This is a genomic window from Bacteroides caecicola (assembly GCF_023337095.1).
In the GTDB taxonomy this organism is placed as follows: Bacteria; Bacteroidota; Bacteroidia; order Bacteroidales; family Bacteroidaceae; genus Phocaeicola; species Phocaeicola gallinarum.
On record NZ_JAMBLM010000002.1, the window covers coordinates 288,357 to 346,027 of the forward strand.

At 45.4% G+C, this 57,671-nt stretch carries 49 protein-coding genes and 1 tRNA gene (1 of these 50 only partly in view); 34 read left to right on the forward strand and 16 right to left on the reverse strand.

Translation table 11 applies throughout. The features are described 5' to 3' along the window. Positions 1–316 precede the first annotated feature (316 nt). A complete protein-coding gene (gene aroC, locus M3085_RS02905; RefSeq protein WP_249052239.1) occupies positions 317–1,399 on the forward strand; it encodes a chorismate synthase in 1,083 nt (360 codons plus the stop codon). A gap of 18 nt (positions 1,400–1,417) precedes the next feature. Here the strand turns inward: aroC and M3085_RS02910 are convergent, their stop codons facing one another. Then, on the reverse strand, positions 1,418–1,858 hold the full coding sequence (locus M3085_RS02910) for a hypothetical protein (protein WP_191710356.1): 441 nt from the start codon (positions 1,856–1,858) through the stop codon (positions 1,418–1,420). Between the two features lie 105 nt (positions 1,859–1,963). Between M3085_RS02910 and M3085_RS02915 the strand changes: the two genes are divergently transcribed. Next, positions 1,964–3,322 (forward strand): dipeptidase, encoded by a 1,359-nt coding sequence (locus M3085_RS02915; RefSeq protein ID WP_249052240.1) that lies wholly within the window; start codon positions 1,964–1,966, stop codon positions 3,320–3,322. Between the two features lie 284 nt (positions 3,323–3,606). Here M3085_RS02915 and M3085_RS02920 read toward each other — a convergent pair whose 3' ends face one another. After that, a complete protein-coding gene (locus M3085_RS02920; protein WP_191710354.1) occupies positions 3,607–4,260 on the reverse strand; it encodes a DUF1349 domain-containing protein in 654 nt (217 codons plus the stop codon). 100 nt (positions 4,261–4,360) lie between these two features. Here M3085_RS02920 and M3085_RS02925 point away from each other — a divergent pair, with 100 nt between their 5' ends. After that, positions 4,361–5,122: a response regulator transcription factor gene (locus M3085_RS02925; RefSeq protein ID WP_249052241.1), complete on the forward strand. Its 762-nt coding sequence runs from the start codon at positions 4,361–4,363 to the stop codon at positions 5,120–5,122. Here M3085_RS02925 and M3085_RS02930 read toward each other — a convergent pair. Continuing rightward, positions 5,114–6,139, reverse strand: coding sequence for an endonuclease (locus M3085_RS02930; protein WP_410554094.1), 1,026 nt, complete (start codon positions 6,137–6,139; stop codon positions 5,114–5,116). The genes M3085_RS02925 and M3085_RS02930 overlap by 9 nt on opposite strands. Beyond that, positions 6,136–7,593 (reverse strand): aminoacyl-histidine dipeptidase, encoded by a 1,458-nt coding sequence (locus M3085_RS02935; RefSeq protein WP_249052242.1) that lies wholly within the window; start codon positions 7,591–7,593, stop codon positions 6,136–6,138. Before M3085_RS02935 ends, M3085_RS02930 begins: the two co-directional genes overlap by 4 nt. A 152-nt stretch (positions 7,594–7,745) precedes the next feature. On the opposite strand from M3085_RS02935, the gene M3085_RS02940 reads away from it, so the two are divergent. The 7 genes from M3085_RS02940 (at position 7,746) to M3085_RS02970 (ending at position 14,958) form a co-directional block, all read left to right on the forward strand. Beyond that, positions 7,746–7,955 carry a hypothetical protein gene (locus M3085_RS02940; RefSeq protein WP_178256074.1) on the forward strand — a complete coding sequence of 70 codons (210 nt, stop codon included), beginning with the start codon at positions 7,746–7,748 and terminating at the stop codon, positions 7,953–7,955. Between the two features lie 44 nt (positions 7,956–7,999). Next, positions 8,000–8,602, forward strand: coding sequence for an OmpH family outer membrane protein (locus M3085_RS02945; protein WP_178256073.1), 603 nt, complete (start codon positions 8,000–8,002; stop codon positions 8,600–8,602). A 146-nt stretch (positions 8,603–8,748) separates the two neighbouring features. Further along, the gene (locus M3085_RS02950) at positions 8,749–9,945 is read left to right on the forward strand and encodes a TonB family protein (RefSeq protein WP_204500176.1); all 1,197 of its coding nucleotides are present in this window, start codon (positions 8,749–8,751) and stop codon (positions 9,943–9,945) included. 325 nt (positions 9,946–10,270) lie between these two features. Further along, entirely contained in the window at positions 10,271–12,469 is a 2,199-nt protein-coding gene (locus M3085_RS02955) for a S9 family peptidase (RefSeq protein ID WP_191710352.1), read from the forward strand. 105 nt (positions 12,470–12,574) lie between these two features. Beyond that, the gene (lipA, locus tag M3085_RS02960) at positions 12,575–13,423 is read left to right on the forward strand and encodes a lipoyl synthase (protein ID WP_249052243.1); all 849 of its coding nucleotides are present in this window, start codon (positions 12,575–12,577) and stop codon (positions 13,421–13,423) included. Between the two features lie 49 nt (positions 13,424–13,472). Next, positions 13,473–14,459, forward strand: a complete 987-nt coding sequence (locus M3085_RS02965) for a hypothetical protein (protein WP_249052244.1) — start codon at positions 13,473–13,475, stop codon at positions 14,457–14,459. Between the two features lie 13 nt (positions 14,460–14,472). Further along, positions 14,473–14,958 carry a GNAT family N-acetyltransferase gene (locus M3085_RS02970; RefSeq protein WP_249052245.1) on the forward strand — a complete coding sequence of 162 codons (486 nt, stop codon included), beginning with the start codon at positions 14,473–14,475 and terminating at the stop codon, positions 14,956–14,958. A gap of 7 nt (positions 14,959–14,965) precedes the next feature. Here M3085_RS02970 and M3085_RS02975 read toward each other — a convergent pair whose 3' ends face one another. Together M3085_RS02975 and M3085_RS02980 are read right to left on the reverse strand one after the other, a co-directional pair. Beyond that, positions 14,966–15,670, reverse strand: coding sequence for an SAM-dependent methyltransferase (locus M3085_RS02975; RefSeq protein WP_249052246.1), 705 nt, complete (start codon positions 15,668–15,670; stop codon positions 14,966–14,968). A gap of 88 nt (positions 15,671–15,758) precedes the next feature. After that, positions 15,759–16,616, reverse strand: coding sequence for an enoyl-ACP reductase (locus M3085_RS02980; protein WP_178256549.1), 858 nt, complete (start codon positions 16,614–16,616; stop codon positions 15,759–15,761). Positions 16,617–17,062: 446 nt separating this feature from the next. On the opposite strand from M3085_RS02980, the gene M3085_RS02985 reads away from it, so the two are divergent. Both M3085_RS02985 and M3085_RS02990 read left to right on the forward strand, forming a co-directional pair. After that, entirely contained in the window at positions 17,063–18,706 is a 1,644-nt protein-coding gene (locus M3085_RS02985; protein ID WP_191710348.1) for a fumarate hydratase, read from the forward strand. A gap of 259 nt (positions 18,707–18,965) precedes the next feature. After that, positions 18,966–19,403 carry a hypothetical protein gene (locus M3085_RS02990; protein WP_249052247.1) on the forward strand — a complete coding sequence of 146 codons (438 nt, stop codon included), beginning with the start codon at positions 18,966–18,968 and terminating at the stop codon, positions 19,401–19,403. Between the two features lie 145 nt (positions 19,404–19,548). On the opposite strand, the gene M3085_RS02995 is transcribed toward M3085_RS02990, so the two are convergent. Together M3085_RS02995 and M3085_RS03000 are read right to left on the reverse strand one after the other, a co-directional pair. Continuing rightward, positions 19,549–20,934, reverse strand: coding sequence for a PTS galactitol transporter subunit IIC (locus M3085_RS02995; RefSeq protein WP_178256546.1), 1,386 nt, complete (start codon positions 20,932–20,934; stop codon positions 19,549–19,551). Positions 20,935–20,965: 31 nt separating this feature from the next. Further along, positions 20,966–21,760: a gluconate 5-dehydrogenase gene (locus M3085_RS03000; protein ID WP_178256545.1), complete on the reverse strand. Its 795-nt coding sequence runs from the start codon at positions 21,758–21,760 to the stop codon at positions 20,966–20,968. Positions 21,761–22,136: 376 nt separating this feature from the next. On the opposite strand from M3085_RS03000, the gene M3085_RS03005 reads away from it, so the two are divergent. The 3 genes from M3085_RS03005 to M3085_RS03015 are packed head-to-tail and all read left to right on the forward strand — an operon-like array spanning position 22,137 to position 28,909. Next, positions 22,137–26,216: a two-component regulator propeller domain-containing protein gene (locus tag M3085_RS03005; RefSeq protein WP_410554126.1), complete on the forward strand. Its 4,080-nt coding sequence runs from the start codon at positions 22,137–22,139 to the stop codon at positions 26,214–26,216. After that, positions 26,191–27,348, forward strand: coding sequence for a glycerate kinase (locus M3085_RS03010; RefSeq protein WP_249052277.1), 1,158 nt, complete (start codon positions 26,191–26,193; stop codon positions 27,346–27,348). The genes M3085_RS03005 and M3085_RS03010 overlap by 26 nt, the downstream gene beginning before the upstream one ends. 16 nt (positions 27,349–27,364) lie before the next feature. Then, positions 27,365–28,909, forward strand: coding sequence for a Gfo/Idh/MocA family protein (locus M3085_RS03015; protein ID WP_178256544.1), 1,545 nt, complete (start codon positions 27,365–27,367; stop codon positions 28,907–28,909). Between the two features lie 106 nt (positions 28,910–29,015). Here the strand turns inward: M3085_RS03015 and pfkA are convergent, their stop codons facing one another. The 3 genes from pfkA to cmk all read right to left on the reverse strand — a co-directional run bounded on the left by pfkA (position 29,016) and on the right by cmk (position 31,641). Beyond that, entirely contained in the window at positions 29,016–29,996 is a 981-nt protein-coding gene (gene pfkA, locus M3085_RS03020; protein ID WP_178256543.1) for a 6-phosphofructokinase, read from the reverse strand. 96 nt (positions 29,997–30,092) lie between these two features. Then, positions 30,093–30,956 carry a 4-hydroxy-3-methylbut-2-enyl diphosphate reductase gene (locus M3085_RS03025; protein ID WP_178256542.1) on the reverse strand — a complete coding sequence of 288 codons (864 nt, stop codon included), beginning with the start codon at positions 30,954–30,956 and terminating at the stop codon, positions 30,093–30,095. After that, a complete protein-coding gene (cmk, locus tag M3085_RS03030) occupies positions 30,949–31,641 on the reverse strand; it encodes a (d)CMP kinase (RefSeq protein WP_178256541.1) in 693 nt (230 codons plus the stop codon). The genes M3085_RS03025 and cmk overlap by 8 nt, the downstream gene beginning before the upstream one ends. A 273-nt stretch (positions 31,642–31,914) precedes the next feature. Between cmk and M3085_RS03035 the strand changes: the two genes are divergently transcribed. The 6 genes from M3085_RS03035 to M3085_RS03060 all read left to right on the forward strand — a co-directional run bounded on the left by M3085_RS03035 (position 31,915) and on the right by M3085_RS03060 (position 38,024). Further along, positions 31,915–33,303 carry an ABC transporter ATP-binding protein gene (locus M3085_RS03035; protein ID WP_178256540.1) on the forward strand — a complete coding sequence of 463 codons (1,389 nt, stop codon included), beginning with the start codon at positions 31,915–31,917 and terminating at the stop codon, positions 33,301–33,303. 26 nt (positions 33,304–33,329) lie between these two features. After that, positions 33,330–34,127: an ABC transporter permease gene (locus tag M3085_RS03040; protein WP_191710344.1), complete on the forward strand. Its 798-nt coding sequence runs from the start codon at positions 33,330–33,332 to the stop codon at positions 34,125–34,127. Continuing rightward, positions 34,121–34,930, forward strand: a complete 810-nt coding sequence (locus tag M3085_RS03045) for an ABC transporter permease (RefSeq protein ID WP_178256538.1) — start codon at positions 34,121–34,123, stop codon at positions 34,928–34,930. Before M3085_RS03040 ends, M3085_RS03045 begins: the two co-directional genes overlap by 7 nt. Positions 34,931–34,935: 5 nt before the next feature. Then, a complete protein-coding gene (locus M3085_RS03050) occupies positions 34,936–36,264 on the forward strand; it encodes an ABC transporter substrate-binding protein (protein WP_410554128.1) in 1,329 nt (442 codons plus the stop codon). Positions 36,265–36,556: 292 nt separating this feature from the next. Continuing rightward, entirely contained in the window at positions 36,557–37,609 is a 1,053-nt protein-coding gene (locus M3085_RS03055; RefSeq protein WP_249052250.1) for a DUF2027 domain-containing protein, read from the forward strand. 4 nt (positions 37,610–37,613) lie between these two features. Further along, a complete protein-coding gene (locus M3085_RS03060; protein WP_191710340.1) occupies positions 37,614–38,024 on the forward strand; it encodes a PaaI family thioesterase in 411 nt (136 codons plus the stop codon). A 114-nt stretch (positions 38,025–38,138) separates the two neighbouring features. On the opposite strand, the gene M3085_RS03065 is transcribed toward M3085_RS03060, so the two are convergent. From M3085_RS03065 to M3085_RS03075, 3 genes are read right to left on the reverse strand one after another with little or no spacing between them, the layout of a single operon-like run. Next, a complete protein-coding gene (locus M3085_RS03065; protein ID WP_191710410.1) occupies positions 38,139–38,702 on the reverse strand; it encodes a chromate transporter in 564 nt (187 codons plus the stop codon). Beyond that, a complete protein-coding gene (locus M3085_RS03070) occupies positions 38,702–39,268 on the reverse strand; it encodes a chromate transporter (RefSeq protein WP_178256534.1) in 567 nt (188 codons plus the stop codon). The genes M3085_RS03065 and M3085_RS03070 overlap by 1 nt, the downstream gene beginning before the upstream one ends. Beyond that, entirely contained in the window at positions 39,265–43,278 is a 4,014-nt protein-coding gene (locus M3085_RS03075) for a response regulator (protein WP_249052251.1), read from the reverse strand. The genes M3085_RS03070 and M3085_RS03075 overlap by 4 nt, the downstream gene beginning before the upstream one ends. Before the next feature lie 342 nt (positions 43,279–43,620). Between M3085_RS03075 and M3085_RS03080 the strand changes: the two genes are divergently transcribed. From M3085_RS03080 to M3085_RS03125, 10 genes are all read left to right on the forward strand, one after another. Then, positions 43,621–45,963: a family 20 glycosylhydrolase gene (locus tag M3085_RS03080; RefSeq protein WP_178256532.1), complete on the forward strand. Its 2,343-nt coding sequence runs from the start codon at positions 43,621–43,623 to the stop codon at positions 45,961–45,963. A 5-nt stretch (positions 45,964–45,968) separates the two neighbouring features. Further along, entirely contained in the window at positions 45,969–48,026 is a 2,058-nt protein-coding gene (locus tag M3085_RS03085) for a family 20 glycosylhydrolase (RefSeq protein ID WP_178256531.1), read from the forward strand. Between the two features lie 114 nt (positions 48,027–48,140). Then, positions 48,141–48,830, forward strand: a complete 690-nt coding sequence (locus M3085_RS03090) for an energy transducer TonB (RefSeq protein WP_178256530.1) — start codon at positions 48,141–48,143, stop codon at positions 48,828–48,830. Between the two features lie 150 nt (positions 48,831–48,980). Further along, the gene (locus tag M3085_RS03095) at positions 48,981–49,964 is read left to right on the forward strand and encodes a polyprenyl synthetase family protein (protein WP_249052252.1); all 984 of its coding nucleotides are present in this window, start codon (positions 48,981–48,983) and stop codon (positions 49,962–49,964) included. Positions 49,965–49,968: 4 nt separating this feature from the next. Continuing rightward, positions 49,969–50,757 carry a TatD family hydrolase gene (locus tag M3085_RS03100; protein WP_191710336.1) on the forward strand — a complete coding sequence of 263 codons (789 nt, stop codon included), beginning with the start codon at positions 49,969–49,971 and terminating at the stop codon, positions 50,755–50,757. 132 nt (positions 50,758–50,889) lie between these two features. After that, a tRNA-Ser gene (locus M3085_RS03105) sits at positions 50,890–50,977 on the forward strand. Between the two features lie 81 nt (positions 50,978–51,058). Next, entirely contained in the window at positions 51,059–51,859 is an 801-nt protein-coding gene (locus tag M3085_RS03110; protein WP_178257635.1) for a MotA/TolQ/ExbB proton channel family protein, read from the forward strand. Between the two features lie 8 nt (positions 51,860–51,867). Continuing rightward, positions 51,868–52,335, forward strand: a complete 468-nt coding sequence (locus tag M3085_RS03115) for a hypothetical protein (protein WP_178257634.1) — start codon at positions 51,868–51,870, stop codon at positions 52,333–52,335. 31 nt (positions 52,336–52,366) lie between these two features. Beyond that, on the forward strand, positions 52,367–52,954 hold the full coding sequence (locus M3085_RS03120) for an ExbD/TolR family protein (RefSeq protein WP_178257633.1): 588 nt from the start codon (positions 52,367–52,369) through the stop codon (positions 52,952–52,954). 2 nt (positions 52,955–52,956) lie between these two features. Next, positions 52,957–53,421, forward strand: coding sequence for an ExbD/TolR family protein (locus M3085_RS03125; RefSeq protein WP_178257632.1), 465 nt, complete (start codon positions 52,957–52,959; stop codon positions 53,419–53,421). Positions 53,422–53,704: 283 nt separating this feature from the next. Here M3085_RS03125 and lpxB read toward each other — a convergent pair whose 3' ends face one another. Both lpxB and surE read right to left on the reverse strand, forming a co-directional pair. Next, on the reverse strand, positions 53,705–54,862 hold the full coding sequence (lpxB, locus tag M3085_RS03130; RefSeq protein ID WP_249052253.1) for a lipid-A-disaccharide synthase: 1,158 nt from the start codon (positions 54,860–54,862) through the stop codon (positions 53,705–53,707). Beyond that, the gene (surE, locus tag M3085_RS03135) at positions 54,859–55,632 is read right to left on the reverse strand and encodes a 5'/3'-nucleotidase SurE (RefSeq protein WP_178257630.1); all 774 of its coding nucleotides are present in this window, start codon (positions 55,630–55,632) and stop codon (positions 54,859–54,861) included. The genes lpxB and surE overlap by 4 nt, the downstream gene beginning before the upstream one ends. A 228-nt stretch (positions 55,633–55,860) precedes the next feature. Here surE and M3085_RS03140 point away from each other — a divergent pair, with 228 nt between their 5' ends. The 3 genes in view from M3085_RS03140 to M3085_RS03150 are tightly spaced (at most 11 nt apart) and all read left to right on the forward strand, a layout consistent with a single transcriptional unit that may run on beyond the window. Further along, positions 55,861–56,628, forward strand: coding sequence for a ParA family protein (locus M3085_RS03140; protein ID WP_178257629.1), 768 nt, complete (start codon positions 55,861–55,863; stop codon positions 56,626–56,628). A gap of 9 nt (positions 56,629–56,637) precedes the next feature. After that, positions 56,638–57,534 (forward strand): ParB/RepB/Spo0J family partition protein, encoded by an 897-nt coding sequence (locus M3085_RS03145; RefSeq protein WP_178257628.1) that lies wholly within the window; start codon positions 56,638–56,640, stop codon positions 57,532–57,534. Between the two features lie 11 nt (positions 57,535–57,545). Further along, positions 57,546–57,671: the 5' end (the start) of a DUF5683 domain-containing protein gene (locus M3085_RS03150; protein WP_249052254.1), read on the forward strand. The gene runs 669 nt beyond the window's last position; only the first 126 of its 795 coding nucleotides appear in the window; it begins with the start codon at positions 57,546–57,548; its stop codon lies off the right edge, out of view.

Sequence of the window (57,671 nt, forward strand, 5' to 3'; positions counted from 1 at the left end):
TCCTGTTTCGGGCAGTAAATATAAGAGAATATTTTGGTTTTTTCTAACAAACCAAAGGAAAAATAGTAGAATAATTCATTGTATTGTTACGCCTGTCGACCGAAATTCCGATTTCTATACAGAAACATCTCCTTCCCTTTTCTCCGAACGCGCCACGGAATGAACTTTTGAGGTTACGGATACAGAAATTTAAATACAGCCTCACAAGCCTCCTCCTTCCTTCCGCCGTTTTTATCCGGTTTTGCATCTTTCGTTTTATTTTCTTACTTTTGTGTTTACAAATGTTTCTCATTTCAACTAAAAACGAACAAATATTATGTACAACAATACTTTTGGCAACATATTCCGCCTTACCAGCTTTGGAGAATCGCATGGGAAGGCAATAGGAGGAGTGATAGACGGTTTTCCTGCCGGAATATCCATTGATGAAGATTTCATCCAACATGAACTCGACCGCCGCCGCCCCGGACAGTCGGCGCTTACTACCGCACGCAAAGAGGCAGACAAGGTGGAGTTTCTGTCGGGTATCTACGAGGGGGTATCGACAGGATGCCCCATCGGATTCGTGATATGGAATACCAACCAACATTCCAACGATTATGACAACATGAAAGACGTATTCCGTCCCTCGCACGCCGATTATACTTATACGCAGAAATACAGTGTGCGCGACCATCGCGGAGGGGGACGCTCGTCGGCGCGGGAGACCATCGCGCGCGTTGTTGGCGGAGCTTTGGCGAAACTGGCGCTGAAGCAATTGGGCGTTACCGTAACCGCCTTTACCTCGCAAGTGGGAATTTATAAGCTGGATAAAGATTATACGCATTACGATTTGAGCGTGGCGGAAGAAAACCCGGTTCGTTGCCCCGACCCGGAGATGGCTAAACAGATGGGCGATTACATTTATAATATAAAAGGAGAAGGAGACACGGTAGGCGGAGTCATTTCGTGTGTGGTGAAAGGTTGCCCCATCGGACTGGGACAACCGGTATTCGGGAAACTGCACGCTGCGTTAGGCAACGCCATGCTCAGCATCAATGCAGCCAAAGGGTTCGAGTACGGACAGGGATTTGGCAGCATGAACCTGAAAGGAAGTCAGCAGAACGATTTATTTTATAATGACAACGGACATATCGCCCTGCGTACCAACCGTTCGGGGGGCATACAGGGAGGCATCAGCAACGGCGAGGACATTTATTTCCGAGTTGCGTTCAAGCCCGTGGCAACGGTGCTGATGGAGCAGCCTACGGTAGACGTGAACGGACGTGAAACCGTGCTTCAGGCACGCGGACGGCACGATGCATGTGTGCTTCCGAGAGCCGTACCCATCGTAGAAGCTATGACAGCCATGACGCTGTTAGACTATTACTTACTTGACCGCGCAAGCCGATTGTTTTAGCGCCTGCCGTTTAATTTTTTATTTCTGACTCAGAAGGGTTATTTCGTAAAGGGGATAACCCTCTGTATACTCATCCCAATATTGAGGATAAACCGCCCATACGATTCTTCCGCCCGAAACCTTCTTAACACGTGCCGTCGTAATTTCATCCGCTCCGTCGAGCCGAAGATAAACGTAAGAATGTTGCGACTTCTCGTCTGTCCACCAATTCCCGTCCGCCCGATAATCATCGCTTCCCGTCACGGTAAAACGTCCGTTATCAGCAAAATCAAGCATGTCTCCGGTATCGAAAGGCAAGTATGCCCAGCCGTCATGTCCGAGGTACTCAATGTCCTCTACCAGCCATTTTCCCGGCATGGTGCGCTCGCTGTTAATAAAAGGACTCTGCGTACAGGCAGCCATAGCCAGCACGACACATAATAACAACACACCAATCCCTCCGTAATTTTGTTTCTTCATAACGCATTCCGCTTATAGTTCTTTCAAAGCCAAATATACGTATAAATACGCTACGAGCGAAAAAAAATTATTATCTTAGCGGATAAACAAATAAATATAACACTTATGGACATCAGACAATACATTCAAAAAAACGAACCGCGCTTCCTCGACGAACTGTTCAGCCTTATCCGCATACCCAGCATAAGCGCACTGCCCGAACATAAAGACGACATGCTGGCTTGTGCCGAACGGTGGCGGCAGTTACTTCTCGAAGCGGGTGCAGACGAGGCGATGATTATGCCCTCGGAGGGAAACCCGCTGGTGTATGCCGAAAAGCGTGTGTCGCCCGAAGCCCCCACCGTACTGGTTTATGCACATTACGACGTAATGCCTGCCGAGCCGCTGGAGCTTTGGAACAGCAAACCGTTTGAACCGGAAATCCGCGACGGGCGTATTTGGGCGCGCGGAGCCGACGATGATAAGGGGCAGGCGATGATTCAGGTAAAGGCTTTCGAATACATGGTGCGCGAAGGGCTGTTGCGCCACAATGTGAAATTCATCTTTGAGGGCGAAGAAGAAATTGGCTCACCCAGCCTCAACGCTTTTCTGAAAGCACATCAGGAGTTGCTGAAGGCTGACGTAATATTGGTTTCCGACACGAGTATGTTAGGTGCCGACCTGCCCTCGCTCACCACAGGGCTGCGCGGATTGGCGTATTGGGAAATTGAAGTGACCGGACCCAACCGCGACTTACACTCCGGACATTTCGGGGGAGCTGTGGCAAACCCCATCAATACGCTGTGTGAGATGTTGGCTAAGATTGTCGATGAAGACGGACGCATCACCATCCCTCACTTTTACGATGACGTAGAGGATGTACCCGCCGCCGAACGCGAGATGATAGCCCGCATTCCGTTCGACGAAGAAAAATACAAAAAAGCAATCGGAGTCAAGGCTTTGAAAGGCGAAAAAGGATATTCTACGCTGGAACGGAACAGTTGCCGCCCTTCGTTCGACGTATGCGGCATCTGGGGCGGATACACGGGCGAAGGTTCAAAAACCGTATTGCCCTCGAAAGCGTATGCCAAAGTATCGAGCCGCCTCGTACCGCACCAAGACCACGAGAAGATTTCGCGCCTGTTTGTCGACTACATCCAATCCATTGCCCCGGAATACGTGGAAGTTAAAGTAACCCCGATGCACGGAGGAGAAGGCTATGTATGTCCCATCACCCTTCCTGCCTACCAAGCAGCCGAAAAAGGATTCACCAAAGCGTTCGGTCAGAAACCGCTTGCTGTACGCCGTGGGGGAAGCATCCCCATTATCAGCGACTTTGAACGGATTTTGGGCATCAAGACCGTGCTGATGGGATTCGGACTGGAAAGTGATGCCATCCACTCGCCCAACGAAAACTTTTCGCTCGACATTTTCCGCAAAGGAATAGAGGCCGTGGTAGAGTTTCATAAGGCATTCGGAGCGTAAACATTAAAACCCCATAAAAAAAACGCCGTTATGTATCACCCGACATAACGGCGTTTTTTTACAAGCCTGTTTATACCTTTTTGCCTCACGAGAACGCAAAAAGAAATCCGCCGATGACACACCCCCAAACGCTACCGTTAGTGTTGGTCATTCCATGCGGTAGAGTTGACCAATTCTATTCGGAGAACCGACCGGTTCTACCGCAAAGGTTTTCCTGCCTTTCCGACAAATCGTAATACACTAATAATAAAGCATTTACAAAACCCTATTTTACGGACAAATCATCACTCGGCAGAATTTTTCTCCAGCCATTCCAAGCGCCGCTTGTCCGGCAGATGCTTTACTTGGAAGTGTTCGAACCGGACATTAAAACCTTCCCCATCGGGACATGCTCCCATTACTCCCACTTTTATCGGCGTATTATCCGGCATCCACGCATTCCGCATCATGGTGTAAGTTTTGTCATCGAACGAATAAAATATTTCTATGGCGTCCAACCGTCTTACGGCTTTAATCCAGACACAAGACACAGGCTCATCGAGCGCAATCACACTCCAATCGCTTGTGTGATGGGTAACCACGGTGCTCAAATTGAATTTCCCATCAACGTACTCAATGCCTGCCTTGATATAATTTTCGTGGTCAATACGGAGCATCATCCCCGCTTGGTCGAAACGCACACGATAATCTCCCGTAATTTTTACCTTAGCCTCGAACTCTCCTCCGTATTCGGCATAATAAAAAGGTGCGTCATCAACCGTAAACCCGTAATGGGAAATGCGCCAATAATCACTGTGCGGAGTAACAAACATCGAAAGCGAGTTATCTTTAATCTCCCATTGTTCGGGTTCGTTAAACCAATTCATCTTCTCTAATGTCTGTGCAGAAAGCGCCTGCACTCCACAAAAAGCCCAAAGAGCAAATATTAGTTTCTTCATGTTATTTTATTTAGTTTTACTTCATTACATTTGCAAAGATAATCCGCCTTTCACAAGCGGGCAATACTGATAAATAACCATTTTCCATCTGCCTAACCACATGGATATACAGCAAACATTAAATAATAAACTGCTTAACCAAGAGTTTTCGACAACAGACAAGGACTGTGAAAGCATTTTAACCACCCATAAAATGACGGCTCGCACCTACGCCCGCACAGAAAATGCCATCGCAGTGCTCAGCGACATGAAAGCCAATATCAGCTATCTGTATTATGGGGGCGTGGCTGAAACACTGGACATAGCTCCCAAGAATACGGAACAAACCATTTCATCGATTTGGGAGGAAAAAATATTTAAACAGATTCACCCGGAAGACCTCGTCGAAAAATATGCGCAAGAGCTAAGGTTCTTTCATTTCTTAAAGAAAATGCCTGTTGAGAAACGTACCGACTATTATATAGCGAACCGCATACGCATGAGGAATAAAGATGGGAAATACTTTCCGGTTATCCACCGTATGTTTTACATAGCCAGTGCACCTAACGGAAGCATCTGGTTGGCGCTGTGTCTTTATAATTTATCTGCCACCGGAGAAAAGGCAGACAGCCGGATGATTATCGACACTTCGAACGGAACAGGCATAGAACCCGACAGGCTGTCGGAACAGAACATACTGACCACACGAGAAAAAGAAATACTGTCATTCATCGGTGAAGGGAAAGCAAGCAAAGACATCGCCCGGTTGTTATGTATCAGCATTAACACCGTGAACCGTCACCGGCAAAATATTTTAGAGAAATTACATGCCGGCAACTCGATTCAGGCGTATCAAATAGCTAAGGAGTTAGGTCTACTCTGAAACTTCCAACTCAAGCAAAACAGGAAGATGGTCGCTGTAACCGCCGTGGTATTTCATCCCCTTATAAGTGCGAAAGGGAATGTCTCCCCCGTAACGGTCGTCTTCCTCCAAAAGAAACGGATAGCGCAAGATGCAGGCAGCTTTATACGACGTATGAATACGCGGATTGCCTTCAAGCAGATAACCGCTGACTATCATCTGGTCGAGCGTTCCCCACTCGCCCCGGTAACGGTAAGTACCATCAGGCTTTCCGTCCATTAAGTTATATAATGTACGTGCCTCTATTTCCCCTTCGGGTTTCACCGCACCTACCACTTCCGCTATCGAGCGATTGGAAGGATAATCATTGAAATCTCCCATGATAATAACATTCGGACTTTGGCGGACTGCCATAATCGAGTCTGCCGCACGGCGCAAGTATCCGGCGGTAAAAAGACGATAAGGTTCGGTTTCTTTCTCTCCCCCCGAACGCGAAGGCAAATGACATACAAAAACATCAAGCGTATCGCCTGAAACCACACGCCCTGTCACGTGAAGAATATCGCGTGTAGGCCGTCGGTCAATCACCTGATTAGGGATGCGGATGGTTTGTGTATGAATACAGCGAAACGTGGCAGGCTGATACAATAACACCACATCAATTCCCCGCTCATCGGGCGAATCGGTCATAGCATACTTATATCCTGCCTCGCGCAGAGGCGAGTGCGACACCAAGCCTTTCACACAATACTCATTCTCAACCTCACATAATCCGACGAGGTCGGGCACCTGTTCATCTCCTGCCGCCATCACCACTTGGGCGATATTTTTCAACTTTTCATTGTATCGCGTCTGATTCCATCCGCGCGGACTGTCGGGAAGAAACTCTTTATCCTGTTTTAAGGAGTCGTGTCGGCAGTCGAAAAGATTCTCTACATTATACTCCATTACACGGAACGTTTGCTGAGCCGCAGCCGGCAGTCCCATTCCGGCAACGGCTACCAACAAACATAAAAATACGACTGTCTTCCGGCTCATGCTTTTACTGGAATATGAGCTAACACATCAATCAAATGTTTCCAGAACTTGTCTACCGTAGGTATCAGCATACGTTCATCGGGTGAATGCACACCGCGCAGAGTCGGTCCGAAAGAAACCATATCGAGCGACGGATATTTTTCAAGGAACAATCCGCATTCCAATCCCGCATGAATTGCTTTTACCTTAGGCTCTACCCCAAACAGACTCTTGTAGCTTTCCGTTGCCACACGAAGTATCTCCGAAGACGGATTAGGCTTCCAACCCGGATAACCTTCGCCTGTTGCAGTAACAGCTCCCCCCAACTCAAAAGCGGAACGAACCATTTGAGACATATCTTCACGTGACGAATGAATGGAGCTTCGCTGACTGGTTACTATCACGATTTTTCCATCTTTCTGTTTAACCGAAGCCAGATTAGAAGACGTTTCAACCAGCCCTTCTATATCTTGACTCATGGCATACACCCCGTTATGAACAGCATAAATGGCATGGAGAAAACGCTTCATCGATTCTTTTTCCATCACTTCGGGCTGAACTGCTTCCGATTCAAGCGTCATGGTTACGTTGGGCTCGGTTACTGAATATTCATTCTCTACGTCAGCAAGGAATACATTTAAATCGACACGTACAGCCTCTTTATTCTCCATCGGAACAGCACATACGGCATGGGCTTCGCGAGGAATGGCATTATGCAGATTACCGCCGTCAATAGAACACAAACGTAAATCGTAACGCTGCATCAAGCCCATCAGGTAACGGTTCAATAACTTATTGGCATTGGCACGGCCTTTATTGATATCATCGCCTGAATGACCACCCGTCAGACCCTGTACACCTACACGGAAAAAGAAGAAACCTTCGGGGGAAGGAACCATCGTACATGGGAATTCAGCATCGGTACGTGCACCGCCGGCACAGCCGATGAACAGTTCTCCTTCGTCTTCCGAATCCAGATTGATAAGGATTTCTCCATCCATGAAACCGTCTTTCAATGCAAAAGCGCCGGTCAGCCCTGTCTCTTCATCTACCGTAAACAAGCATTCCAGCGAACCGTGCTGAATGTCCGTCGAAGCCAGCACAGCCAGTTCCGCAGCCACCCCGATGCCGTTATCAGCTCCTAAGGTTGTACCTTTCGCGCGAAGCCATTCGCCGTCGATATAAGTTTCAATCGGGTCTACATCAAAATCATGTTGCGTATCGTTGTTCTTTTCGCAAACCATGTCCATGTGTGACTGAAGGATTACTTTCTTACGGTTTTCCATACCCGCAGTTGCAGGCTTCTTTATCAAGACGTTTCCGGCTTCATCTACTTTATACTCCAGTCCGTGAGTCTCTGCAAAGTGCGTTAAATACTCCCGTATTTTCCCTTCTTTCTTTGAAGGACGAGGCACTTGACACACTTCTTCAAAATAATGAAACACACATGCTGGTTTTAAATCTTTCTTTTCCATAATAATTGTTCTATTCATCTGAATTAATAATCAATATTCCGCAAAAATAAGTTAAATACACAGGTTTATCTCGCTCAAAATCTTTTTTTTGGCATAAAAGCCACAGAGATTATGACAAAAACTATATATTTGCACCACAAAAATAAGAAGAAATGCTCAAGACTATCTTGATAACAATGTTAATAGTTGCTATTTGCATCGCACTATTATCGGTTAAAATACTTCTGAAAAAGAACGGACGTTTCCCTAACACGCATGTAAGCGGAAGCAAAGCGATGCGTGAACGAGGCATCGGATGCGTGCAATCACAAGACCGAGAAGCACGGAAAAATAATCCGAATGCCATACCGGAACGAAAATAAAAAGAGAATAATTAACTAAAAAAGAAATACGAATAACTATCATTATGAAAAGAGCAAAGTATATCCTGAAAGGATTTTGTGCTATGGCTATGGCGTTGCTGTTCGTTCAATGCAACAACAGTAACAATGCTACATCAGAAAAAACAGTTCCGGCTACCGTTAATCCGGGAACAATGAAAATAGCTTACGTGGAAATAGACTCGTTACTGACCAAATACCGCTACTGGAACGAACTGAACGAGCTGATGATTCAGAAAGAAGAAAATATCCGCACTACGCTGAACGAAAAAGCCAAAGAGCTGGATCAGGAAATGCGCGAATTTCAACGTAAATTAGAAAACAATGGTTTCGTTAGCCGCGAACGGGCTGAACAAGAAAACCTCCGCCTGTCACAAAAACAACGCGATTTGCAGCAGCTTCAGGAAAAACTGGCTACTGACTTGCAAACTGAAAACCAGAAGAACAGCTTGCAGTTACGCGATTCGATCAATGCTTTCCTGCAAATCTACAACAAAGAAAAAGGTTACGACCTTATCATCAGCAATACGGGATTCGACAACTTGCTGTATGCTAACAAGGCATTTAACATTACGCAGGAAATCGTAGACGGACTGAACGCCCGCTACACGCCGCAAAATAAAAAATAAAACTTCATTACCCCTATAATACAACCAATTATTCAGGCGCGGATTACACGGGTTTCACGGTTCGAATAACGATATAAAGACCGTAATAATCTGTGTAAATCGTGCCTGATTTTTTATAATTTCACTCTTTCCACTCCGATTTGATTATGAAACGCTTTGTTTTCTTCTTATCCGTGCTGGCTCTAACGCTCGCTGGTAAACTTACTGCTTCAGGACAGACTCAAAAACAGACTTTCAACATCTGCGTTCTTAATACCGCAGGCGAGCCGCAAGTGGGAATGATTCTGAAGGTTAACGGATTCGGCAAAGAATACATAAGCGATGAACAGGGGGTGTTCAGCTTTGAGCAGGATATCAGCAAGAACTACGTGCGTACTGCTAATTTTTACTTCCCTACGGATAAGACCAAACCGGTCAAGTCGCTGCCGCTCGATGAGGCTGCCGCTGACACGTTGCTCTACATAGACCGCCCCGAAGACCTTGCCCGCTTCAAACAAAGCGGACGTACGTTTAGCGTACAGGGAAAACTGCTCAGCTACGGCAAGCCTGTTGCCGGAGCGGAAATCCAAATACAAGGAACTGGAAGAAAAGCCACCAGCAACCAGATGGGGGAATTTACCATTGACGCCGATTACAGTCACCTCATCGTGATTCGCGCCAACGGTATGGAGAACCGCTATCTGGAAATCCAGCCTTTCCTGACTCACACCGACGGACCTTACACCATTATGATGCGCCCGAAAGGTTCTGGAAGAATTTACTCGACAGTAGAACAAATGCCGGAATATCCGGGCGGGATGAAGGCGTTTTTCAACTACATAGACCGCAAACTCCGTCCCGCACAGCTTGCCGAAGAAACGGGTGTAGAAGGCGTAACGGTCATCCAGTTTGTGGTAGAAAAAGACGGAGAGGTAACTCTACCCAGCATTGTCCGTCCGCTGGATGCCCGGTTAGATACCGCCGCGCTTCAGGTTATCGAGACCATGCCGCGCTGGATAGCCGGCAAAGACAACGGTGTAAAGGTGCGGTGCAAATATTCCGTCCCCATCCGTTTCAAGAAACCTGCTCCGGCAGCTCCGCTTTCGCCGGAGGATTCTGTCCGCATGGTACTCCAAGCCCAGCGCGAAGACAGCATCAGCAAGTTGCCTCCACGTGCGGTGCGTACGCCTCTTGTTTCGAAATCGGAAATTCCGCTGCCCGAACTCAGTACGGCAGATTCCACACGCTTTAAAATTCCGGAACAGTATCTTGTCAAGTCCGATGCCTCCGTACGCCCCGAACCTAAAAAGCGTAATTTCATCGTACGCTTCTTCCGTTGGCTGTTCGGTAAAGGCAATGACTAATCTTATTTTATCACACTCCTTACGGCAATTCTTTTCTTAGCCGTAAGGAGTTTTTTTATCATCAAGCCCCGGTTTTATGACCCACACGGGTGAGTTATACAACCCTGCGTGGTGAGTTATATAACCCGGCAGGGTGAGTCGTACAACCCGCCAAGCCGGGTTATAAAAAACAAGCGGAAACACTTTCATGTTTATCCCCTTATCTTACCGTAACCTCCGTAAAAAACTTCAGAACAAAATTCCCTGATTATTTTAAGAATATATTCGCCCGATTCGTTACCTTTGCAAGCAACCTCAATAGCGAAACTAAAAACAAAAGATAATTATGAGAAAACTATTTGCTTTTATCTGTCTGCTGACCCTCGTACTCGGCGTGCAGGCTCAGAAAGTGACTTTACAGGATGTGGCGAACGGTACTTACCGTGCCCAAAGCATCCACGGGTTAAAGCCGATGTTAGACGGCGAACATTACACGCAAATCAGTCCCGACCATAAACGCATCGTGAAATATTCTTTCAAGACGGGCGAAGAAGTAGGCACGGTGTTCGATGTTGCCACGGCGCGAAACCACACGCTCAAGTCGTTCGACGATTATATCCTGTCGCCCGACGAAAGCCTCATCCTGATTCAAACGGAAACGAAACCCATCTATCGCCGCTCGTTTACCGCTGTTTACTATATCTACAACGTAAAAAACCGCACGCTCGAACCGTTGTCGGAAGGCGGACCGCAGCAAGTTCCGTTGTTCTCGCCAGACAGCCATCAGATAGCTTTCGTGCGTAACAACAACATATTCCTTGTAAAACTGCTTTTCGGGAACAGCGAATCGCAGGTAACGAAAGACGGTGAATATAACAAGGTGCTGAACGGCATCCCCGACTGGGTTTACGAAGAAGAGTTCGGGTTTAACCGCGCGTTCGACTTCAGTGCCGACAGTCGCATGATAGCTTACATCCGCTTCGACGAAAGCCAAGTGCCGATGTTCTCTTTCCCCGAATACAAAGGCATGTTCCCCTCACGGGACGAATACGCAAGCTATCCCGGCGCCTATACTTATAAATATCCGAAAGCCGGAGAAACGAACTCGACAGTCAGCGTACATACATTTGATATAAAGAGCCGCGTAACCCGCAAAATGAATCTGGAGATGGATGCCGACGGATACATTCCCCGCATCAAGTTTACTTCCGACCCCGAAAAACTTGCCATCATGACGCTGAACCGCCACCAGAACCGTTTCAATGTGTATATGGCAAATCCGCGCAGCGCCCTCTGTAAAACCGTTATCCGCGACGAAGCCGAACAGTATATCAAAGAACAAGCCTACTCTGACATTGTTTTCTACCCCGAAAACATCGTGATGATGAGCGAACGCGACGGATATAACCACCTGTATCTGTACAGCATCGGCGGAAATCTGATAAAACAGATCACCAGCGGAAAGTTTGAAGTGAAGGAATTTTTGGGATGGGATCAGAAAACCAACGTGTTCTACTACACGAGCAACGAAGAAAGTCCGCTCCGCTCGGCTGTCTACAAAGTGGACGGCAAAGGAAAGAAGACCAAGCTGTCAACACGTGTAGGTACGAACAACGCGCTGTTCAGCAAGAACTTTGCTTATTACATCAATACGTACTCAAGCAAAGATACCCCTACCCTCATTACGCTGAACAACAATAAGGGTAAGGAAATGGCTACGCTGATGGACAACGCCGAACTGAAATCGAAGGTGGCAAACCTGAATATGCCGACCAAAGAATTTTTCACATTCAAGACTCCCGATGGCGTAGAACTGAACGGATGGATGATGAAGCCTGCCCACTTCGACCCGAACAAGAAATATCCGGTGATTATGCACCAATACAGCGGCCCCGGCTCACAGCAGGTACTCGACCGCTGGGGAATCGGCAGTTTCGGCGACGGAGGCATGTTTGAAGCCTACATGTGCGACAAAGGTTACATCATGGTATGTGTAGACGGACGCGGCACGGGAGGACGAGGTGCAGCATTCGAGAAATGTACTTACCTTTTCTTGGGCGTAAAAGAATCGAAAGACCAAGCTGCTGCGGCACATTACCTGAGTACGCTGCCTTACATAGACGGAACGCGCATCGGAATCTGGGGCTGGAGCTTCGGAGGATATAACACGCTGATGTCGATGAGCGAAGGTTCGGGAGCATTCAAGGCGGGAGTAGCCATTGCCGCTCCTACCGACTGGCGTTTCTACGACAGCGTTTATACGGAACGTTTCATGCGCACACCGAAAGAAAACGGTGAGGGGTACGATGCTGGTTCTCCCATCAAACAGGCTGCCAAGCTGCAAGGCAAGTTGCTGCTGATACACGGCACTGCCGATGATAACGTTCATTTCCAGAACTGCGCCGAATACAGCGAAGCTTTGGTTCAGGCGAACAAGCAGTTCGACATGCAGGTCTATACGAACCGCAATCACGGCATTTCGGGCGGAAACACACGTAACCACCTGATGAACCGTGTTGCCGATTTCTTTATCGAAAACCTTTGATTGGTGAAGAATTAATAATGAATGATTAATAACGTAGTAATACAGCCTCGTTGTTAATCATTCATTATTAATTATTAACTCATTATCCACATTTAACTCTTTTACATGGAACACGTTAAGAAACCCGACTGGCTGAAAATAAGCATCGGAACAAATGCACGCTATACCGAAACGAAACGCATTGTCGATACGCATAAACTACACACCATCTGCAGCAGCGGACGCTGCCCGAACCTCGGTGAATGCTGGGGAAAGGGTACGGCTACTTTCATGATAGGTGGAGCCATCTGCACCCGTTCTTGTAAATTTTGTAATACGCAGACAGGCAAACCCTTACCGCTCGACCCGGAAGAGCCGATGCGTGTAGCCGAATCCATCCGGCTGATGAAGCTGAACCATGCAGTCATCACCTCGGTAGACCGCGATGATTTGCCCGACTTGGGAGCATCTCATTGGGCAAAGACGCTCACCACCATCCGAAAAGTCAATCCCGACATTACGCTCGAAGCCCTTATCCCCGACTTTCAAGGCAGGCAAGAGTTGATAGCCCAAGTGACAGATACACGCCCCGAAATCCTCTCACACAACATGGAAAGCGTACGCCGCCTTACTCCCTTAGTGCGCAGCGTAGCCCGTTACGACAACAGTCTGGCAGTTATCCGTCAGATTGCGGAAAGCGGAGTAACAGCCAAATCGGGCATCATGGTAGGACTGGGCGAAACGCCTGACGAGGTAGAAGAAACAATGGACGACCTGATAGCCAACGGATGTAAAATCCTGACCATCGGACAATACTTGCAACCCACCCGCAAGCATTATCCGGTACACGAGTACGTAACCCCCGAACAATTTGCACGTTATCGGGAAATCGGCGAGAAGAAAGGTTTTGCAAAAGTAGAAAGCGGTCCGCTGGTACGTTCGTCTTATCATGCAGAAAAACATCTGTTGAAGTAAACATTTTTGCCCGTGCGCTTGTTATCTATTTTCAAAAAGTCCCCGGCTCATGAAAGCAATCTTGAGATATAAAGACAAAGTCGCATCGTTAGGTTTACTGCCTACCATTATCACCTTGTGCGGATTATATTTTTTCCCTACAACTTTGATGTTAGGTTTCGGATTGGCCATCAGTATCGTAGCCTTATGGTATAACATCGTAAAACTTAAAACCCTTAATTTCTTTTTGCTGCAAGGCATCATAGGAATCGGACTTTGCTACATCCTCCGCCTGCTTACGGGATATGATTACCTGCCTCCCAAAAGCATTACTCCCACGCTGGACTTCATGCTGCTTATCGGGGCTTTCATCCACATTACCGCGCCTGAAATCTATCAAAGCATCCTGAAAAAGTTACACCTGAACGCCTGTGTAACGTTCACGCTCGAAGCCAAAATCATAGTCGTACTGTCTACCCTTCACTTACTGTGCTTGATTATACTAAACTACTGGAGTCCTTCGCTCTCACCCAGAAGTTATTTTCTCATAGCCTACCTCCCGCCCCCGTTTATCTATTTGTTATGCCTGATAGTAAACAGCATCGGCATTCATTTTGCAGCCAAAGAAAACGCCTTCCGGCAGAATCTTCTGCGCATCGCCCCAATATGTAACAAAAAGATTTATCTCATCCAAGACAAGACAAGCGTATGGGATTTGCCCATTGAAATGTTATTCGACGGTTCTCTCCGCAAAGCAGAAAAATATGCTACACGCTTAGCTTACAAACACTTTGCACCCGCACAGCCAGAGAAGCCTATATTCCCCAGACTGATACTAAAATACCAGACTATACTGAGGTGTTCGTATGTAAAGAATATTCAGCTATACATTTTCCCGCTGCGACAAGAAAAAGAAATATGTTTACCAAACGGACGTTTCTTCTCTTTCGAAGACATCTTTAACACTCCCGAAGCCTTCAGCCAAAGGTTGCGGAAAGAAGCAGAAGCCCTGCAAATGGCGGCTGAGGTTTGGAAGGAATTTGAATCAAACTCATAAAAAAAGAAGCAACATGATACGAAACGTCAAGCCTGAAGATATTCCGGCTATCACAAACATCTATAACACGTACATAACCAACACTTGCATAACTTTCGAAACCGAACCCGTCAGCGAAAAAGAAATGGAACGGCGCATGAGAAGTTTCACGGACAAGAACTATCCTTACTTGGTTTACGAAAAAGACGGAAAAGTTATAGGATACTGTTACGCCCACGCTTGGAAAGAAAAACAGGCTTACAGCCACACCGCCGAAACAACCATTTATCTGCATCCCGACTATACGGGAAAGGGCATGGGAAGCCTGCTGATGAAAGAACTAATCACCATTTGCCGCAACGCAAAACTACATACCCTGATAGCCTGCATCACTGTACCGAACGAAGCAAGCGTGCGCTTGCACGAATCTTTGGGCTTCCGGCAGGTTTCACGCTTCAATGAAGTAGGCAGGAAATTTGGCAAATGGTTGGATGTGTACGACTTTCAACTCCTTTTATAAACCCGAACTACTTATACAATAAAAAGATACAGGGGATTTTATTCAAATCGGGCAGTTTACCTTTCCATTCTTTGACCGATTTCGTACGGATATATTCTCCGTCACACGTCAGATTGGCAGCAATACAAAGTTTCGTTTGCGGACGGCAGGTACGGAGTATTTCTTCCGCCATTTTATTGTTCCGGTAAGGAGTCTCGATGAAAAGCTGAGTCTGGCTCTCGGTATAGATGCGCGACTCCAACTCCTTCAAGCGCTTGGTGCGTTCGCCCGGTTCTATCGGCAGATAACCATGAAAAGCAAAACTTTGACCGTTAAATCCCGACCCCATAACAGACAGAAGGATAGACGAAGGGCCTACCAAAGGAACCACGCGCAGATTCTTTCTCTGAGCTATCGCTACCACGTCGGCACCCGGATCGGCAACAGCCGGACAGCCTGCCTCCGAAATCACCCCCATCGGCGCTCCCTCTTCCAGAGGTTTCAAATAACCGGATACTTCTTCCGCCGAAGTATGCTTGTTCAACGGATAAAAAGTCAGTTCGTCGATATTGATTTCCGCATCGACTTTTTTCAGGAACCGTCGTGCCGAACGGACATCTTCTACTATGAAATGTTTGATACCCCGGATTACTTCACGGTTATACGTCGGCAACACCTTGTCGACCGGAGTATCGCCTAACGTTACAGGCAATAAATATAAAGCTGCATCCATCGTTATTATAACTGAAAAAACACGGACTTACACGAGTATTCGCTATCAAACCGTGTAAGTCCGTGTATTGATATTAAGATTACACTAATCATCCGTAGATGATGTTTCCATTTTCGTCTTTGTATTCGTCAAGTCCTTTTTCATAAGTAGCCATCGCACGCAAGCTCATTCCCACGCTTGAGAAACCTCCATCGTGGAACAGGTTCTGCATGGTTACTTTACGGGTCAGGTCAGAGAACATCACGATGCAATAGTCAGCACATTCGTCTGCCGACGCATTTCCCAGCGGAGACATGCGGTTAGCAAAATCAAACAGCTTATCCATTCCTTTCACTCCCGAACCGGCAGTAGTCATCGTAGGCGACTGAGAAATCGTATTGATACGTACGTTATGCTCGCGTCCGTAAATATAACCAAAGCTACGGGCGATTGATTCCAACAGCGCTTTGGCATCCGCCATGTCATTATAACCGTAAAAAGTACGCTGGGCAGCCACATAGCTCAAAGCCAGAATCGAACCGTAATCATTGATAGCATTCAACTTTTTAGCAGACTGAATCATTTTATGGAATGAAACAGCCGATATATCTAACGTTTTCTCCAGCATATCATAATCAAGGTCATCATACGTACGCTTCTTGCGAACGTTCGGCGACATACCAATAGAATGCAGCACGAAGTCAATCTTTCCGCCCAATACCTCCATCGAACGTTTGAACACATTTTCCAAGTCCTCTACGCTGGTTGCGTCTGCCGGAATAATCTCACAGTTCAGTTTCTCTGCCAAAGCAGAAACTTCACCCATACGTACTGCTACGGGAGTGTTCGACAAAGTGATTACAGCACCTTCTTCTACTGCTCTTTCAGCTACTTTCCACGCAATGGATTGTTCGTTCAAAGCACCGAAAATAACCCCTCTTTTTCCTTTCAGTAAATTATAACTCATACTTTATTTATTATAAATTCGGGCACAAAGATACGAACTTATTTACAGACTGCCGCTTAAATTCCATACTAAATCCATATCTTACTGAAAATAAGCGGATATTAAGTTTATTCAGACACGTTTTTTCCCGTGAGAACACAAGCAGAAATCTTCAGCCGGAACCTCCTCCGAACGCTACCGTTAGTGTTACCTGTTTCATGCGGTAGTGTTTACTGTTTCTACCCATAGCGTTGACCGGTTCTACCCATAGCATTTTTCAGGTGTCAAAACATGCCAAAACAACGCTTACAGCCCGTACACGATATGCCGGCAAAAAAAGATGGCATGACACAGAAGCATGTTTTTTTGTTGGGAACAAGGCAAAACTTTTCACCTTGATTAAGGAAAAATTTCAATAATACTTTGTACCTTTGCTCCATAATGACTAACATTTTAATTTTTTGATTATGGCAACACCCGAATTCAAGTATCAGCCGATGTTCGAAAAAGGAAAAGATACGACTGAATACTATCTGCTTACCAAAGATTATGTATCAGTAAGCGAGTTTGAAGGAAAACCTATCCTGAAAATCGAAAAGGAAGGTTTGACAGCTATGGCAAACGCTGCATTCCGTGATGTTTCATTCATGCTGCGCCGCTCTCACAACGAGCAAGTGGCAAAGATTTTGAACGACCCAGAAGCAAGCGACAACGATAAATACGTAGCTCTTACGTTCCTGCGCAATGCAGAGGTAGCTGCCAAAGGCGTTTTGCCGTTCTGCCAAGATACGGGTACGGCAATTATCCACGGAGAAAAAGGACAGCAAGTATGGACCGGCTACTGTGATGAAGAAGCTCTTTCATTAGGAGTTTACAAAACTTATACCGAAGAAAACCTGCGTTACTCACAGAATGCTCCGCTCAGCATGTACGAAGAAGTAAACACCCGCTGCAACCTTCCGGCTCAAATCGACATCGAAGCTACCGAAGGCATGGAGTATGAATTCCTTTGCGTGACCAAAGGTGGAGGTTCTGCCAACAAGACTTATTTGTATCAAGAAACAAAAGCTATCCTGAACCCGGCTACACTGGTTCCGTTCTTGGTTGAAAAAATGAAGACGTTGGGTACTGCGGCTTGTCCTCCTTACCACATCGCATTCGTTATCGGCGGAACGTCTGCCGAAAAGAACCTGCTGACGGTTAAGCTGGCTTCTACTCACTTCTATGATAATCTGCCTACTACGGGTAACGAATACGGACGTGCGTTCCGCGACATCGAACTGGAAAAACAAGTTCTGGACGAGGCTCACCGCATCGGTTTGGGCGCACAGTTCGGCGGAAAATATTATGCACACGATGTACGCATCATCCGTTTGCCCCGCCACGGCGCTTCTTGTCCGGTAGGTTTGGGCGTATCTTGCTCTGCCGACCGCAATATCAAGTGTAAGATTAACAAAGACGGTATCTGGATTGAAAAACTTGATTCAAATCCGGGCGAACTGATTCCGGAAGCATTGCGTCAGGCTGGCGAAGGCAATGCCGTGAAGATTGACCTGAACCGCCCGATGCCGGAAATCCTTGCCGAACTCGACAAGTATCCGGTTGCTACACGCCTGTCATTAAACGGTACTATCATCGTGGGCCGAGACATCGCTCATGCAAAACTGAAAGAACGCCTTGACCGTGGTGAAGACCTTCCGCAATACATCAAAGATCATCCTATCTATTACGCCGGACCGGCTAAAACTCCGCAGGGCATGGCGTGTGGTTCTATGGGACCGACCACGGCAGGACGTATGGACCCGTATGTAGACTTGTTCCAAAGCCACGGCGGAAGCATGATTATGTTGGCTAAAGGTAACCGAAGCCAAGCCGTTACCGACGCTTGTAAGAAACATGGCGGTTTCTACCTCGGTTCAATCGGTGGTCCGGCTGCTATCTTGGCTCAAAACAACATCAAGAGCATCGAATGTGTGGAATATCCGGAACTGGGAATGGAAGCCATCTGGAAAATTGAAGTTGAAGATTTCCCGGCATTCATCCTTGTTGATAACAAAGGCAATGATTTCTTTAAACAAATCAAACCCCGCTGCACCGGAAACTGCAAATAAATAAAAGTCAAGTTCTGATATTGGCAAAGCATGGATTACACGGATAATATTCGCTGTATTCCATGCTTTTTTCGTACGTCAAAAGCAAAACAAAAAGGTCACTTCTTTTCCATATTTTGTATTAAATCATCTATTTTACTTCAAAATAAATAATAATTCATATTTATTTTTGCTCATTTAAATAATAATTCATACATTTAGGCACGAGGTGTATAAAGCAATTCCTCTACCCTTATTACTAATCTTTAAATCAAGCGCCATGAAAGTCTTAATTATTGGTTTGGAACGTACCGGAAAAGTATTCTCTACCGAACGTTTGTTTCGTAAGAAACTGAATGAAGCTAAAGTGACCGGTGTCGAGATAACCACGGCAGAAATGTCGGAATTAGGTTCACCGGGTGAGAGAAAGCTGGAGAAGAGTTTAAAAGAAATTTTGCACAAAGGAGTGGATTGTATCGTAGTTATGGAACAGTGGCAAAAAGAATTGCTTACACGATTTATGGAATACAAAACTTGGAGCAAGATTTATTTATTTGCAGACATCTGTAAAAAGAAAATCTCGTCTGCACTACCTTCTTGCGACGTGGACTTCCGCTATCGAAACGAAAGTGAGAAAATAAATGACGGATGTGGAAACTTAGTGGAAAGCATGAAAACATACAAGAAAGGAGACCACTCTGTGAGATTGGCTTTCTGATGCAACGTAAGAGGATTTACATCGCTTTTACAGATAGAGCAAGGCACGGACAATACTTCGCTGCATGGTAGAAAAAGGAAAGAAAAACCATGCAAGAAGCACTGTTCGTGCCTGCTTTTTTTAACACACACGCATCTTTGATTGTTTACTTTTTCTCGCTTTCTTTGATAATCCGCCTGCGGTTGAAAACAGCCAATCCCAAAGTCAAAGCCACCAAAACAATCGAACCGATGACCTTTAAGTTATATATTGCATGAAAAATAATCCACGAAAAGAGGCTTGAGGCAAAATCCAGTGAACCGCCCTGAAAGCCATCGGGAATTTTTACGGCAGCATCTCCGGTCTTTGCATACACATCTTGGGCTGCCTGAGTAAAGAACGGGGCCAAGTCTGTTACGAAATACAAACCCACGATTAATGCCACCAAACCGATTAAAAAGGTTTTCAACACATTTCCTTTTGTTATCGGAAGCACGGCAGGAAAGAGATAAAACATCCCTGCCAGCGATGCCAATGGAAGAAACTGGTTTCCCGGAAGCACAACGGACAGGAAAAGCGTAACCGGAATAAGCAGCAAAGAAACCACCAACGTGGTGGGATGACCGATAACCAGTGCCGGGCTCATGCCGATATTCAAGCCTACGTTACTCTTAAACTTACGGGCTATCAATTCTCGCGTAGCGTCCGAGATAGGACGAAGTCCTTCTATAAACAATGCCGTTATGCGAGGTATAAGTTCCATCACTGCTCCCATCTTGATACCCAATCCGAGGATGGAAGGAATGCCGTCGACCAATTCTTTTCCGTCTTTACATGCCAAAGCACCGATTCCGCATCCTACTACGACGCCTAAAAACAGCGGTTCGCCCATTATGCCAAATTTACGCTTCATGCCTTCGGCATCGATATTCAGCTTGTCGAAACCGGGAATCTTATCCAGCATCTTGTTTATAAGAACTGCAAAAGGTACAAATCCCTGACAAAAAGGCTGTGGAATGGATATCCCTTCCATCTTGTCGTAATAGGTTTGAAACTGCTTACACGTTAAGTCTGCCATTATCAGGGTCAGGATGTAACAGATTACGGCAGCGAAGAATCCCCACCAGATATTATCCGTGGCAAAGTAAATCACCGCACCGATAAAAGCGAAATGCCAATAGTTCCAAAGGTCGATGTTTACAGTCTTGGTAGTCTTCGTAAACAGCATAAGTATATTTACCGCCAAACAAACAGGAATGATAAACGCTCCTACCGAAGTATTATAGGCTACGGAAGCAGCAGCAGGCCATCCCATGTCGAAAATACCGAGACTTAACCCGTAAATTTCGGTTACGCGCTTTAAAGGGTCTCCCAAACTGCCGGTAAGCAGCGCTGTTACAACAGACAGTCCGACAAACCCTACCCCGACAAGCAAACCGCTTTTAAGTGCCTTACCGAACCGGATGCCGATACACACGCCCAGTACGGTAAAAATAATCGGCATCATGACCGCCGCACCCAGTCCGATAATATAACTGAAAACTTGTTCCATAAACAAAGCTCTTGATTATTCGGAGAACCGACTATTTAGGTTGTTTGCCGATATAAGCAAGGATGCCGCCATCTACATACAATACATGTCCGTTTACAAAATTAGAAGCATCCGACGCAAGAAATACAGCCGGCCCCATCAAGTCTTCGGGTGTTCCCCAACGCGCTGCCGGAGTTTTAGCCACGATGAACGCATCGAAGGGATGACGTGAGCCGTCTGCCTGCCGTTCGCGCAGAGGTGCTGTCTGCGGAGTAGCAATATACCCCGGCCCGATGCCGTTACACTGGATGTTGTATTCTCCGTATTCGGATGCGATATTGCGGGTAAGCATTTTCAATCCGCCTTTGGCAGCCGCATACGCCGATACGGTTTCGCGTCCCAGCTCGCTCATCATCGAACAGATATTAATGATTTTTCCATGTCCTTTTTTTATCATGCCCGGAATAACGGCTTTCGATACGATGAAAGGAGCATTCAGGTCGACATCGACTACCTGACGAAATTCGGCAGCAGACATTTCACACATCGGGATGCGCTTGATGATGCCGGCGTTATTTACCAAGATATCGATAACACCTACCTCTTTTTCTACCTGAGCGATAAAAGCATTTACCGCTGCTTCGTCGGTCACATCACATACATATCCGTGAGCTTCTATACCTTTTTCTTTATAAGAAGCCAGACCTTTGTCTACCAGTTCTTGCTTAATGTCGTTGAAAACAATGGTTGCGCCTGCTTGGGCAAAAGCGGTAGCAATCGCAAAGCCGATACCGTAAGAAGCTCCCGTTACGAGAGCAACCTTACCTTCAAGTGAAAAGTTTACCATAGCATTTAATCTTATTTACAAAAAAATATTCGAATGTCAGAGACAAGCCTTCTTAAAGCTTGTCATACAAAATTACGCGATAATCACCAAAGTTATGTACCAAAAAATAAGCAAAAGCAGTAGGAATTTTAAGCATAAATTACATGACGAGAACGCTATGGGATAAGTTGCCTTACGCTTGCGGTAGAAAGGAGGAACGCTATGGGAAGGACTTGAGGTTTCTACCCATAGAAAAAAAACAGGGCTTACAGGTAGTTCTGAAGGGGATGTGACAATGATTTTTGCCTACTATCCGTAATTTTCGAGACAAAACAACAAAAAACTCCCGATTTTATCGTACTTTTGTTTCGTTGTAAACTTTGTACTAAAAAACATGATGAAAAACCTTCTCTTTGTTATCTTAATTTGGATGTTGGCAAGCCATTGCCGTGCCGTCTCTACCGGACCCGAATATACGTTTAAACGTATCGAGGTTACAGACGGACTCACGAGCAATTATGTTATCGACATCGAGCAAGACGGACTGGGGTATGTATGGATAGCAACCGAATCGGGGCTGAACCGATTCGACGGAAGGAACATCACGATTTACAACACCCGGAATTCTGATTTGAAAAGCAATGAGCTGACCTCCATCCTCAGTTGCAACGAAAATCATACGCTATGGATAGGAACCAAACGGGACGGCATTTTCGTATTCGACTGTCTGGCGCAACAATTCATTGCACACTATACTACTAAATCGGGGCTGCTTTCCGATGAAATAGCCCATCTGAGCCGGGCATCCGACGGCGGTGTCTGGATTACTCACCGTTACAGGGGGATAGACCATTATATCCTTTCTTCTCAAACATTCACCCATTATGAAGCCGGCATCATCAAAGGGCTTAAAGAAGGATTCTTCTGTACATGCGACGACGGAAAAGGAAATCTTTTTGTCGGGTATTCAGACCACGGGATGGCTATCATCGATATAAAGAAGAAAACCTGCCGAAACTTTTCCCATGACGCTAAAGAGGCTGAAAGCATACCGGGAAACAGTGTGCAGTGTATTTACACGGATAAGGATGGAAACGTATGGGTAGGAACCGACCGCGGACTTGCTCTGTTTACCCAGCCCAAAGAAAAGTTCATCAACTTCCGGCATGATGCCGACAACCCCAATTCGATTTTATCCGACAGGGTATCCGACATCGGTCAAAGCACCGACGGACGCCTCTGGGTATGTACGCACATGGGGGGAGTCAGCATTTTAGACATGCAAGAAAATGTTTTTACTTCGCGTGAAAACATCCAATTCCATAACATCAAAGTGACCAACGATACACACGGAGTTTCTTCGCCCAACGCAAGCTGTTTCTTACAAGACTCGTTCGGCAATATATGGATAGGAAACTACCGCGGAGGGGCAGACTTTTTAAGCTATGCTCAGCCTGCTTTCCGTACACTGGAGTATATTACGCTGAAGGACGGGAAATTACGCAACAAGCAAGTGTGGGGAATAGCCGTTGACAATGAAGGACAAATCTGGCTGGGAGGCGAAAATGAAGTGGCTGTGTTTCAGAACAGCAAATTGAAAAAAATCATCTCATTAAACAAACAGACCAATTCCAACACCCATGTATCTACTATATATAAGGATAAAAGCAATACATTATGGTTTGGCTTGTACCGCGACGGGGTTCTAACCTGCAATCCGTCTACGCAAACCGTAACCCGTGTTCCGCTGGACGAAACAGACGTGGAAGCCTGCTGCTTTTACGAGCAGGGAGAAAGCATCTGGATAGGTACACAAAACGGTATATTCACCGTACGAAACGGGAAAGCACGAAAAGAAGATAAAATCAATGCCTTGTTGAAATCGCAGATGGTTCACGGACTGTTATTCGACCAAGCCGGCAGACTCTGGGTAGGAACATTCGGCAAGGGCATCCAAGTTATAAATACGGAACAAACCACGCTGTTACATCACATCGATACCCGGAACGGATTAAGCTCGGACGCTGTAAACGGACTCTTTCAAGACAGTAAAGGCGGAATTTGGGCTGCTACGCGAAACGGGGTTTCGTATATTGCCGACCCTCTGCACCCTGAAAATATAAAGACGTATGCCGACAATGAGAAAACGGCAAACCCCAACGTGCGTGCCATTACCGAAGACCTACGGGGTGAAATATGGATCAGTACCAACGGTGGAATCGCGCATTGGAACAGTTCTGAACAGCGCTTCTATAATTATACATACCGTCAGAATGTTCCTGTGGGCGACTTCATGGATGGTTCGGTATGTAAAGACTCGGAAGGTAACTTATATTTCGGTTCACAAAACGGAGTATGCTGGTTTAACCCTGCCAATGTAGCAGAATCGACAACCGACATTCCGGTGCAAATCACTGAAATAAAAAGTTACGGGACGCAATCGGATAATGAAAACAAAGAAAAAATCGTTCCGCTTACAGACAAAAAAATAACCCTCTCATACGATTGGAATACGTTTCGCATCATATTCAACGTACTTGACTATACACAAAGTATGCAGGCGGAATATGCTTATACCATGCAAGGATTAGGAAACACTTGGTTTGAAACCCACGAAGAAAATCAGGTTACGTTCCGAAACCTTCCACCGGGGGAATATGTGTTTAAGGTAAAAGCCAAACTCAACAACCAGCCGTGGGGAGAAAAGTTTACCTCTGTAAAAATAGTCATAACTCCTCCTCTTTATCTGACATGGTATGCCAAACTCGGATATTTCCTTATTTGCATAGGAATTATAGTTCTTATATTCCGTTTTTACCGGCGTAAACTTACGTTGGAAAACCGGCTTAACTTAGAACATCACCGCCACGAAAGCGAACAAAAACTGAATAACGAGCGATTGCGCTTTTATACGAATATTACTCATGAACTGCGTACGCCGCTAACGCTTATTCTCGGTCCGCTGGAAGATTTGCAGGCAGACAAAACGCTCTCGCCTAAACAGGCTAATAAAATCGGTATCATACGCGACAGTGCAACCCGCCTGCTTAATCTGATAAACCAGATTCTGGAATTCAGAAAGACGGAAACGGAAAACCGGAAGCTGAAGGTCGGACGGGAAAATGTAGCAAACTTAATACAAGAAATAGGTATTAAGTATAAAGAACTAAACCGTAATCCGGAAGTAACCATCAACATCCGTACCAACGCAGAAAATCAGGTTATTTACTGCGACCGTGAGATTCTGACTGTGATACTCGACAATCTCATGTCGAACGCTTTGAAGTATACTCCGAAAGGAAGTATTACCCTTTCGCTGTCTGCTGCCGAAGAAAACGGAAACCGCTATACGCTGTTTTCAGTAGAAGACACAGGACATGGCATTGATGCAGAATCGTTAAATCATATATTCGAACGGTACTATCAGGGAAGCGGCAAGTATCAAGTCTCCGGCTCCGGAATCGGACTGGCTTTGGTAAAATCGCTTACCGACCTTCACGAAGGCTTTATAGAAGTAGAAAGCGAACCCGACAAAGGAAGCAAGTTTACCCTGAAGATATTAACGGATAATACTTATCCGAATGCCGAACACCGTTCGACAATCCAAACCGAAACGGCAGAACAGGATGCCGATGCCACGACAGAAAAAGAAGAGAATCGTTCCATCATCCTTGTGGTGGAAGACAACCACGATATACGTGAATACATTCGCAGTTCGTTCGAAAACACGTATGAGGTATTAACAGCCAACAACGGACAGGAGGGATGGGAGTTGGCTCAAAACCGTATCCCCAACATCATTATCAGCGACATCATGATGCCTGTAATGGATGGAATCGAATTATGTAAACACATCAAGGAAGACATACGCACCAGCCATATACCGGTTATTCTGCTCACAGCAAAAGATACGCTGAACGATAAAGAAGAAGGTTATGCAGCCGGGGCAGACTCGTTTATAACCAAGCCGTTCAGTGCCCGCCTCCTGAACAGCCGCATCAATAACATTCTGGAAAACCGTCGGAAAATAGCAGGACTAATAACTTCTACTCCTGTGACAGAAACCGAACGCAAGAATGTGGAAAACGAGCGTCGCACACTGAGCAAACTTGACCAAGAGTTTTTGGATAAAGTAACCAACATCATTGAAGAGAATCTAAGTCTGGAAAAAATTGACGTAGGTTTCATTGCCGATAAAATGTGTATGAGCCACTCTACGCTTTACCGTAAGATAAAAGGACTGACAAATATCTCGGCAAACGAATTTGTACGCAAAATAAAAATGAGAAGAAGCATCGAATTATTGGATAGCGGAGAGTATACCATTACCGAGGTGTCAGACCAAACCGGTTTTGCTACCGTTGCTTATTTCCGTCAGTGCTTTAAAGATGAATTCGGAATGACTCCGACTGATTATATGAAACGACCTAAAACACAACAGCCCAAGCATGATAAAGAAAACAGTTCTCGCCATTGATTCATTCAAAGGTTGTTTATCCTCTGAAGAGGTAGAAAACTGTGCTGCTGAAGAAATCCGCAGACTGTTTCCTACGTGCCAAACCGTTTGCTTGCCGGTAGCAGACGGAGGGGAAGGTATACTCGATACTTTGGTACATATTACCAACGGAAAATTCATTTATACCGAAGTTCATGACCCGCTGATGCGTTTGCAAACCGTCCGATACGGAATATTGGGAGACACGCAAACTGTTGTCATCGAAATGGCTGAAGCGAGTGGGCTTCCTTTATTAACTCCGGAAGAACGTAACCCGATGAAAACAACTTCTTTCGGAACAGGAGAACTGATACGAGATGCTTTGAAACGTGGCTACCGGAAATTCCTGATCGGGATAGGAGGCAGCGCAACAAACGATGGCGGACTCGGAATGTTGCAAGCCCTCGGAGCCAAATTATATGACGCAAACGGAATTGAATTAAGACAGGGAGGTGAAGCCGTATGCAGCACTGCCCGCATTGATATAAGCAGGTTGGATAAAGCCATTTCAGAAGCAAACTTCACCGTGGCTTGCGATGTCCGTAATCCTTTTTGCGGGAAAGAAGGGGCAACGCATGTTTTTGCTCCTCAAAAAGGGGCAACTACATCACAAGTAACCGCTTTAGAGGAAGGAATGAAACGCTTGTCTGAAATCATACGCCAAACCACAGGAAAAAGCATAGCTTCCTTACCCGGCTCAGGAGCTGCCGGAGGAATGGGCGGAGCTTTATACGCTTTCTTTGATGCGAAATTGGTTCCGGGAGCCGATCTGTTATTGGATGCCATTCATTTTGACCAACAAATAAAAGATGCAGACATGGTAATCACGGGAGAAGGAAAAGCCGACTCTCAAACGCTTATGGGGAAAATAGCAGAAAGAGTGCTGAATCGTACACTTCCGCTTGGCATCCCTACGGTATTGATTGCCGGACGCATTGATAACGAAACGGAATTACGTCGTGCCGGATTTGACACTTTGGTTCCTATTACTCCGAAAGGCATGGAACTGGAAAAGGCTGTCTGCCCTGACACCGCACGGAAAAATATCCGAAAAGCTATAAATACATTTTTCACGAATACCTTAAACAATCTGAATCAACCAATTTTATATTAATCAAACATCAAAAAAAATGAAGACACTAACCAAATTCTTTTTAGGAGCCTGCGTCTTGGCTTCGGTTTCCTGCGCGCAAGTACAGGAGGAACAACTTGTCTCGACCTACGGTACACCGTACCATTGGGAGAAAGGTACTATTGTAGTCGATACTCCGGAACGTCCGGAAGGTCAGCAATCGGTATTGGGACTTACCGCCCCGAAAATGGAAGTCGTTCGAGTAGGCTTTGTAGGCTTGGGTATGAGAGGCCCCGGTGCCGTAGAACGTTTTACGTACATTCCGGGTACACACATCGTTGCGCTTTGCGACCATGAAAAAGACCGTGCTGAAAACTGCCAGAAATACTTGCAGAAAGCAGGGTTGCCCAAAGCTGCTATCTACGATGGAGCTGAAGGCTACAAAGCGCTTTGCGAACGCGATGATATCGACTTGGTATACATTGCCGCCGACTGGATTCACCACTTCCCCATTGCCAAATATGCATTGGAACACGGAAAACATGTGGCTATCGAGGTTCCGTCGGCTATGAACTTGCAGCAATGCTGGGAGCTTATCGACCTCAGCGAAAAGACTCGCAAGCATTGTATGATTCTGGAAAACTGCTGCTACGACTGGTTTGAAATGAATACGCTGAACATGGCACAGCAGGGAGTATTCGGCGAGGTTATCCGCGCACAAGGTGCATACATCCATAATTTGGATGACTTCTGGGATTATTACTGGAAGGATGGAGAACAAGACAAATTGGGATGGCGCTTGCGTTACAACATGGAGCATCGCGGCGATGTATACGCCACTCACGGCTTAGGCCCGGTAGCTCAAGCTCTGAATATCCACCGCGGCGACCGCATGACCACACTGGTAGCTATGGATACCAAATCTGTTCATGGAAAGGAACTGGTAGAAAAAGCAACAGGAGAACCTTGCGACACTTTCAGAAACGGCGACCACACCACTACGTTAATCCGTACTCAGCTGGGTAAGGTTATCGAAATCCAACACAATGTTATGAACCCGCAGCCTTACAACCGTTTGTACCAACTGACCGGAACAAAAGGTTTTGCAAACAAATATCCGATTGAAGGATATGCGTTAAGCTCTGAACAGTTGCAAGAGTCTGGTGTAGAACCTAAGGTAGACGACTTGAGTTCACATTCTTTCTTACCGCAAGAAGAGAAAATACAGTTGGAAAAACAATACCAGCATCCTATCCTGAAAAAATACGGCGAAATGGCTAAAGAGGTAGGCGGACACGGAGGTATGGACTTTATCATGGACGCTCGTTTGGTTTACTGTCTGCAAAACGGACTTCCGCTGGATATGGATGTATACGATTTGGCTGAATGGTGTAGCTTGGCTGAATTAGGAAGTATCTCAATGGATAACGGATGCGCTCCGATTGCCTTCCCCGACTTTACTCGCGGTCACTGGAACGACGTGAAAGGTTACAAACATGCTTTCGCTACTCCGGAAGAAGAGGCTGAAACGATGAAGAAAGCCGAAGCTGCTACGCTGAAACTGAAAGAGCAGGGAGCTAAAGACTGGGGCACTGACAAATAAAATCATAACCACTCCCTAACGAAGAGAGGCGACCGATGCGCAATGCTATCAGCCGCCTCTCTTTATATTTAATAATGTAATCTTTCGTCCGAATTACAAGAACAGATTAGATAGACAATTCATTCAGTACATTTACCAGCTCACGGTCAATCGGCTTATCGTTCTTGATAGCTTTTGTAAACGGAACATAAACAATCTGGTCGTTTTCAATACCAATCATTACGTTACGTTGACCTTCCATCAGCGCTTCAATGCTGGCTACACCCATACGGCTGGCAATGATACGGTCGTGAGCCGTAGGACGTCCGCCACGCTGCAAGTGTCCTAAAATGGTTACACGCACGTCGTACTGCGGATATTCATTCTTCACACGTTCGGCATAATGCATGGCACCACCCGTGATTTCGCTTTCGGCAACCAAAACGATAGAGCTGTTCTTCGATTTACGGAAACCGTTGTTGATAAATTCTTCCAACTGGTCTACCTCTGTATTAAACTCCGGAATGATGGCAGCTTCTGCTCCTGCTGCGATAGCTCCGTTCAGTGCAAGGAAACCGGCATCGCGTCCCATCACTTCCACAAAGAACAAACGCTCGTGTGAAGTAGCCGTATCACGGATTTTATCTACTGCGTCAAGAATGGTATTCAGCGCCGTGTCATAACCAATCGTGGTATCCGTTCCATATAAATCGTTGTCGATAGTACCCGGCAAACCGATACACGGAACATCAAATTCCTGTGCAAGCAGTCTTGCTCCCGTCAGCGAACCGTCTCCACCGATAACAATCAGTGCGTCGATGCCTTCACGTTGCATCGTTTCATAAGCAATCTTACGTCCTTCAGGAGTTTTGAATTCCTGACAACGGGCTGTTTTCAATATCGTACCTCCCAACTGTATAATGTTGCTTACGTTTTGCGTTTTGAATTCTTGGATTTCGCCGGTAATCAATCCTTTATAACCTCTATAAATACCTTTTACCTGCAATCCATTATAGATAGCCGAACGTGTTACGGCACGAATAGCAGCATTCATACCCGGAGCATCACCACCGGAAGTCAAGATACCGATACATTTAATAGTTCCCATACGTTTATATTATGTTGTTAGTTAGATTTCTTACTCCTGCAAAGGTAGTAAATCTGTTGCGATAACGATGTTAAAATTCTGTGTTTTTTTGTAGCGTTATTCGTTCATTATTACTTTTTTGCAGGCTTCCATCAACCATTTCGGCGTTGAAGTGGCTCCGCATATTCCAATAGAAAGAGCGTCTTTCAGCAAATTCTTGTCTATTTCTTCCGGACGGTCTATCTGATACGAGTTGGGATTTACCTTCTTACATTCCTGAAAAAGTATTTTCCCGTTCGAACTTTTATGCCCGCAAACAAAAAATATCAAGTCGTGCGAAGCGGCAAACTCGCGGATATTAGGCATACGGTTTGCCACTTGCCTGCATATCGTGTCGTAATATTGAAAGGAAGCATCTGCCGAAATGTGGCTTTCGATGTACGCCACTAACTTGCGGAACTCGTCGAGCGACTTGGTGGTTTGCGAATACAGCCGGATATCTTTCGAGAAGTCCAGCTTCTCGACTTCCTCTAACTTTTCGATAACGACAGCCCGCCCGTTGGTCTGCCCTACCAGTCCCAATACTTCGGCATGTCCTTTTTTCCCGTAGATAACAATTTGCTTCTCGCGGTCGGTGGGTGTTGTGTCGTATTCCTGCTTGATGCGTTTTTGCAGCCGAAGCACTACCGGACACGTGGCGTCGATAATCTCGATGTTGTTTTTTTGCGCCAGCTCGTAAGTCTGAGGCGGTTCGCCATGAGCGCGGAGCAATACTTTCACGTTTTTCAAACGGGCAAACATCTCGTGGTCAATGGTGATAAGCCCCATCTTTTTCAGCCGCTCACATTCCTGACCGTTATGCACGATATCTCCCAAGCAGTAGAGCGGTTCACCCTTAGCCAGCTCCTCTTCCGCCTTGCGGATGGCGGTTGTCACCCCGAAACAGAAGCCCGACCCTTCGTCTATTTCTACGTTATACATGTACAGCCTTATCAAATTGACGTTTCAACCATTCTTTCTGTTCGGCAATGGTCATATTGCTATTATCCAACAAAACAGCATCGTCTGCCTTACGCAGCGGACTCACTTCGCGGTTTTGGTCAATGCGGTCTCGTTCCTCTACGTTATGCAAGATTTCTTCGAACGAAGCCTCCTCGCCCTTTGCTTTCAGCTCGTCGTACCGGCGACGGGCGCGTATTTCAGCAGAAGCGGTTACAAATATTTTCAGTTCGGCATCCGGAAAAACCACCGTGCCGATGTCTCTGCCGTCCATCACGATGCCTTTGTCTTTGCCCATCTCCTGTTGCTGGCGAACCAACGCTTCGCGCACGAATCCCAATGTGGCCACCGGACTGACACGTGAAGATACCTCCATCGTACGGATGCGGTTTTCCACATCTGCCCCGTTCAGATAGGTTACGGGGCGTTGCGTTTCGGCATCCAAACGGAACGAAATGTGTATATCCTGCATTTGTGTCTTCAGTTCTTCTTCACGGATGGTTCCGTCGGCGTTAAACAGATTATGTTCGATACAATACAGCGTAACGGCGCGATACATTGCTCCGGTGTCGATATAGATATATCCAACTTCTCTGGCAAGGTCTTTCGCCATCGTGCTTTTCCCGCACGATGAAAATCCGTCTATGGCTATGATTATCTTTTTCATATTTACTCTTTAATTCTGTTAATGACAAATGCGGAACAAAGATAAATAAAAGTTTCAAAAGCCGTCAATATTAGGCCGTTTTCTTTACCGCATGTGTTCATCAACACTACCGCATAAACCTGTTCAAACTACCGCATGTGTTTACTAACGCTACGGCTTGTGTTTCAAGCCGGTTTCATCGGCATAAGAATAAGCATTCCGCGCAATTTATTTGCCCAAACATTTACCGCTGTAACATTATATATGTATCTTTGCGCACAATTTTCAAAAGACATGCAAAACGATAACAAAACAATCATTGAAATAAACAACGTATCTAAGTTTTTTGGTGACAAAACAGCTTTAGACCACATCAATCTTTCCATCCGCAAAGGGGAGTTTGTAACGATATTGGGGCCGTCGGGATGTGGAAAAACAACGTTGCTGCGACTGATTGCCGGATTTCAAACCGCATCGGAAGGGAACATCTGTATCAGCGGAAAAGAAATAACCCAAACGCCTCCCCACAGGCGGCCGGTCAATACGGTCTTTCAAAAATATGCCTTGTTCCCTCATCTGAACGTGTACGACAACATTGCTTTCGGGCTGAAACTGAAAAAGATGCCCAAGCAAGACATGACGCGCAAGGTGAAAGCTGCATTGAAAATGGTGGGAATGACGGACTACGAGTATCGCGATGTGGACTCGCTTTCGGGCGGACAGCAGCAACGGGTGGCGATAGCGCGTGCCATCGTCAACGAGCCAGAGGTGTTACTGCTCGACGAACCGCTGGCTGCGCTCGACCTCAAGATGCGGAAAGACATGCAGATGGAGCTGAAAGAGATGCACAAACGGCTGGGCATCACCTTTGTTTATGTCACCCACGACCAAGAGGAAGCGCTTACGCTGAGCGACACCATCGTAGTAATGAGTGAGGGGAAAATACAGCAAATCGGCACGCCTACCGATATTTATAATGAGCCTATCAATGCGTTTGTAGCAGATTTTATCGGCGAAAGCAACATCCTGAACGGTACAATGGTGAAAGACAAGCTGGTTAGGTTCTGCGGACAAGAGTTTGAGTGTGTCGATGAAGGTTTCGGCGAGAACGCTCCGGTGGATGTGGTTATCCGCCCGGAAGATTTATACATATTCCCCGTATCAGACCGGGCACAACTGCGCGGCGTGGTACAGTCGTGCATCTTCAAGGGTGTTCATTACGAAATGGCAGTGATGTGTGCCGACTATGAGATTATCGTTCAAGATTATCATGCGTTCGAGGTGGGCAGCGAAGTGGGACTGCTCGTCAAGCCGTTCGATATCCATATTATGAAGAAAGAGCGTACTTGCAATGTGTTCGAAGGAAAAGTAAAAGACACCACCCACGTAGAATTCTTGGGATGTGAATTTGAATGTGCTCCCATACCGTCTGAAAAGATTCCGGAAAGCGGACAACCGGTGCGCATAGAGGTAGACTTCGACAAGGTTATCCTGCAAGACGATGCCGAAGACGGAATGTTGACGGGCGAAGTGAAGTTTATCCTTTACAAGGGGAATCATTATCACCTGACCGTGCTATCAGACTGGGATGAAAACGTTTTTGTTGACACGAACGATGTGTGGGACGATTCCGACCGTGTGGGTATCACCATCCGTCCCCAAGACATCCGTGTTATTGTATAACCCTGTTGCCTGCTTTTATTAAAGAAATGAACAAACTGCAACTATTTTTCGCGTCGCGTAAAAGTTGGACGCTGCCTTACCTGATATTTTCAGTGATATTTGTAATCATCCCGCTGCTGCTGATTGTGGTTTACGCCTTTACCGACGATGGCGGACACCTTACGCTGGACAACTTCCGTAAGTTCTTCGACCATCCCGAGGCCATGAACACCTTTATTTATTCCATCGGCATCGCCATCCTTACCACCATCGGGTGCATCCTCTTGGGGTATCCCGCCGCTTGGATTCTGAGCCGGAGCAAATCAAGCTACTCGAAAACCATCATCATGCTGTTCATCCTCCCCATGTGGGTAAACATACTGGTGCGTACGCTTGCCACGGTAGCTCTGTTCGATTTCTTCCAACTGCCGCTGGGCGAAGGCGCTTTGATATTCGGAATGATCTATAACTTCATTCCTTTCATGATTTATCCGATATACAATACATTACAGAAAATGGACAGCAGCTACATCGAAGCGGCACAAGACTTGGGGGCAAACTCTTATCAGGTATTCTGGAAAGTAGTCTTCCCGCTCTCCATGCCGGGCATCGTGAGCGGAATCATGATGGTGTTCATGCCTACCATCTCTACCTTTGCCATCGCCGAACTGCTTACGATGAATAACATCAAGCTGTTTGGTACTACGATTCAGGAGAACATCAACAACAGTTTGTGGAACTACGGCGCGGCGCTGTCGCTGATTATGTTATTCCTGATAGCCGCCACTTCGCTCTTCAGTTCCGATGAGAAATCAGAAACAGAGAAAGGAGGCGGACTATGGTAAAACGAATCCTTATGCAGACCTACCTATGGGTGTTGCTGTTACTGCTTTATGCCCCGATAGCTATCATCATCATCTATTCGTTTACCGAATCGAAAGTATTGGGTAACTGGACGGGATTCTCGCTGAAACTTTACGGCTCGCTCTTAAATACCAATGCCCATCATTCGCTCATGAATGCGTGTATCAACACCGTGGCGATTGCTGTTATCGCGGCAACGGTCTCTACCCTTTTGGGCAGCATCGCAGCAATAGGTATCTTCAACCTGAAAGCACGAAGCCGTAAAGCAATGGGGTTTGTCAATACCATTCCTATTCTGAACGGAGACATTATTACGGGTATTTCGCTGTTCCTGCTGTTCGTTTCGTTAGGAATCACTCAGGGATTTACTACCGTCGTATTGGCACATATTACGTTTTGTACGCCTTACGTGGTATTGAGTGTGCTTCCCCGACTGAAACAGATGAATCCGAACCTATATGAAGCGGCACTCGACTTGGGAGCTACGCCCATGCAGGCGTTATGGAAAGTTATCATCCCCGAAATCCGTCCGGGAATGATAAGCGGGTTTATTCTGGCGTTGACTATCTCTATCGACGATTTCGCCGTAACGGTATTTACCATCGGAAATCAGGGATTGGAAACCCTCTCTACCTACATCTATGCTGATGCCCGCAAGGGAGGACTGACGCCCGAACTGCGTCCGCTGTCTGCCATTATCTTTATCGTGATATTGGTTACCCTCATCGTGCTTAACCTGCGGACTGATAAGAAGAAACAACTTCAATCACAGAAAACGAAATGAAAAAGCTGAATCTTATCCTCGTAACATTACTTGCCTGTATCGGATTTTCGAGTTGTTATAATGCCGCCGAAAAGCGGGAGAATATACTTAAAATCTATAACTGGGCAGATTACATCGGCGAAGGTGTGCTGGAAGATTTCCAACAGTATTACAAGGAACAGACCGGAAAAGACATACGAATCGTGTATCAAACCTTTGATATCAACGAAATCATGCTTACCAAGATAGAAAAGGGTCACGAAGACTTTGATGTGGTATGCCCCTCGGAATATATCATCGAACGTATGCTGCATAAGGGGTTGCTGTTGCCTATCGACACGGTATTTGCCCACTCTCCCAATTATATGAACAACGTTGCCCCGTTTATCCGCGAGCAGATTGACAAGCTGACGGCAGACGGCGACTTGCCTGCCAGCCGGTATGCCGTTTGTTACATGTGGGGAACGGCAGGCATCCTTTACAATAAGAAATTTGTCAAAGAAGAGGAGTTGGCGTCATGGGGATGTCTGTGGGACAAACGCTTTTCTGGAAAAATTCTGATGAAAGATGCTTACCGCGATTCTTACGGAACGGCATTGCTGTATGCGCACCGGCAGGAGTTGAAAGATGGAAGCAAGACGGTATCTGAGCTGATGAACGACTACTCGCCTGCGGCTATGGACTCGGTGGAAAAGTATCTGAAGCTGCTGAAACCGAATGTGGCGGGTTGGGAAGCCGATTTCGGCAAGGAAATGATGACCAAAGGAAAGGCGTGGCTGAACATGACGTGGAGCGGAGATGCGCAGTGGGCCATCGAGGAGGCACAGGCAGTAGGCGTTGACTTGGCTTATACCGTGCCGGAGGAAGGCAGCAACGTTTGGTACGACGGTTGGGTAATCCCCCGGTACGCCCGTAACAAAGAGGCAGCAAGTTACTTCATCAATTTCCTTTGCCGTCCCGACATTGCTTTGCGCAATATGGAAGAAAACGGATACGTCAGTTCGATAGCCGCCCCCGAAATACTGGAGGCTTGTACCGACTCTACGCTGACCGGGTATGTGGATGCGAGCTATTTTTTCGGCGATACGGCGAAACATGTGAAACTGCGTAATACGCAATATCCCGACCGCTCCGTTATTGCCCGCTGCGCCATGATTCGAGATTTCGGCGAACATACGGCACAGGTGCTTGAAATTTGGTCGCGCGTAAAAGGAGACAATCTGAACAGCGGCATCGTAGTCCTGATACTTGTAGTGGTGGGAGGTTTGAGCCTCTGGCAAATTCACCGTCGGTGGACGGCGTACAAACGCAAACGATTGCAACACCGCAAGCGCCGGCGCGTTATCAGAAGGTAAAAAAAACGGGATGAAACATGAATACGCATAACCGCCTTGTTTCAAGCCTTTTACCTCTTAGCCGTAAACGTCAAAAACACTAACGGTAGAACCGGTCAGTCTTCCGAATAGAATCGGTCAACACTACCGCATGGAATGCCCCACGCTACCGTTAGCGTTTTTCAGGATATATCGGCTGACTATTTCCCCTTCTTTTTTTTCGTAAGGAAAGAAAGTATAAATAAGGTCAATGTTTTCTTTTTTACCGGAAACTTTTTACATTTGTAACTCAATCAATTAAAGATAAGAGACAATGAAAATAGGAGATAAAGTCCGCTTTTTAAGCGAAGTAGGAGGCGGCGTAGTGAAAGGCTTTCAGGGAAAAGACATTGCGCTGGTAGAAGATGAAGACGGATTCGAAATACCCATGCTCATACGCGAATGTGTCGTGATAGAAACAGACGATTACAATATCCCGCTGAAAACGACATCGAAACCGGTGCAGGCAGCTCCCGAAACGGAAGAAGAGGAAGAAGATGACAAACCCATCACTTACCGTGCGCCTGAGATTCGGGGAAATGACGTGCTGAATGTCTTTCTGGCTTACGTTCCGCAAGACGCTAAAGCGATATCCACCACAGCCTTTGATGCTTACCTGATAAACGACAGCAATTATTTTATTGATTTTCTGTATCTGGCGGCAGAAGGGAAAAACTGGACATTGCGCAGCCGGGGCACGGTAAAGCCGAACATGAAAATGCACCTCGAAGAGTTTGAAAAGGCTAACCTGAACGAAATGGAGCGCGTAGCAGTCCAATTAGTGGCTTATAAAGACGACCGCAGTTTCCAGCTCAAGCCGGCTGTAAGCCAAGAAATACGCATCGACACGGTGAAGTTTTATAAACTGCACACTTTCCAGCCTTCCGATTTCTTCAATGAACCGGCGTTAATTTACGACATCGTAAAAGACGACGAAAGCCCGAAACAGGTGTTTGTCTCGGCTGAAGACATTAAAGAAGCGCTGTTGCAGAAAAGCGTACCTGCCGCTCCCCGGAAACAGCCTCAGCCGAAAGCAATGAAAAACGACATCGTAGAGGTAGATTTACATATCAATGAGCTGTTAGACGATACCACCGGAATGGGAAACGCCGAAATGCTCAACTACCAGTTGGATGTATTCCGCAAAACGCTCGACGAATATAAAAACCGCAAGGGACAGCGGATTGTATTCATCCACGGAAAGGGCGACGGCGTATTGCGACGGGCTATTTTAGATGAACTGAAACGCAAATATAAAACTTACCAAAGCCAAGACGCTTCGTTCCGCGAATATGGTTTCGGAGCGACAATGGTTACTATTCACTAAACCTATGGGAACACTGAAAGAAATGTTGGCGAACGACCGCTTTGCGGTTAACGCCGGAGTAGAATTGCTGGAAATCCAGCCGGGATATGCGAAAGCACGTATGCTCATCACGCAAAACCACCTGAACGCAGGAGGCGTATGTCAGGGCGGAGCGTTGTTTACGTTAGCCGATTTAGCTTTTGCCGCTGTGGCAAACAGCCATCAGAAACTGACACTTTCCTTGAATGCCAACATTACTTTCTTGCGCCCGGCGCGCGAAGGGTATGTTTACGCCGAGGCATTCGAAACATTCAATCATGCCCGCGCTCCGTTTATCGAAGTGAGAATCGTAGATGAAGAACAGCTTTTGGTTGCCGTACTGACCAGTACAGGCTATCGGAAGAGTGAAGAATTGGACGTTGATTCATTAGAATAACGGAAATTAGGGCAACCGGAAAATGAGAGAAGCCCCTACACACCGCTTTGTTTACAGACGGGTGTGCAGGGGCTTTTCATATCACCATTGTCATGCTGGTAAAACCGGCGCGATTCAATAAAAGGCGTAACCTAACACCCCACAAATCACAATCAGCATTATCGGGTTAACCTTATAGCGGTAAGAAGCAATGAAAACCCCGATGAAGAGCAAAGAACTGATAACAATCTGATACGTATCCGTTCCGAAATTCTCTCCGTTCATCAATACCAAAGCAGCGGCGGCAAGCAAGCCTACCACGCCGGGGCGCAGTCCGCGAAACACGGCCTCTACCGCCGGATGTTTCTGAAACTTCAGGAAGAAACGGCTGATTACAATCATCAAAATAAAAGACGGGAGCACGACCGACAAGGTTGTGATGACAGACCCGATAACACCTACTGCATGAGAATATCCGGCATTCACAACAGCCGTGTATCCCACATAAGTAGCCGAATTGATACCGATAGGCCCCGGAGTCATTTGGCTGAGCGCAACGATATCTGTAAATTCGGATGTGGAAAGCCACCCGTAACGGGTTACCACTTCGCCCTGAATCATAGAAAGCATGGCGTATCCTCCGCCAAAACCAAAAAGTCCGATTTTAAAAAACGTATAAAATAATTGTAAAAACAGTATCATTGCTTTTCTTCTCCTTTCTTAGCTTTTTGTTTTTTCTCATACACCCCATACAGGTAACCTCCCAATCCGGAAAGAATGATTACGTAGATAGGCGAAAATCCCAACAACCAGATAAACAAGGCAGAAACAACCGGAATCCAAATGTTGTAGCGGCTGATGCGTGCCGACTTTGCCATTTTAAAAGTAGGAGCGGCTATCAGTGCCACCACGGCAGGACGAATCCCTTTAAAGATACGCTCAACCGTATCCAAATGTTGGAGTTGACGAAAGAAGAGGGCAATGAGCAACATAATGACAAACGAAGGAAGCACTGTTCCCAGTGCCATCCAGAAAGCTCCCCAAAATCCACGTATCTTATAACCGATGAAAATGGCGATATTGACAGCAAATATCCCCGGAACAGTTTGCGCCAAAGCCATTAAATCGAGAAAATCTTCTTTGCTAATCCATTTCCGCTTGTCGACAAGGTCTGCCTCTATCAGTGGAACCATTGCATATCCTCCACCGATGGTAAACAACCCGATGCGGCTGAAGATTAGAAACGATTTGATGTAAAAATTCATAAGTCAGTTCGTGTTGTATGATTAATATCCTGTTTCATATATACGCTGGGCGGCACACCGTAAAATTTCTTGAACGCATCTGTAAAATACTTCGGGTCGGCAAACCCCACACGGTCGGCTATTTCCGCAATCGTATACCGGTGTGTTTTTAACAGATAAGCGGCTTCTTTCATACGGATATTCCGTATAAAGTCATTCGGTGCGATTCCGGTAAGAGCTTTCATCTTGTTATAGAAGCTGGTCCGACTCATATTGACAGCAGCACAAAGCGTATCTACCGTAAGGTCGTTGCCTAACTTTTCTTTAACCAAAGCCGTTACCCGCTGCATGAACTCATCATCCAACCCCGCAGAAACCGGAGGCACAGCTTCCATAGCCTCATCTTCCAAATGGTCTATCGCCTGTCTGTACCGCATCCGAATCAGGTTACGGTTTTCAAGAACCGTGTGAATGGTCGCTTCCAGCACTTTCATATCGAAAGGTTTTACGATGTATTGGTCTGCTTTTATCTCCAAGCCCTGCAATATCTGCTCACGGCTTCCCAATGCAGTCAGCAATATAACCGGTATGTGACTGGTTTCCATATTTCCCTTGATACGGCGGCATAACTCTTTTCCATCCATTACGGGCATCATCACGTCAGACAAAACCAAATCAGGCTGTTGCTTCGTTACCTCTTCAAGTGCCCGCTGCCCATTTTCAACACCAACTACCCGATATATCTCCGAAAGGTTTTGCAAAATGAAAGAGCGCAAAGCCGTGTTGTCTTCTACCACAAGTACCAATGGCGCATCGGGATGACGGGTATTGTCTACCTCCACTTCCTCTAAAAGAGAAGTGGATATCTGTCCGGTAAATACATTTTTGCTTTCTTCTTCTTGTCCCGACGGCTTATAGTGGTAATTCCGGCTATGAATCGGGAAACTGAGATAAAAACTTGTTCCCTTCTTTTCTGTACTGGTGAACGTTATTTTTCCCTCATGGTTCTTAATCTGACGATAAGTAAGCAGCATACCGATGCCACATCCCGCAATCAACTGGTTTGTGGCATTCGCTCCTCTGAACAGATATTTAAACAACTTCTTTTGATTCTCTTTCGGAATACCAATTCCCGTATCAGAAACACAAAGAAACCACCGGTTCTTATTATGCCATGCTTCAACTGTAATGCTTCCGCCTTGTGGAGTATATTTCAGAGCATTCGATAACAGATTACGGATAATCGAATCCATCTTGTTCCGGTCTATCCACACCGTCAAGTTTTCAAAGTCGCTCTTATATGCCAAGCTGATACCTATTTGTAAAGCGTATTCTTTAAAAGGATGCAAATACTTCCGCAAATAATCGTTTAATTCATGTTCAGACACGATAGTTTGTGAACTATAAACATCTTCTTTTTGAAAGTTCAGCAAATTATCGGCAAGTTCAGACAAACTTTCCGTGTTCTGAATCGCCAGCCCGATATTCGCTTTACCTTGTTCACTTAAATGCTCATTGCGCTGTATTTCGCTCAAAGGAGCTTTAATCAGAGTCAAAGGAGTACGGATATCATGCGCTGCGCTGGTAAAGAAATTGATTTTTTCTTTAGAAATTCGTCGCTCGCGCTTTATAACCTGATACCGGAACCACGCATAAGTTGCACCGATAATAAGTGCCGCATAAATCAAGAATGCCCAAAACGTTAACCAGAACGGTCGGCCGATAATAATTTGTATCGTACGTTCTTCCAGCACAAGATGGTTATCTTGCAGGATAGAACGTACTTTCAGCGTATAATTCCCCGGAGAAAGGTTGGTGTAACGTATCAATCCATCGCTTGACGGCGGTGTCCAACCATCGTAAAACCCTTCAAGTTTCCAACTGTACTGGATGTTGGAAGGATTGTCATAATTAATCGAAGAAACTTCCAGCGAGAAGGTATTTTGGTTATAACCCAATTCGATAGAAGGTGTTTCATCCAGCGGACGGACGAGAGGAGAACCTTTTACGCCGGGTATTACACTGCGGTACATTATGCTAAAGTTCGAAAAGACCATCCGACTTGAAAATTTATCAGGCAGACTCACACTGTCGGGCAATACAATAGCTCCGTCATTACTGCCAAATATCAGTTTGCCATAGCTCGTACGTACGGCTGCATTGGGATTGAAATCGGCAGGCAACAACCCTTGTTCTTTCGACCAATAGGTAAATGTTTCCTCGGTTTCATTGAAAAGAGACAATCCCAATTCTGTACCTAACATCAATCCGCCATTACGGTTCGGCAAAATGCTGAAAATGTTATTCGTTTGCAAGCTACTGTTCTCGGTATGATAATGAGTGATCTCACCCGTCCGATTGTCGACCACAAACAAACCGTTGCCATAGGTTCCAAAATATGTTTTTGTATTTCCGTCAGGTTCTTCAGGAGTATAAATCGTATTAATACATCCAAAATCAATGTCAGAATGAAAAGCACGCAATTCTTTTCTCGTCTTATCGAATACATAGATTCCGTACATCGAGCCAATCCACAACGAAACGCTATCGCGCCGGGTTATCTGGTTAATAGAATACCCTATATCATATACCACATTTTGGCGTTTCTCCGGCTCGTATGCTTTCAAACTGTACATTCCTCCGGTCCATATAATCCCCTCGTCATCCTTATAAATACTTCGAATGTATTTATCGGGCGTTTCGTTATTCTGGTCGCTTTCCTGCTGATAAAACACACTCTTCCCCGTCCGTTTGTTTATCAGATAAACGCCCGACATATATCCTCCTGCCAAAATAATTCCCGGATGGATTTCGCAAAGAGAAAAAAAGATATGGTTATCGCTATAAAAATCGTCTTTGAATGAAGAACAATAGTTCGTCCACCGGTTCGTACGCGGATTGTAACAGCTCACTCCGTTATCCGTAGCATACCATGTATCGCCTTCCGAATCTTCTATGATTCCGTTAATGCTGTTGTTTACCAACGAATTGGTATAATTAGGCGAATGTTTCACCCACTCGTAGCTCGGATATTTTTCGTTATAGACAGTAATCCCCATCGGATAAATGGCAATCCAAATCCGATCAGCATAATCAATGTAAATATCTTCGATGATGCTTCCGTTCATTTTGTTAGGCTGCTTATTATCTTCCTGCAAGAAATGTCCCAGCTTACGGCGCGGAACATTAAGTTTATAAACGCCATCGCCATCGGTGGCTATCAGTATTTCGTCTTTATTTTTCCGACAAGGTATAATGGCATTAACCCCGATGTCTTCCATCGTATTGCCCATGCTTACCAAGTCACGGGTCTGCGGATGATAAATAAACAGCTTATCCAAAAGCGTATTGACAACAAGCTGTCCGGAAGAAGCATGATAATAGATGTAATTAATCCGGCTGATATTCTTCAAATCAATAACCTGCACATCGCTTAACGCACCTCCTTGAAGACGAACCGCATACAGCTGATACTCGGTAGCCATGTAAAACAAATCGTCGCTTGCCTGCGTAATGCTGATTACCTTACCCAGCACAGAACGCTCAAGCCTGACACTGCGGTTTTCGCTGCAACGGTAAATGTACTGCTGATTGTCGACACAAAACCAAATATTATCCTGCTTGTCAAGATATATCGCGGTAACCGGCTTCTTCCGAGTTTCCGGAAACGAATCGCGCAAGTAAAACTTCAACTGAAACTGATTTTTCATCCGGTCGAAACAAAACGCCAACCCGTCTTTCCCTATCTCCCACAGCCTGTTCTTGCTATCGGTTTTCAGTGAATTCAGGTTGGGATAAAAATTAACCGTCCGCCCGTCTTTCTGCAAGTTATAATGGATAAACCGCTTACCGTCGTAACGGTCTACCCCTTTATGAGTCAGTATCCACATATAGCTTTGCTCTGTTTGTCTGACAGATAACACCCGCCGACTACTAAGCCCTTCGTCTGTTCCGAGATACTTAAAAATTTGAGCCTGAACAGATACGAAAGAAACTATCAAGCTAAATAACAGGATAACTATTTTTCTCATGCAAGTTCTTTCTTGATTATAATTCTCATGCAAATGTCGGAAAAAAGGACGGCTTATCAAAGTTCATCTCCTAAATAATGTGATTTTGTTTCGCTGTTTAAGTTTTATTCTTTACATTTGCCTATGGTTACAATTTGCGCCTCTGATTACAGCATATTCAAAGCCTAAGCAGAACCTGCAAAACATATACGGTAGCGTTGATGAACATATACGGATGCGTTGGGGAACATATACGGTAGCGTTTTCGGAGGCTTAAACAAGCCGGTACAGGCTTACTTGACACATACAAGATGTAGCGACTTTTATAACTTATTATCAACTACTTAACCTTAATCTATCGGTATGATAAATTATTGGAAATTTAAAATCGGGGGACTATTATTGGCAGGGGTTCTTGCCGTATCTTGTTCCAACAAAGAAATTATCATGGCAAACTATCAGGTAATACCGAAACCGTTACAAGTCTCGGAAGTGACAAACGACATGTTCCTCTTGAAAGAAGGAGTAAACATCGTATACCCGGCAGGGAATGAAAAGATGAAAAAGAATGCCGAATTTTTGGCTTCGTACGTACAAAAGCAAACGGGACTTGCATTGAATATAAAAGAAGGCGAACCGGAAAAAGGAGCCGTATGTCTTTGCTTAGGACTGGAGAACGACAATCCGGAGGCATACAAATTGACGGTTGGCGGAGAGCAAATCATAATTACAGGCGCATCGGAAGCCGGTGTCTTTTACGGCATCCAGACGTTACGCAAATCATTGCCCGTGGCACAGAATGTAGAAGTAAACCTTCCGGCGGTTGAGATAAGCGACGCTCCGCGTTTTGGTTATCGGGGAATGCATTTAGATGTATCCCGACACTTCTTCAACATGGACGAAGTGAAAACTTACATCGACATGCTTGTGCTGCATAACATGAACCGTTTCCATTGGCACCTGACCGATGATCAGGGATGGCGCATCGAAATCAAGAAATACCCCAAACTACAGTCTGTTGCTTCTCAACGCTCTGAAACGCTGGTAGGCAGATGGGGGTCGGGCAAATACGACGGAACTCCCTACGGCGGATATTTCACGCAGGAGCAAATCAAAGAAGTCATAGCTTATGCTGCCGAGCGTTATGTTACAATCATACCCGAAATAGACCTGCCGGGACACATGCAGGCTGCACTGACGGCATATCCCGAATTAGGATGTACGGGAGGACCGTATGAAGTAAGAAAAATATGGGGAATTTCGGATGATGTTTTGTGTGCAGGAAACGATTTCACCCTTCAGTTCATAAAAGATGTGTTGGCGGAAGTGGCAGACTTATTCCCATCGGAATACATCCACATCGGAGGAGACGAATGCCCGAAAGTACGTTGGGAGAAATGTCCGAAATGTCAGGCACGCATCCGTGCGCTCGGTTTGAAATCGGACGCCCACCACACAAAAGAGCAACGCCTGCAAAGCTACATCATCAATGAAGCCGAAAAGTTCTTAAGCACAAAGGGTAAGAAAATTATCGGATGGACAGAAATATTGGAAGGCGGCTTGTCGCCCAATGCTACACTGATGTCATGGATTGGCGAAACAGGCGGAATAGAAGCTGCACGCCAGCATCATGATGTTATCATGACCCCGAATACTTATCTGTATTTCGATTATTATCAGACAAAAGATACTGAAAACGAGCCGCTTGCCATCGGCGGTTACGTGCCCATCGAAAAGGTATACAGCTACGAGCCTATCCCGTCGGTTCTGAAACCGGAAGAAGCACAATATATAAAAGGTGTTCAAGCCAACTTGTGGACAGAGTATATCGGAACGTTCAGCCAAGTGCAATACATGGTGCTTCCACGTATGGCTGCCTTGTGTGAGGTACAATGGAGCGCACCCGAACTGAAAAACTACAAAGATTTCTTGAAACGGATGCCTCAACTGACTGATATCTACGATTGCATGGGCTGGAATTATGCAAAACATATTTACGACGTAAATGTAGACATCAAGCCTATAACCGAACAGAAGGGCTTACAGGTTACGCTGTCATCACTGGCAGATGACCCGATTTACTACACTCTTGACGGCACAGACCCGACAGAACAATCGGAGCAATATACCGAACCGTTCATGATAACATCTGCCTCGGTACTGAAAACCATGACGGTACACCCCTCACGAGGAGCAAGCCGCATTTATACCGACACGATACAGACGCATAAAGGATTCATGAAACCCATATCGCTGGTATTGCAACCCGGAAAAGAAAATCTGAAACCGGAAAAAGCTGCCGTTTTGGTTGACGGACGCAAAGGTGGCATGGGACGCGATTCCGGACGCTGGATCAGTGTACAGGGCAAGAGCCTTGAGGCTGTAATCGACTTGGAAGAACCGACAGAAGTGGGTTCGGCTACCATCCATACGTTTGTATGGCAAGGAGGCTGGATATTCGATGTCAAAGAATACACGGTGGAGGTGTCGGAAGACGGAAAGGCATACAAAAAAGTAGCTTCGAAATCTTACCCGACTATGGAACCGAGCACTGAAGAAGGCATACATACCCACACATTGACTTTCGACCCGGTGAAAACACGTTTTGTAAAAGTTACAGTAAGCGGTGAAAAATCCATGCCCGAATGGCATGAAGCAAAAGGTATCCCGGCAATGTTATACGTAGATGAAATCATTTTAAATTGACAAACATGAAAAAATTCTTATTTCCTTTATATTGCATCGTATCTGCTTGCCTCGTGAGCAGTTGTTCCGACAAACAGGCTACCGTAGAGCTGACCCCTACCCCCTTGTCATGCACCGTAGATAACGGAACATTCAATTGGAACAATGATACTTGGATAACTCTGAAAGGAAGTGGTATAGATAGTACCATCATCAACACAGCTTTCAAAAGCAGCGGACAACTGCCGGTACAGTATGCAAAAACGGTTCCGGAACGAAACATGATTCTGCTGGAGCGTGTGGAGCAGTTACCTACTGTTCATCACCCCGAAGGATACACGCTAACGGTCCGTCCCGAAACCATCAGTATACAAGCAACTTCAGACGCCGGACTGTTTTACGGCGTACAGACGTTGCTGCAACTGGCTAAAGCCGGAGGAGGAAAAGTGCAGGCGGTAACCATCGCCGACGAACCTCGGTTTGAGTACCGCGGAATCATGCTCGATGTTTCCCGCCACTTCCGGACAATAGACTTTCTGAAAAAACAAATAGACCTGCTGGCTTCTTACAAAATCAACCGTTTGCACCTACACCTGACCGACGGTGCCGGATGGCGACTGGAAATCAAGCAATATCCCCGCCTGACGGAATTTGCCGCATGGCGTAAACCGGCCACATGGAAAGCATGGTGGGAAGGAGAACGCCAATACTGTGAACAAACCGACCCGGAAGCATACGGAGGATATTACACGCAAGACCAAATACGCGAACTGTTAGAATATGCACGCCTGCGGTGTGTTACCATTATCCCTGAAATAGAAATGCCTTCTCACTCTGAAGAGGTGCTGACGGCTTACCCCGAACTGTCATGTACACACGAGCCTTACAAGCAAGGCGACTTCTGTATCGGCAATGAAAAGACATTTGAATTTCTGGAAAACGTATTGTCAGAAGTGGTAGAGTTATTCCCCTCGCAATACATCCACATAGGCGGAGACGAAGCAAGCAAAGCATCATGGAAAACTTGTCCGCTCTGTCAGGCACGCATGAAAAAAGAAGGACTCAAAGACGTAGACGAATTACAAAGCTACCTGATTCACCGCATAGAGCGTTTTTTGAACGCAAAAGGAAAAACGCTGCTGGGATGGGACGAAATTTTGCAGGGTGGAGTGGCTCCCAACGCCGCCGTAATGTCATGGCGTGGTGAAGAAGGAGGCATCAAAGCCGTGCGCGACGGACATCCCGCCATCATGACTCCGGGAGAGTATTGTTATTTCGATGCCTACCAAGATGCTCCTTATTCGCAGCCCGAAGCCATAGGAGGATATTTGCCGCTAAACAAGATGTATGGCTACGACCCCGTGCCCGACTCATTGTCACAAGAAGAAGCTAAGTTAATAAAAGGAGTACAAGGAAACCTGTTTGCAGAATATATCCCAACAGACGAACACATGGAATACATGCTCTACCCGCGTGCCATTGCTTTGGCTGAAGTAGCATGGACACAACCTGCCAACAAATCATGGGATTCTTTCCGCCAACGTATTCTGAAAATCATCCCCGAAATAAAAGCGAAAGGATACAACACTTTTGACTACAGTCAGGAAATAGGCAACCGCAAAGAAGCATTAGAACCGATAGAACATCTGGCAAAAGACAAGCCTGTCACGTTTAATATCCCCTACTGGGAAAATTACCCTGCTAACGGAGCTAAAACCTTAACCGACGGATTGCGCGGAGGATGGAACTATAACGATAAACGATGGTTGGGCTATGTAAAAGACATGGATGTTGTAATCGATTTGGGCGAAGAAACCACACTACACTCCATCGGAGCAGACTTCATGCAAATATGCGGCCCGTATGTTTATATGCCTGCCCAAGTTATAATTTCAGTTTCGCAAGACGGAAAAGAATATAGCGAGTTAACAAAAATCGACCACAAGATAGTAAAAGACGATGCCGTATCGTTCAAAAACTTCGGGTGGACGGGAGAAACTTCTGCCCGCTACGTACGCTACCAAGCCATGCAGGGCGACATACAAGGCTCAGTTCTTTTTGTCGACGAAATCGTTGTAAAATAAAGCAGTAACCATTCGTTTAACGTATTAATGAGATTTTACCCTCAGATGTTTGGTTTTAGAAAGAAAAACCTTATATTTGCAAGATAGAGATTTATAAACCTTAATAAATTATTTATGGAAATCAAGAAATCGCCCAAAGCAGATCTGGAAAGCAAAAGAACTACCGGACTGTTAATCGGTTTTGTACTGGTTTTGGCAGCGATGTTTGTTGCTTTCGAATGGACAGAACGTGACAAAAAAATCGTAACCGACACGGGTATCACTGAGCCGATTTTTGAAGAGGAAATGATTCCTATTACGGAACAAGAAGAAAAACAACCCGAAACTCCTCCTCCACCCGAAGCCCCGAAAATGGAAGAAGTGTTGCAAATTGCCGATAACGATGCCAATGTAGAAGAATCGACAATTTCTTCCAGTGAAGAAAATAATCAAGCGGTAGAAATCAAATATGTACCGGTTGAAGTGGAAGAAGAGGAACCGGAAGAACAACAGATATTCCAAGTCGTAGAAGAAATGCCGGAGTTTCCGGGAGGTATGGCGGAATGTTTGAAATTCATCAGTAAAAACATCAAATATCCGACTATCGCACAGGAAAACGGTATTCAAGGACGTGTCATTATCCAATTTGTGGTTAATCAGGACGGCTCTATCGTTGACCCGGTGGTAATGCGTACTGTCGACCCTTATCTCGACAAAGAAGCATTACGAGTTATCCAAATGATGCCCAAATGGAAACCCGGAAAACAGCGTGGAAAACCTGTACGTGTAAAATACACTGTTCCGGTAACATTTAAATTGCAGTAAACGAGAACAGATAGGACTCTGACCTATTATCAGAGATAATTCCTATACTTCTCCATAAAAAAATGAGTAAAAGGCTTGTAAGCATCCGCATTTGAATGTTTGCAGGTCTTTTACCTTTTCACTCAAGAAGTTCTTAATACTTAATAAGATATGATACAACAAACAAGCGAACAGCTATTCAAACAAATACATAACTACATAGAAAATCTATCTTATACGCACGAACCCAAAGGTTTGTACGAACCCATAGAGTATGTTTTGTCATTAGGGGGGAAACGTCTGCGCCCCGTCTTAATGCTGTTGGCATATAATCTGTATAAGGAAGATGTAGAACAAATTTTCCCACAAGCTGCCGGAATAGAAACTTATCACAATTTCACGTTGCTGCATGACGACTTAATGGATAAAGCAGAAATGCGCAGGGGAAAACCTGTGGTTCATAAAAAATGGAACGAAAACACAGCCATCCTATCAGGAGATGCCATGGTGATACTTGCTTACCAACTCACCATGCAAGATTGCCCAACTGCATATATGCGTTCTGTAATGGAAACATTCAGCAAAACAACGCTTGAAGTATGCGAAGGACAGCAATGGGACATGGAGTTTGAAACCCGCGAAGATGTTACAATAGAAGAATACATCGAAATGATTCGTTTGAAAACTTCTGTCCTCTTAGCTGGCGCTTTAAAGATTGGGGCTATCTTAGGAGGAGCACCAGCCGAAGACGCACAATGTTTATATGACTTCGGTATCAAAATGGGATTAGCATTCCAACTACAAGATGATTATTTAGACGTGTATGGAGACCCGGCTGTTTTCGGAAAGAAAATTGGAGGTGACATCCTATGCAATAAGAAAACTTACATGCTGATAACCGCTCTGAACAGTGCGGAAGGAAACGACAAAGAGATTCTGAAATACTGGTTGGAAGCTACGGACTTCAATCCGGACGAAAAGATTGCCGCCGTTACACATATATATAATAAGGTAGGAATTGCCACTGCCTGCAAAACAGAAATCCAAAGATATTACGCTGAAGGATTGGCTCTATTAGACAAGGTTTCGGTAGAAGATTCACTCAAAGAAAACTTACGCTCATTCGTTTGTCGCTTAGTAGACCGTAAATTATAAAACCATGATAGCTTTAATAGACACACATACACACCTTTACACGGAAGAATTCGACGAAGATCGAGAACTTGCCATCATCCGTGCCAGAGAATCAGGAGTAAGCAGACTGTTTATGCCGAACATAGACGACACTACAGTTGAAGCGATGCTTTCTCTATGCGAAAACCATGACGAATGTTACCCTTTGATTGGATTACACCCCACTTCTGTAGACGAGAATTGGAAACAACGTTTAAACGTCATAAGAAAATGGTTAGATTCTGCACGCAGATTTTATGGCATCGGCGAAGTCGGGTTAGACTTGTATTGGGACAAAACTTTCCGAAAAGAACAAATGCAAGCATTGGAAACACAAATCCAATGGGCATTAGAAAAAGACTTGCCCCTGATTATCCATTGCCGTAATGCTTTCACAGATTTAATGACGGTTTTCGAACCTTACAAAGACACAAAGCTACATGGTATTTTTCATTGCTTTTCAGGAACAGAAGAAGAAGCACATAAGCTGTTGGAGTATGATGGATTTATGTTAGGCATAAACGGAGTGGTTACTTTCAAGCGAAATCTTTTGCCTGAAACCCTAAAAACCGTTCCGCTAAACCGAATCGTTTTAGAAACAGACTCCCCATACCTTGCTCCTGTTCCGTACAGAGGTAAAAGAAACGAAAGCGCTTATCTAACCAAGATAGCAGAAAAACTTGCAGAAATATACGATGTACCTACCGCAGACATTGCTTATGCTACAACGAAAAACGCTCTAAAAGTCTTCAAGAAGACAGCGAAAAACATTTAAAATTCATTAAATTTATAGGAATAATCAAAGTTTGCTAAAGTGAATGTTAGGTAAGACAAAAAAAAAGAATACATTTGTACAAGTAATCATTTGTTGTTTGCAATTTATTTATTAATTTGCATCCGATATGATGGAGAGGTGCTCGAGTGGTTGAAGAGGCACGCCTGGAAAGCGTGTATACGTCAAAAGCGTATCACGGGTTCGAATCCCGTTCTCTCCGCAACCAAAACCTAAATATAAAGAAAATAATCTGTAACTATGAATCATATCTATATTTATAATCTTAAAAATTAAACACACAATGAAAAAGTTATTTGCAATTCTTGCAGTGGTAGGAGTCTTCACATTTGGAATGACTCAAGCAGCTATGGCTCAAGACTCAACAGCTACAGCAGCTCCGGAGCAAACAGAACAAGTCGCAGCAGCAGATGAAGCAACAACTCCAGCAGTAGTTGAAGAAGGCGGTATGCACAAAGAATTAAAGACCAAATTCATCGAAGGTGATGCTGGTTTCATGTCATTGGTTGCTATCGCTTTAGTGCTTGGTTTGGCTTTCTGTATCGAACGTATCATTTACCTGAGCTTAGCTGAAGTAGATGTTAAGAAATTGATGGCTAAGGTTGAAGACGCTTTGGAAAAAGGCGATGTAGAAGGAGCAAAAACCATCTGTCGTAACACTCGTGGTCCTGTTGCTTCCATCTGCTATCAGGGATTAATGAGAATTGACGAAGGTTTGGACGTAGTAGAACGTTCGGTTGTTTCGTACGGAGGAGTACAAGCCGGTTACCTTGAAAAAGGATGTTCATGGATTACATTGTTTATCGCGATGGCTCCGTCTTTGGGATTCTTGGGAACTGTGATCGGTATGGTTATGGCATTCGACCAAATCCAGATGGCAGGTGATATTTCTCCGACAGTCGTTGCAGGTGGTATGAAGGTGGCGTTGATTACTACCATCTTCGGTTTGATTGTAGCATTGATTCTTCAGACATTCTATAACTACATCCTGTCTAAGATTGAAGCTATTACAAGCCAGATGGAAGATTCTTCTATCACATTGCTTGACTTGATTATGAAATACAACTTGAAATACAAAAAATAATAAAAACAATGGCTAAGTTATCATATAAATTATCCTACTACGTATTTTACGTCTGCATAGCGGCTATCTTGGTCGTTTTGGGACTGTTTTACTGCGTAGGGTATAATGTTACAAATGCAGCAGGCTTAACCGAGCCTACCAATACACCTGCATTGATGTACTTAATGTACGGGATGTTTGCCCTGTGTGTAGCCGTTACCGTTATAGCAGCGCTCATTCAATTCGGTAGTGCATTAAAAGACAATCCGAAAGCCGCCCTTAAATCATTTATGGGACTTATCTTGTTGGCCGTTTTGCTGATTATAACCTATAACATGGGATCTGATGAAACCATGATGCTGGGTGGAGGCGTTACGTATGACAACAAGTTCTTGTTGAAATTAACCGATATGTTCTTGTATTCTACTTATGTACTGCTTATTGTGGCAGCTATAGGTACGTTGCTGAACTTATTGGGCATATTCAAACAAAGATAACATTCATTGATTATAAAACGGAGATTGAAGTATGGCAAAGACAAAAAGAAAAGTGCCCGGAATCAATGCAAGTTCTACGGCTGATATTTCTTTTATGTTGCTTATTTTCTTCCTTATAACCACATCAATGGATACAGACCGGGGGTTGGCGAGACGTTTACCGCCACCACCGGAAAATACCGAAAACCAAGAAGACGTGATTGTGAAGGAAAGAAATGTTCTTCAGGTACGTATCAACAAGGACGACCAGTTGATGGTAGGAGGAGAATGGTTTGACATCAAGCAATTAAGAGAAAAAGCTAAGGAATTTATTTCCAACCCAAGCGATGATCCGAACTTGCCGGAAAAACATGCTAAACGTTTGCCTTTCTTCGGCGACGTTATGGTTACTGACAAGCATGTTATTTCTGTGCAAAACGACGTGGGCACAAGCTATAACATGTACATTCAAGTACAAAACGAATTGGTAGCCGCATATAATGAATTACGTAATGAGCTGGCACAAGCTCAGTTCGGAAAATCATTGGCGGAATGTTCTGAAGATGAAAAGAAGGCTATCACCGACTACTATCCTCAGAAGATTTCAGAAGCTGAACCTAAAAAATATGGAGGAAAATAAGTATGGGAAAATTTAATAAAACAGGGAAACGGGAAATGCCGGAGTTGAATACATCTTCTCTGCCCGACCTTATCTTTACCATTTTGTTCTTCTTCATGATTGTAACCACCTTGCGTGAAGTTACACTGAAAGTTCAGTTCCGGGTTCCGCAGGCTACTGAATTGGAAAAACTTGAAAAGAAATCATTGGTTTCTTTCATCTACATCGGTAAACCGATGAAAGAATACCAGAAAACGATGGGAACAACCGACCGTATTCAGCTTAATGACAAATTCGCTGAATCTTCGGAAGTACAAGATTACATCTTTCAGGAACGTGAAAACATGAAAGAAGAAGACAAACCGTTTATGACTGTTTCGTTAAAAGTAGATGCTAATACCAAAATGGGTATAGTCACTGAAGTGAAACAAGCGCTTCGACAAGCCTACGCATTGAAAATTAACTACTCAGCTACTCAACGGCAGTAATCTTAAAGTTGCAATCATAAGATTCATAAACAAAAAAAGAGAGGGGAAGAAACATTTCTTACCCCTCTTTTTTGTATCCGAGTGCCCCTTATAGCAAGACAACAAGAGAAACTACCGCTCTAATTTACCCGTCCGGCAAAAGGCGCGGGAAGAAATTCGCAGCCAGTATAAGCCGAAAAAACGCTACCGTTAGTTTCAGTCATTCCATGCGGTAGAGTTTACCAATTCTACCCATAGAACTGCTTGGTTCAACCGTTAGAGTTTTTAAGTCCCAAACAAACCCTTAACTTTTCTTTGTTACGCCGTCGGAATGAGAAATCAAAGAAGCTACAATTTTCTCTGCCGCACGTTCCGATGCTCCGGGATTCCCCAATACAGCTATCAGATTATCATAACATGCCAACATATTTTCGCGTCTCTCGCCTCCCGGAAGTATTTTCTTTAACTCCGCTTTCAAATTGCTCACAGTCATACCGTCTGCCACCAACTCTGTCACAACCTCCTTGCCGGCTATCAGATTGACTAGCGATATGTATTTTACTTTCAGAATATGCCGGCGCAGAAATGACACCAATTTACCGGCTGCCGTATAATAACATACCACTTGCGGCACACGGAAAAGAGAGGTTTCCAATGTAGCTGTCCCGCTTGTCACCAAAGCTGCTACAGACTGCTGTAAAAGACGGTAGGTCTGTCCGAATACGATTGACGTATCCGCCCCGATATACTGCCGGTAAAAAGACGATTCTATCCCCGGAGCTCCTGCCACAACAAACTGATACTCAGGAAAATCTTTCACCGCTTCTATCATACGGGAAAGGTTGTCTTTTATCTCTTGCTTCCGACTACCCGCCAAAAGTGCAACGACAGGTTTGTCCGACAAACCGTTTGCGCGGACAAAATCGGCAAACGTTTCATTGTTATTTCCACGAAACGATGAGACGGCATCAACACACGGATTGCCCACATAATCAATGGGATAACCGTGGCTTCGATAAAAATCCACCTCGAAGGGAAGAATAGAAAAAAGCCGGTCTACATCCCGCTTTATATTCTTGATGCGATACTCCTTCCACGCCCAAATTTTCGGAGAAATGTAATAATAAATCGGTATACGGGTATGCCGTTTCACATACTCGGCTATCTTCAGGTTGAACCCCGGATAGTCGACCAATATCAATACGTCGGGCTGCCATGACACAACATCCTGCTTGCAGAAATCCATGTTGCGAAAGATGGTGCGCAGGTGGAGCAATACGGGGATAAACCCCATGTATGCCAAGTCTTTATAATGACGCACCCTCGTACCTCCCACAGCCGACATCAGGTCGCCGCCGAAAAAGCGGAAATCGGCGTGCGGGTCATTCGCCTTGAGCGCCTTCATGAGGTTTGAAGCATGAAGGTCGCCCGACGCTTCTCCTACAATCAAATAATACTTCATACCTCCCAGTTCCAGCCGTTTAACTTATCCATTATCCCATAATCCGTAACGTCTATCCGCGTGGGCGTAATCGCCACGTAGCCATGCTCCAATGCCCAATGGTCGGTATCTTCCGCCTCCGGCTCATGGTTCTGATACACGCCTGTCAGCCAGTAACACTCTCCTCCGCGCGGATTGGCAACCGTAGCAAACTCATTCGTCCAGACGCCCGCTGTCTGCCGGCAAATCCGGACTCCGTTCAGTTGTTTTCCCAAAGGGATATTAACGTTCAGACAAGTACCCGCAGGCAATCCGTTTTGTAAAACTTCTTCCGTAATCCTACCCACGTAGGGCAAGGCTGCCGAAAAATCGGCATCCGCCGAATGGTCGCACAGCGAGAAACCTACCGAAGGAATTTGTTTCAGGCATCCTTCTATCACCACGCCCATCGTACCGGAGTAATGTACATTGACCGATGAATTATCGCCGTGATTGATTCCGCCGATCACCATATCGGGGCGACGCGGCACAAAATTATGCAAAGCCAGCTTCACACAGTCTACCGGCGTACCGGTACATTTATATATAATGAGTCCCGGCTCCTGCCTTACCGGGCGGCAGCGCAACGGATATTCGGAGGTTATCGCGCCGGAAGCTCCGGAACGCGGCCCGTCGGGTGCCACTACAATCAAATCAGCAATCGGGCGCAGGGTTTTAATCAGTTCATGAAGTCCTTTCGCCTCTACTCCGTCGTCGTTCGAAAGCAGAATAAGCGGTCTTTCTTTTCCCATAATCATATCGTATGTTTATCAATCAACCGAATAAATCGGCGTAAAGTTACAACAAATCTTAATCTTCCCAAACCGAATGCGGCTTTTCACAATATTTGTCATATCTTTGCCCGTCGAAGTTATTAACAAAAGCGGCGAGTTATCAACACTTTGCCAAAAGTCATCGGCGTTTTGTTAGGTACTGTCGCCAATTATTAGTTACTTCGCAATCAGAATAAACTGATTAATATGGGAAAAATAATTGCTTTAGCCAATCAAAAAGGTGGCGTCGGCAAAACGACAACTACTATTAACTTGGCTGCATCGTTAGCTACTCTGGAGAAAAAAGTATTGGTAGTGGACGCTGACCCGCAAGCCAACGCTTCTTCAGGACTGGGAGTAGACGTTAAAGATATCGACTGTTCGATTTACGAATGTCTTATCAACCAATCGGATATCCGGGAAGCTATCTATACAACCGATATTGACGGATTAGACATCATCCCTTCTCACATCGACTTGGTAGGGGCTGAAATTGAAATGCTCAACCTTGAGAACCGTGAAAAGATTATGAAACAAGCCTTAGAGCCGATGAAAAACGAGTACGACTACATTTTGATAGACTGCTCGCCCTCATTAGGACTGATAACCATCAATGCGCTTACGGCAGCCAACTCGGTTATCATCCCGGTACAATGCGAATATTTCGCCCTCGAAGGCATCAGCAAGTTGCTGAATACCATCAAAATCATTAAAACCAAGCTGAATCCTTCGCTTGAAATAGAAGGATTTTTGCTGACAATGTTCGACTCACGCCTGCGTCTTGCCAATCAGATATACGACGAGGTGAAACGACATTTTCAGGAGCTGGTTTTTAAAACCATCATACAGCGTAACGTGAAACTAAGCGAAGCTCCGAGCCACGGGATACCTGCCATCCTTTACGATGCCGAGTCGACCGGGGCAAAGAACCACCTCGCTTTGGCAAACGAAATTATAAACCGAAACAGTAAGTAAACGAGAATTATGGCAGTACAAAAGAAATTTGCATTAGGCAGAGGACTTGACGCTCTTATTTCGAACGAGGAGATCAAGACTTCGGGGTCTTCGTCTATCAACGAAATCGAACTAAGCAAAATTTCGGTCAATCCCAATCAGCCTCGCCGTGAATTCGACCCGATAGCCTTACAGGAACTTGCTGATTCGATAGCCGAAATAGGTATCATACAGCCTATTACCCTGCGAAAATTAAACGATGACGCTTACCAAATCATAGCCGGAGAACGCCGCTACCGCGCTTCTATCCAAGCCGGAATGAAAACCATACCGGCGTATATACGCACTGCCGACGATGAGAATGTAATGGAAATGGCGCTTATCGAAAACATCCAGCGCGAAGATTTGAACTCGCTGGAAATAGCTTTGGCGTATGAACATCTCATCGAACAATATGGCTTGACGCAGGAAAAATTGAGCGAACGTATCGGAAAAAAACGAACGACCATCGCCAATTACCTCCGCCTGTTAAAGCTCCCCGCACCTATCCAAGTAGCCCTGAAGAACAAGGAAATCGACATGGGACACGCCCGCGCCTTACTGGCGTTAGACGACCCGAAAACGCAAATCCGGATTTTCAACGAAATCCTGTCGCAAGGCTATTCGGTAAGAAAGGTGGAAGAAATCGTAAAAGCCTTGTCGAGCGGCGAAAGCATAGAGTCGGGAGGAAAAAAAATAACTCCCAAAGGAGCCAAATTATCCGAAGAATACACCCTGTTACAAAATCATCTTTGCAACTTTTTCGGAACAAAGGTACAGCTTTCATGCAGCCCGAAAGGAAAAGGAAAAATCAGCATTCCGTTTAACAGCGAAGCCGATTTGGAGCGAATTATGGAGATTTTAGACTCGCTGAAACAAAACGAATAATAAAAGAAAAATTGGAACAACGTATTTTTACATACTTCATATCCATACTGTTGCTTTTGGGAATGTTGTTTTCTACAGTCCCTGAAGTCCATGCCCAGCGGGCACTGAAGCGGCGTACCGGTGTGTTGGACGCAGAC

Excerpts from the sequence above, each read along its gene's own strand:
- aroC (WP_249052239.1), top strand. The coding sequence starts at position 317 with ATGTACAACAATACTTTTGGCAACATATTCCGCCTTACCAGCTTTGGA.
- M3085_RS02910 (WP_191710356.1), bottom strand. The coding sequence starts at position 1,858 with ATGAAGAAACAAAATTACGGAGGGATTGGTGTGTTGTTATTATGTGTC.
- M3085_RS02915 (WP_249052240.1), top strand. The coding sequence starts at position 1,964 with ATGGACATCAGACAATACATTCAAAAAAACGAACCGCGCTTCCTCGAC.
- M3085_RS02920 (WP_191710354.1), bottom strand. The coding sequence starts at position 4,260 with ATGAAGAAACTAATATTTGCTCTTTGGGCTTTTTGTGGAGTGCAGGCG.
- M3085_RS02925 (WP_249052241.1), top strand. The coding sequence starts at position 4,361 with ATGGATATACAGCAAACATTAAATAATAAACTGCTTAACCAAGAGTTT.
- M3085_RS02930 (WP_410554094.1), bottom strand. The coding sequence starts at position 6,139 with ATGAGCCGGAAGACAGTCGTATTTTTATGTTTGTTGGTAGCCGTTGCC.
- M3085_RS02935 (WP_249052242.1), bottom strand. The coding sequence starts at position 7,593 with ATGGAAAAGAAAGATTTAAAACCAGCATGTGTGTTTCATTATTTTGAA.
- M3085_RS02940 (WP_178256074.1), top strand. The coding sequence starts at position 7,746 with ATGCTCAAGACTATCTTGATAACAATGTTAATAGTTGCTATTTGCATC.
- M3085_RS02945 (WP_178256073.1), top strand. The coding sequence starts at position 8,000 with ATGAAAAGAGCAAAGTATATCCTGAAAGGATTTTGTGCTATGGCTATG.
- M3085_RS02950 (WP_204500176.1), top strand. The coding sequence starts at position 8,749 with ATGAAACGCTTTGTTTTCTTCTTATCCGTGCTGGCTCTAACGCTCGCT.
- M3085_RS02955 (WP_191710352.1), top strand. The coding sequence starts at position 10,271 with ATGAGAAAACTATTTGCTTTTATCTGTCTGCTGACCCTCGTACTCGGC.
- lipA (WP_249052243.1), top strand. The coding sequence starts at position 12,575 with ATGGAACACGTTAAGAAACCCGACTGGCTGAAAATAAGCATCGGAACA.
- M3085_RS02965 (WP_249052244.1), top strand. The coding sequence starts at position 13,473 with ATGAAAGCAATCTTGAGATATAAAGACAAAGTCGCATCGTTAGGTTTA.
- M3085_RS02970 (WP_249052245.1), top strand. The coding sequence starts at position 14,473 with ATGATACGAAACGTCAAGCCTGAAGATATTCCGGCTATCACAAACATC.
- M3085_RS02975 (WP_249052246.1), bottom strand. The coding sequence starts at position 15,670 with ATGGATGCAGCTTTATATTTATTGCCTGTAACGTTAGGCGATACTCCG.
- M3085_RS02980 (WP_178256549.1), bottom strand. The coding sequence starts at position 16,616 with ATGAGTTATAATTTACTGAAAGGAAAAAGAGGGGTTATTTTCGGTGCT.
- M3085_RS02985 (WP_191710348.1), top strand. The coding sequence starts at position 17,063 with ATGGCAACACCCGAATTCAAGTATCAGCCGATGTTCGAAAAAGGAAAA.
- M3085_RS02990 (WP_249052247.1), top strand. The coding sequence starts at position 18,966 with ATGAAAGTCTTAATTATTGGTTTGGAACGTACCGGAAAAGTATTCTCT.
- M3085_RS02995 (WP_178256546.1), bottom strand. The coding sequence starts at position 20,934 with ATGGAACAAGTTTTCAGTTATATTATCGGACTGGGTGCGGCGGTCATG.
- M3085_RS03000 (WP_178256545.1), bottom strand. The coding sequence starts at position 21,760 with ATGGTAAACTTTTCACTTGAAGGTAAGGTTGCTCTCGTAACGGGAGCT.
- M3085_RS03005 (WP_410554126.1), top strand. The coding sequence starts at position 22,137 with ATGAAAAACCTTCTCTTTGTTATCTTAATTTGGATGTTGGCAAGCCAT.
- M3085_RS03015 (WP_178256544.1), top strand. The coding sequence starts at position 27,365 with ATGAAGACACTAACCAAATTCTTTTTAGGAGCCTGCGTCTTGGCTTCG.
- pfkA (WP_178256543.1), bottom strand. The coding sequence starts at position 29,996 with ATGGGAACTATTAAATGTATCGGTATCTTGACTTCCGGTGGTGATGCT.
- M3085_RS03025 (WP_178256542.1), bottom strand. The coding sequence starts at position 30,956 with ATGTATAACGTAGAAATAGACGAAGGGTCGGGCTTCTGTTTCGGGGTG.
- cmk (WP_178256541.1), bottom strand. The coding sequence starts at position 31,641 with ATGAAAAAGATAATCATAGCCATAGACGGATTTTCATCGTGCGGGAAA.
- M3085_RS03035 (WP_178256540.1), top strand. The coding sequence starts at position 31,915 with ATGCAAAACGATAACAAAACAATCATTGAAATAAACAACGTATCTAAG.
- M3085_RS03040 (WP_191710344.1), top strand. The coding sequence starts at position 33,330 with ATGAACAAACTGCAACTATTTTTCGCGTCGCGTAAAAGTTGGACGCTG.
- M3085_RS03045 (WP_178256538.1), top strand. The coding sequence starts at position 34,121 with ATGGTAAAACGAATCCTTATGCAGACCTACCTATGGGTGTTGCTGTTA.
- M3085_RS03055 (WP_249052250.1), top strand. The coding sequence starts at position 36,557 with ATGAAAATAGGAGATAAAGTCCGCTTTTTAAGCGAAGTAGGAGGCGGC.
- M3085_RS03060 (WP_191710340.1), top strand. The coding sequence starts at position 37,614 with ATGGGAACACTGAAAGAAATGTTGGCGAACGACCGCTTTGCGGTTAAC.
- M3085_RS03070 (WP_178256534.1), bottom strand. The coding sequence starts at position 39,268 with ATGAATTTTTACATCAAATCGTTTCTAATCTTCAGCCGCATCGGGTTG.
- M3085_RS03075 (WP_249052251.1), bottom strand. The coding sequence starts at position 43,278 with ATGAGAAAAATAGTTATCCTGTTATTTAGCTTGATAGTTTCTTTCGTA.
- M3085_RS03080 (WP_178256532.1), top strand. The coding sequence starts at position 43,621 with ATGATAAATTATTGGAAATTTAAAATCGGGGGACTATTATTGGCAGGG.
- M3085_RS03085 (WP_178256531.1), top strand. The coding sequence starts at position 45,969 with ATGAAAAAATTCTTATTTCCTTTATATTGCATCGTATCTGCTTGCCTC.
- M3085_RS03090 (WP_178256530.1), top strand. The coding sequence starts at position 48,141 with ATGGAAATCAAGAAATCGCCCAAAGCAGATCTGGAAAGCAAAAGAACT.
- M3085_RS03095 (WP_249052252.1), top strand. The coding sequence starts at position 48,981 with ATGATACAACAAACAAGCGAACAGCTATTCAAACAAATACATAACTAC.
- M3085_RS03100 (WP_191710336.1), top strand. The coding sequence starts at position 49,969 with ATGATAGCTTTAATAGACACACATACACACCTTTACACGGAAGAATTC.
- M3085_RS03110 (WP_178257635.1), top strand. The coding sequence starts at position 51,059 with ATGAAAAAGTTATTTGCAATTCTTGCAGTGGTAGGAGTCTTCACATTT.
- M3085_RS03115 (WP_178257634.1), top strand. The coding sequence starts at position 51,868 with ATGGCTAAGTTATCATATAAATTATCCTACTACGTATTTTACGTCTGC.
- M3085_RS03120 (WP_178257633.1), top strand. The coding sequence starts at position 52,367 with ATGGCAAAGACAAAAAGAAAAGTGCCCGGAATCAATGCAAGTTCTACG.
- M3085_RS03125 (WP_178257632.1), top strand. The coding sequence starts at position 52,957 with ATGGGAAAATTTAATAAAACAGGGAAACGGGAAATGCCGGAGTTGAAT.
- lpxB (WP_249052253.1), bottom strand. The coding sequence starts at position 54,862 with ATGAAGTATTATTTGATTGTAGGAGAAGCGTCGGGCGACCTTCATGCT.
- surE (WP_178257630.1), bottom strand. The coding sequence starts at position 55,632 with ATGGGAAAAGAAAGACCGCTTATTCTGCTTTCGAACGACGACGGAGTA.
- M3085_RS03140 (WP_178257629.1), top strand. The coding sequence starts at position 55,861 with ATGGGAAAAATAATTGCTTTAGCCAATCAAAAAGGTGGCGTCGGCAAA.
- M3085_RS03145 (WP_178257628.1), top strand. The coding sequence starts at position 56,638 with ATGGCAGTACAAAAGAAATTTGCATTAGGCAGAGGACTTGACGCTCTT.